At 70.5% G+C, this 56,624-nt stretch carries 48 protein-coding genes and 4 pseudogenes (2 of these 52 cut by a window edge); 29 read left to right on the top strand and 23 right to left on the bottom strand.

Translation table 11 applies throughout. From position 1 onward, the window contains the following. From ACWEBX_RS00800 to ACWEBX_RS00775, 6 genes are all read left to right on the top strand, one after another. Positions 1-395, top strand: the 3' end of a protein-coding gene (locus ACWEBX_RS00800) for an ABC transporter substrate-binding protein (RefSeq protein WP_451882755.1). The gene continues 949 nt to the left of window position 1, outside the view; 395 of the gene's 1,344 nt are visible here — the last part of the coding sequence; the start codon falls outside the window, past its left edge; the stop codon is at positions 393-395. Beyond that, the gene (locus ACWEBX_RS00795; protein WP_451882754.1) at positions 392-1,312 is read left to right on the top strand and encodes an ABC transporter permease; all 921 of its coding nucleotides are present in this window, start codon (positions 392-394) and stop codon (positions 1,310-1,312) included. Before ACWEBX_RS00800 ends, ACWEBX_RS00795 begins: the two co-directional genes overlap by 4 nt. Next, entirely contained in the window at positions 1,296-2,063 is a 768-nt protein-coding gene (locus ACWEBX_RS00790; protein WP_451882753.1) for an ABC transporter ATP-binding protein, read from the top strand. The genes ACWEBX_RS00795 and ACWEBX_RS00790 overlap by 17 nt, the downstream gene beginning before the upstream one ends. An 11-nt stretch (positions 2,064-2,074) precedes the next feature. Then, on the top strand, positions 2,075-4,858 hold the full coding sequence (locus ACWEBX_RS00785) for a fumarate reductase/succinate dehydrogenase flavoprotein subunit (protein WP_451882752.1): 2,784 nt from the start codon (positions 2,075-2,077) through the stop codon (positions 4,856-4,858). Positions 4,859-4,999: 141 nt separating this feature from the next. After that, the gene (locus tag ACWEBX_RS00780) at positions 5,000-5,476 is read left to right on the top strand and encodes an Asp23/Gls24 family envelope stress response protein (RefSeq protein WP_451882751.1); all 477 of its coding nucleotides are present in this window, start codon (positions 5,000-5,002) and stop codon (positions 5,474-5,476) included. Between the two features lie 73 nt (positions 5,477-5,549). Continuing rightward, the gene (locus ACWEBX_RS00775) at positions 5,550-5,861 is read left to right on the top strand and encodes a DUF3040 domain-containing protein (protein ID WP_451882750.1); all 312 of its coding nucleotides are present in this window, start codon (positions 5,550-5,552) and stop codon (positions 5,859-5,861) included. 46 nt (positions 5,862-5,907) lie between these two features. Here ACWEBX_RS00775 and ACWEBX_RS00770 read toward each other — a convergent pair whose 3' ends face one another. Further along, the gene (locus ACWEBX_RS00770) at positions 5,908-7,428 is read right to left on the bottom strand and encodes a CHAP domain-containing protein (protein WP_451882749.1); all 1,521 of its coding nucleotides are present in this window, start codon (positions 7,426-7,428) and stop codon (positions 5,908-5,910) included. Between the two features lie 11 nt (positions 7,429-7,439). Further along, positions 7,440-8,291, bottom strand: a complete 852-nt coding sequence (locus ACWEBX_RS00765; protein WP_451882748.1) for a helix-turn-helix domain-containing protein — start codon at positions 8,289-8,291, stop codon at positions 7,440-7,442. A 276-nt stretch (positions 8,292-8,567) separates the two neighbouring features. Between ACWEBX_RS00765 and ACWEBX_RS00760 the strand changes: the two genes are divergently transcribed. Together ACWEBX_RS00760 and ACWEBX_RS00755 are read left to right on the top strand one after the other, a co-directional pair. Beyond that, positions 8,568-9,176: a PadR family transcriptional regulator gene (locus ACWEBX_RS00760; RefSeq protein ID WP_451882747.1), complete on the top strand. Its 609-nt coding sequence runs from the start codon at positions 8,568-8,570 to the stop codon at positions 9,174-9,176. 70 nt (positions 9,177-9,246) lie between these two features. Then, entirely contained in the window at positions 9,247-10,968 is a 1,722-nt protein-coding gene (locus tag ACWEBX_RS00755; protein ID WP_451882746.1) for an acyl-CoA dehydrogenase family protein, read from the top strand. Between the two features lie 260 nt (positions 10,969-11,228). Here ACWEBX_RS00755 and ACWEBX_RS00750 read toward each other — a convergent pair whose 3' ends face one another. The 3 genes from ACWEBX_RS00750 to ACWEBX_RS00740 form a co-directional block, all read right to left on the bottom strand. Continuing rightward, positions 11,229-12,929 carry an FG-GAP and VCBS repeat-containing protein gene (locus tag ACWEBX_RS00750; RefSeq protein ID WP_451882745.1) on the bottom strand — a complete coding sequence of 567 codons (1,701 nt, stop codon included), beginning with the start codon at positions 12,927-12,929 and terminating at the stop codon, positions 11,229-11,231. Positions 12,930-13,157: 228 nt separating this feature from the next. After that, complete coding sequence (locus tag ACWEBX_RS00745; RefSeq protein WP_451882744.1) at positions 13,158-13,535, bottom strand: fic family toxin-antitoxin system, toxin component; 378 nt, start codon at positions 13,533-13,535, stop codon at positions 13,158-13,160. Then, positions 13,535-13,774 (bottom strand): hypothetical protein, encoded by a 240-nt coding sequence (locus tag ACWEBX_RS00740; RefSeq protein WP_361689080.1) that lies wholly within the window; start codon positions 13,772-13,774, stop codon positions 13,535-13,537. Before ACWEBX_RS00740 ends, ACWEBX_RS00745 begins: the two co-directional genes overlap by 1 nt. 235 nt (positions 13,775-14,009) lie before the next feature. Between ACWEBX_RS00740 and ACWEBX_RS00735 the strand changes: the two genes are divergently transcribed. After that, the gene (locus ACWEBX_RS00735) at positions 14,010-14,882 is read left to right on the top strand and encodes a hypothetical protein (protein ID WP_451882743.1); all 873 of its coding nucleotides are present in this window, start codon (positions 14,010-14,012) and stop codon (positions 14,880-14,882) included. A 60-nt stretch (positions 14,883-14,942) separates the two neighbouring features. Here the strand turns inward: ACWEBX_RS00735 and ACWEBX_RS00730 are convergent, their stop codons facing one another. Continuing rightward, a complete protein-coding gene (locus ACWEBX_RS00730) occupies positions 14,943-19,217 on the bottom strand; it encodes a discoidin domain-containing protein (RefSeq protein WP_451882742.1) in 4,275 nt (1,424 codons plus the stop codon). A 493-nt stretch (positions 19,218-19,710) separates the two neighbouring features. On the opposite strand from ACWEBX_RS00730, the gene ACWEBX_RS00725 reads away from it, so the two are divergent. Next, a complete protein-coding gene (locus ACWEBX_RS00725) occupies positions 19,711-20,337 on the top strand; it encodes an HD domain-containing protein (protein WP_451882741.1) in 627 nt (208 codons plus the stop codon). Between the two features lie 75 nt (positions 20,338-20,412). Here ACWEBX_RS00725 and ACWEBX_RS00720 read toward each other — a convergent pair whose 3' ends face one another. Beyond that, positions 20,413-21,438, bottom strand: coding sequence for an alcohol dehydrogenase (locus ACWEBX_RS00720; RefSeq protein WP_451882740.1), 1,026 nt, complete (start codon positions 21,436-21,438; stop codon positions 20,413-20,415). A 227-nt stretch (positions 21,439-21,665) separates the two neighbouring features. Here ACWEBX_RS00720 and ACWEBX_RS00715 point away from each other — a divergent pair, with 227 nt between their 5' ends. From ACWEBX_RS00715 to ACWEBX_RS00695, 5 genes are all read left to right on the top strand, one after another. Continuing rightward, on the top strand, positions 21,666-22,214 hold the full coding sequence (locus ACWEBX_RS00715) for a hypothetical protein (protein ID WP_451882739.1): 549 nt from the start codon (positions 21,666-21,668) through the stop codon (positions 22,212-22,214). Positions 22,215-22,334: 120 nt separating this feature from the next. After that, positions 22,335-22,952 carry a VOC family protein gene (locus tag ACWEBX_RS00710; RefSeq protein WP_451882738.1) on the top strand — a complete coding sequence of 206 codons (618 nt, stop codon included), beginning with the start codon at positions 22,335-22,337 and terminating at the stop codon, positions 22,950-22,952. A 70-nt stretch (positions 22,953-23,022) separates the two neighbouring features. Continuing rightward, a complete protein-coding gene (locus ACWEBX_RS00705; protein WP_451882737.1) occupies positions 23,023-24,687 on the top strand; it encodes an FAD-dependent oxidoreductase in 1,665 nt (554 codons plus the stop codon). A gap of 412 nt (positions 24,688-25,099) precedes the next feature. Next, positions 25,100-25,522 (top strand): hypothetical protein, encoded by a 423-nt coding sequence (locus ACWEBX_RS00700; protein WP_451882736.1) that lies wholly within the window; start codon positions 25,100-25,102, stop codon positions 25,520-25,522. A gap of 76 nt (positions 25,523-25,598) precedes the next feature. After that, positions 25,599-26,198: a GOLPH3/VPS74 family protein gene (locus ACWEBX_RS00695; RefSeq protein ID WP_451882735.1), complete on the top strand. Its 600-nt coding sequence runs from the start codon at positions 25,599-25,601 to the stop codon at positions 26,196-26,198. Between the two features lie 18 nt (positions 26,199-26,216). Here ACWEBX_RS00695 and ACWEBX_RS00690 read toward each other — a convergent pair whose 3' ends face one another. The 8 genes from ACWEBX_RS00690 to ACWEBX_RS00655 form a co-directional block, all read right to left on the bottom strand. Then, entirely contained in the window at positions 26,217-27,269 is a 1,053-nt protein-coding gene (locus ACWEBX_RS00690) for a GNAT family N-acetyltransferase (RefSeq protein ID WP_451882734.1), read from the bottom strand. Continuing rightward, positions 27,266-29,158, bottom strand: a complete 1,893-nt coding sequence (locus ACWEBX_RS00685) for a DUF4910 domain-containing protein (RefSeq protein WP_451882733.1) — start codon at positions 29,156-29,158, stop codon at positions 27,266-27,268. The genes ACWEBX_RS00690 and ACWEBX_RS00685 overlap by 4 nt, the downstream gene beginning before the upstream one ends. Then, positions 29,148-31,139, bottom strand: coding sequence for an aminotransferase class I/II-fold pyridoxal phosphate-dependent enzyme (locus ACWEBX_RS00680; protein WP_451882732.1), 1,992 nt, complete (start codon positions 31,137-31,139; stop codon positions 29,148-29,150). Before ACWEBX_RS00680 ends, ACWEBX_RS00685 begins: the two co-directional genes overlap by 11 nt. Next, the gene (locus tag ACWEBX_RS00675) at positions 31,136-32,356 is read right to left on the bottom strand and encodes a hypothetical protein (RefSeq protein ID WP_451882731.1); all 1,221 of its coding nucleotides are present in this window, start codon (positions 32,354-32,356) and stop codon (positions 31,136-31,138) included. Before ACWEBX_RS00675 ends, ACWEBX_RS00680 begins: the two co-directional genes overlap by 4 nt. A 35-nt stretch (positions 32,357-32,391) precedes the next feature. Further along, on the bottom strand, positions 32,392-33,477 hold the full coding sequence (locus ACWEBX_RS00670; RefSeq protein WP_451882730.1) for an alkaline phosphatase family protein: 1,086 nt from the start codon (positions 33,475-33,477) through the stop codon (positions 32,392-32,394). A gap of 50 nt (positions 33,478-33,527) precedes the next feature. Then, positions 33,528-33,701 (bottom strand): hypothetical protein, encoded by a 174-nt coding sequence (locus ACWEBX_RS00665; RefSeq protein ID WP_451882729.1) that lies wholly within the window; start codon positions 33,699-33,701, stop codon positions 33,528-33,530. 205 nt (positions 33,702-33,906) lie between these two features. Further along, positions 33,907-34,719 carry a metallophosphoesterase family protein gene (locus ACWEBX_RS00660; protein WP_451882728.1) on the bottom strand — a complete coding sequence of 271 codons (813 nt, stop codon included), beginning with the start codon at positions 34,717-34,719 and terminating at the stop codon, positions 33,907-33,909. A gap of 184 nt (positions 34,720-34,903) precedes the next feature. Further along, positions 34,904-35,716, bottom strand: a complete 813-nt coding sequence (locus tag ACWEBX_RS00655) for a hypothetical protein (RefSeq protein ID WP_451882727.1) — start codon at positions 35,714-35,716, stop codon at positions 34,904-34,906. A gap of 504 nt (positions 35,717-36,220) precedes the next feature. On the opposite strand from ACWEBX_RS00655, the gene ACWEBX_RS00650 reads away from it, so the two are divergent. Genes ACWEBX_RS00650 through ACWEBX_RS00635 form a run of 4 tightly spaced genes read left to right on the top strand, consistent with a single transcriptional unit; the run spans position 36,221 to position 40,155 of the window. After that, the gene (locus ACWEBX_RS00650; protein WP_451882726.1) at positions 36,221-37,513 is read left to right on the top strand and encodes a nucleotidyltransferase family protein; all 1,293 of its coding nucleotides are present in this window, start codon (positions 36,221-36,223) and stop codon (positions 37,511-37,513) included. 58 nt (positions 37,514-37,571) lie between these two features. Next, on the top strand, positions 37,572-38,576 hold the full coding sequence (locus ACWEBX_RS00645) for an ABC transporter ATP-binding protein (RefSeq protein ID WP_451882725.1): 1,005 nt from the start codon (positions 37,572-37,574) through the stop codon (positions 38,574-38,576). Further along, the gene (locus ACWEBX_RS00640) at positions 38,573-39,340 is read left to right on the top strand and encodes an ABC transporter permease (protein ID WP_451882724.1); all 768 of its coding nucleotides are present in this window, start codon (positions 38,573-38,575) and stop codon (positions 39,338-39,340) included. The genes ACWEBX_RS00645 and ACWEBX_RS00640 overlap by 4 nt, the downstream gene beginning before the upstream one ends. Beyond that, the gene (locus ACWEBX_RS00635) at positions 39,337-40,155 is read left to right on the top strand and encodes an ABC transporter permease (protein ID WP_451882723.1); all 819 of its coding nucleotides are present in this window, start codon (positions 39,337-39,339) and stop codon (positions 40,153-40,155) included. Before ACWEBX_RS00640 ends, ACWEBX_RS00635 begins: the two co-directional genes overlap by 4 nt. A gap of 94 nt (positions 40,156-40,249) precedes the next feature. Here ACWEBX_RS00635 and ACWEBX_RS00630 read toward each other — a convergent pair whose 3' ends face one another. Then, the gene (locus tag ACWEBX_RS00630) at positions 40,250-41,491 is read right to left on the bottom strand and encodes an RNA-guided endonuclease InsQ/TnpB family protein (protein WP_451882722.1); all 1,242 of its coding nucleotides are present in this window, start codon (positions 41,489-41,491) and stop codon (positions 40,250-40,252) included. A gap of 28 nt (positions 41,492-41,519) precedes the next feature. Here ACWEBX_RS00630 and ACWEBX_RS00625 point away from each other — a divergent pair, with 28 nt between their 5' ends. The 3 genes and pseudogenes from ACWEBX_RS00625 (at position 41,520) to ACWEBX_RS00615 (ending at position 44,105) form a co-directional block, all read left to right on the top strand. Further along, the gene (locus ACWEBX_RS00625) at positions 41,520-41,681 is read left to right on the top strand and encodes an Arc family DNA-binding protein (protein ID WP_451882721.1); all 162 of its coding nucleotides are present in this window, start codon (positions 41,520-41,522) and stop codon (positions 41,679-41,681) included. 84 nt (positions 41,682-41,765) lie between these two features. Then, positions 41,766-42,327 (top strand): annotated as a pseudogene (locus tag ACWEBX_RS00620) (histidine phosphatase family protein). 278 nt (positions 42,328-42,605) lie between these two features. Then, positions 42,606-44,105, top strand: coding sequence for an MFS transporter (locus ACWEBX_RS00615; RefSeq protein WP_451882720.1), 1,500 nt, complete (start codon positions 42,606-42,608; stop codon positions 44,103-44,105). 400 nt (positions 44,106-44,505) lie between these two features. On the opposite strand, the gene ACWEBX_RS00610 is transcribed toward ACWEBX_RS00615, so the two are convergent. The 3 genes and pseudogenes from ACWEBX_RS00610 to ACWEBX_RS00600 all read right to left on the bottom strand — a co-directional run. Then, positions 44,506-45,321, bottom strand: a complete 816-nt coding sequence (locus ACWEBX_RS00610; protein ID WP_451882719.1) for a DUF2785 domain-containing protein — start codon at positions 45,319-45,321, stop codon at positions 44,506-44,508. A 145-nt stretch (positions 45,322-45,466) separates the two neighbouring features. Beyond that, on the bottom strand, positions 45,467-46,333 hold the full coding sequence (locus ACWEBX_RS00605; RefSeq protein ID WP_451882718.1) for a tetratricopeptide repeat protein: 867 nt from the start codon (positions 46,331-46,333) through the stop codon (positions 45,467-45,469). 171 nt (positions 46,334-46,504) lie between these two features. Beyond that, positions 46,505-46,720 (bottom strand): annotated as a pseudogene (locus ACWEBX_RS00600) (transposase); the annotation flags it as partial. A 7-nt stretch (positions 46,721-46,727) separates the two neighbouring features. Here ACWEBX_RS00600 and ACWEBX_RS00595 point away from each other — a divergent pair. Then, a pseudogene (locus ACWEBX_RS00595) lies at positions 46,728-47,039 on the top strand (transposase); the annotation flags it as partial. A 9-nt stretch (positions 47,040-47,048) separates the two neighbouring features. Here ACWEBX_RS00595 and ACWEBX_RS00590 read toward each other — a convergent pair. Both ACWEBX_RS00590 and ACWEBX_RS00585 read right to left on the bottom strand, forming a co-directional pair. Continuing rightward, entirely contained in the window at positions 47,049-47,372 is a 324-nt protein-coding gene (locus ACWEBX_RS00590) for a hypothetical protein (RefSeq protein WP_451882717.1), read from the bottom strand. Between the two features lie 101 nt (positions 47,373-47,473). Beyond that, positions 47,474-47,662: a hypothetical protein gene (locus ACWEBX_RS00585; protein ID WP_451882716.1), complete on the bottom strand. Its 189-nt coding sequence runs from the start codon at positions 47,660-47,662 to the stop codon at positions 47,474-47,476. Between the two features lie 137 nt (positions 47,663-47,799). Between ACWEBX_RS00585 and ACWEBX_RS00580 the strand changes: the two genes are divergently transcribed. Together ACWEBX_RS00580 and ACWEBX_RS00575 are read left to right on the top strand one after the other, a co-directional pair. Then, positions 47,800-48,582: a hypothetical protein gene (locus ACWEBX_RS00580; protein ID WP_451882715.1), complete on the top strand. Its 783-nt coding sequence runs from the start codon at positions 47,800-47,802 to the stop codon at positions 48,580-48,582. A 179-nt stretch (positions 48,583-48,761) separates the two neighbouring features. After that, positions 48,762-49,070: a hypothetical protein gene (locus tag ACWEBX_RS00575; RefSeq protein ID WP_451882714.1), complete on the top strand. Its 309-nt coding sequence runs from the start codon at positions 48,762-48,764 to the stop codon at positions 49,068-49,070. Positions 49,071-49,159: 89 nt separating this feature from the next. On the opposite strand, the gene ACWEBX_RS00570 is transcribed toward ACWEBX_RS00575, so the two are convergent. After that, positions 49,160-49,753: a hypothetical protein gene (locus ACWEBX_RS00570; RefSeq protein ID WP_451882713.1), complete on the bottom strand. Its 594-nt coding sequence runs from the start codon at positions 49,751-49,753 to the stop codon at positions 49,160-49,162. A gap of 237 nt (positions 49,754-49,990) precedes the next feature. On the opposite strand from ACWEBX_RS00570, the gene ACWEBX_RS00565 reads away from it, so the two are divergent. From ACWEBX_RS00565 to ACWEBX_RS00555, 3 genes are all read left to right on the top strand, one after another. Continuing rightward, positions 49,991-50,977, top strand: coding sequence for a hypothetical protein (locus ACWEBX_RS00565; RefSeq protein ID WP_451882712.1), 987 nt, complete (start codon positions 49,991-49,993; stop codon positions 50,975-50,977). 113 nt (positions 50,978-51,090) lie between these two features. Next, positions 51,091-52,938, top strand: coding sequence for an HSP90 family protein (locus tag ACWEBX_RS00560; protein ID WP_451882711.1), 1,848 nt, complete (start codon positions 51,091-51,093; stop codon positions 52,936-52,938). Positions 52,939-52,940: 2 nt separating this feature from the next. Continuing rightward, a complete protein-coding gene (locus ACWEBX_RS00555) occupies positions 52,941-55,868 on the top strand; it encodes a hypothetical protein (RefSeq protein WP_451882710.1) in 2,928 nt (975 codons plus the stop codon). Positions 55,869-56,007: 139 nt separating this feature from the next. Here the strand turns inward: ACWEBX_RS00555 and ACWEBX_RS00550 are convergent. Beyond that, positions 56,008-56,178 (bottom strand): annotated as a pseudogene (locus tag ACWEBX_RS00550) (kinase); the annotation flags it as partial. A gap of 67 nt (positions 56,179-56,245) precedes the next feature. On the opposite strand from ACWEBX_RS00550, the gene ACWEBX_RS00545 reads away from it, so the two are divergent. Then, positions 56,246-56,624: the 5' portion of an FABP family protein gene (locus ACWEBX_RS00545; RefSeq protein WP_451882709.1), read on the top strand. Its footprint extends 170 nt past the window's final position; 379 of the gene's 549 nt are visible here — the first part of the coding sequence; the start codon lies at positions 56,246-56,248; its stop codon lies off the right edge, out of view.

Genomic DNA, 56,624 nt, shown 5'->3' with positions numbered 1-56,624 from the left:
AGGCCGCGAAGCTCACCGGCGACGTGGACGTCGACGCCTTCGTCGACGACCGGTACGTCAGGAAGGCCCTCGGAGCCGCCTACGCCGAGCACCTGGCCACCAGGCCCGCGGCGGCCGCCGGCGAGGTGTGGCCCAAGGGCGCCCGGCAGACCCGTACCTTCAAGTCCCCCGCGCAACTGCTCAGTTATGTCGCCGGGCACAAGGCCGCGATCCGCGCCGCCTACGTGCCGGACGCCACCACCGGCACTCTGTGGTTCGCCGACAAGGCGGTGTGGGTGACCGACGGCGGCCGGCTGCTCCCCTTCGTCGCACCGGCGACCGCGAAGGCGTACGTCGCCGGGCACACGGGCGCCCGGGTCGTCACGTACGCCGACGCACTGCGGCGGGCGTCATGAGCCGCGCCCCACGACAAGCCGCGGCCCGCTTCGCGCCCCGATATCCGCGCCGGGCGGGCCGGTTCGCCCTGCGGCTCGGCTCACTGGCGGGCGCCCTCGGGGTGTGGCAGTTGCTGACCGGCCTCGACGTCGACCTGTGGCTGCGCTTCTCGCAGTTCCCCACCGTCGCCGACGTGGCGCGCAGCTTCGCCGACCGTCTGTCCGGCCCGGACTACTGGACGGACCTCACCGACAGCCTCACCCGCATCCTCTCCGGCTTCCTGCTCGCCGCCGTCCTGGGCGTGGCCACGGGCGTGCTCGTGGCCCGCTCCCGCCTCGCCGAGGACCTGCTCGGCCCGCTGCTCGAAGTCGTCCGGCCCATCCCGGCCATCGCCCTGGTCCCCGTGGCGATCCTCCTGTTCCCCTCCAACGAGCAGGGCATCGTCTTCATCACCTTCACGGCCGCCTTCTTCCCGGTGCTCGTGTCGACCCGGCACGCCGTGCGCGCGCTGACCCCGGTGTGGGAGGAGGCGGTGCGCACCATGGGCGCCGGACGTCTGCGTGTCCTCGGCTCGGTCGTCCTGCCGGGCGCGCTGCCCGGCGTCTTCGGCGGCCTGTCGGTCGGCCTCGGCGTCTCGTGGATCTGTGTCATCTCCGCCGAGATGATCTCCGGCCAGTACGGCGTCGGCTATCGCACCTGGCAGGACTACACGATCGTCAACTACCCCGGTGTGTTCGTGGGGATGGTCACGATCGGTGTCCTCGGCTGGATCACCTCGACGGCCGTGGAGGTCCTGGGCCGTCGCCTGACCCGCTGGCTGCCTCGTACGTCGTACGTGCCCGGCGCGCGGGTGCCGCGGCAGACACGCGGCGCCACCGTCCCCGTACGGGCTGTGCCCAGGACCGAGAAGGACGTGCCCCATGACCAGCTCGTCTGACGTCCGTTCCCGGTCGCGCACCGGAGCGGCCATCGCCCTGCGCGACGCCGCCCTCGGCCGCCCGGGCGCGCCCGTGCTGCACGGGGTGAACCTCGACGTCGCCCCCGGCGGGATCCTCACCGTCGTCGGCCCCTCCGGCTGCGGCAAGTCGACGCTGCTGCGCACGCTCGCCGGACTGCTGTCTCCCCTCACCGAAGAGGTCACCCAGGACGGGGACCGCCTGACGGGCCCGTCCGCCGACCGCGCCCTGATCTTCCAGGAGGACGCCCTGCTGCCCTGGCGGACCCTTCGCGCGAACGTCGAACTGCCCCTCGCCATACAGGGGTTGCCGCGTGCCGAACGCCGCGCCCAGGCCGATTCCTGGCTCACCCGGGTCGGACTCGCCGAGCAGTCGGGGCAGTTGCCCCACCGTGTGTCCGGCGGCCAGCGGCAGCGCGCTCAACTGGCCCGCGCCCTGGCGCCGGCGCCGCGCGCCGTCCTCATGGACGAACCGTTCGGCGCTCTCGACGCCCAGACCCGCGCCGGCATGCAGGATCTGCTGGTCGAGGTGTTGCGGGGGACGGGCGCGACCGTCGTGTTCGTGACCCATGACGTCGACGAGGCCCTGTTCCTCGGTGACCGGGTGGCACTGCTCGGCTCCGGCCGGCTCGCCGCGCTGCACGACGTGCCGCGCCCCCGCGACCGCGCCGCGCACGACGACCCGGCGCGCGTGGCGCTGCGCCGCGAAGTCCTCTCCTCGCTCGGTACCTGAAAGGCCCTTCGGTGACCACCTCCGTGAACACCCTCCTGGAGATCCCCGCCCTCGGCGAAGCCGAGGAGCTGAGCTGCGACGTCCTCGTCATCGGGGGCGGGACCGCCGGCACGATGGCGGCGCTGACGGCCGCCGAACACGGCGCGGACGTCCTGCTGTTGGAGAAGGCCCACGTCCGCCATTCCGGCGCGCTCGCGATGGGCATGGACGGCGTCAACAACGCGGTCGTCCCGGGTCGCGCGGAGCCCGACGACTATGTCGCCGAGATCACCCGCGCCAACGACGGCATCGTCGACCAGTCCACCGTCCGCCAGACCGCCACCCGCGGCTTCGCGATGGTGCGGCGCCTGGAGTCGTACGGGGTGAAGTTCGAGAAGGACGAACACGGCGAGTACGCGGTCCGCCAGGTGCACCGCTCCGGCTCCTACGTACTGCCGATGCCGGAGGGCAAGGACGTCAAGAAGGTCCTGTACCGGCAGTTGCGGCGGCGAGAGATGCGGGAACGGATCCGCATCGAGAACCGGGTGATGCCGGTGCGCGTGCTGACAGCGGGCGGGAAGGCCGTGGGGGCGGCCGGGTTCAACACCCGAACGGGGCGGTTCGTCACCGTCCGCGCGGGCGCTGTGATCCTGGCGACCGGCGCCTGCGGCCGCCTCGGTCTGCCCGCCTCCGGGTACCTGTACGGGACGTACGAGAACCCGACCAACGCGGGCGACGGCTACGCCATGGCGTATCACGCGGGCGCCGAACTCACCGGTATCGAATGCTTCCAGATCAACCCGCTGATCAAGGACTACAACGGTCCGGCCTGCGCCTACGTGGCCAATCCCTTCGGCGGCTACCAGGTCAACCGGCACGGAGAGCGATTCGTCGACTCCGACTACTGGTCCGGGCAGATGATGGCCGAGTTCGCCGCCGAGGTGGCGTCCGACCGCGGCCCGGTGTACCTGAAACTGAGCCACCTCCCGGAGGAGTCGGTCGCCGCCCTGGAGACCATCCTGCACTCGACCGAGCGCCCGACGCGGGGCACGTTCCACTCCGGCCGCGGCCACGACTACCGTACGCACGACGTGGAGATGCACATCTCCGAAATCGGTCTGTGCGGCGGTCATTCGGCCTCGGGGGTACGGGTGGACGACCACGCCCGTACGACCGTCCCGCGCCTGTACGCCGCCGGCGACCTGGCCTGCGTACCGCACAACTACATGATCGGCGCGTTCGTCTTCGGCGACCTGGCGGGCGCGGACGCCGCCCAGTACACCGCGTACGAAGGCGAGTTGCCGTCCGGACAACTGCGCGAGGCCCACGAACTGGTCTACCGCCCCCTGCGCAACCCGGACGGCCCCCCGCAGCCGCAGGTCGAGTACAAACTGCGCCGCTTCGTGAACGACTACGTGGCCCCGCCGAAGTCCGGTGCCCGGCTGTCCCTGGCACTGGAGGCGTTCGAGCGGATGCGGGCCGACATCGCCGCGATGGGCGCCCGCACCCCGCACGAGCTGATGCGCTGCGCCGAGGTCACCTTCATCCGCGACTGCGCGGAGATGGCGGCGCGGGCGTCCCTGGCCCGTACGGAGTCCCGCTGGGGCCTCTACCACGACCGCCTCGACCACCCTCGGCGCGACGACACGTCCTGGTTCCACCACCTGGACCTGTACAAGTCCCCATCCGGGAGGATGGAGTTCACGGCCCGCCCGGTGGCTCCGTACGCGGTACCGGTCGACGGTTTCCGTCCGGTCGGCGGTCCTTCCCGTCACCTCGGTGAGGTCCACCCGGAGCAGGTGGCGACAGCCGGGACCCGGGAAGCGGCGCCGGTGGCGATGGGACCCGGGACCACACCGACGGGCACGGCCCTCCCCCACGGTGGCGCCACCGAGACACCTGCCACGCCTCGCCTGCTCCAACTCCTCTCGCTCGCGGAGGAGGAGCCCGAACTCGCTGCTGTCGTGCCCTACTTGACCGACCCCGACCCCGTCGTCCGCAGGACCGCCGTCACCGTGCTGACGGAGACCGTGCCGCCCGGCACCGGACCGGCCCTCGCCGCCGCGCTCGTCGACGCCGACGCGGGCGTGCGCGAGGCCGCGGCGGGCTCACTGCGCGAACTCGTGGAGACACTGCCGGCCGAAGACGCCCTGCGCGAGGGACTCGCCTTCGCCCTCTCGGCGGACGACCCCGTCGTACGCGCCGCGGCACTCGACGTCCTGCGCGCCCTTCGCCTCGGTGACGCCGAACTGTTCAGCGGGTCCCTGTCCGACTCCAGCATCGCCGTCCGCATCGAGGCCGTGCGGGCGCTCGTGTCGGTCGACGCCACCGAAGAGGTCGCCCGTGCGGCCGGGGACCCGTCCCGCGAGGTCCGCGTCACGATCGCCAGGGCGCTGGGCACCGCGGTCACCGGTCGGCTCGGCGACACGGCCCCGGCGGGATCCGGGCCGGTCCGGGCCCGCTCGGTGCTGGCCGAGCTCATCGCCGATCCGGACGCCCTGGTGCGCGCGGCCGCCTACGCGGCGCTGGCCGCCATCGGCTGCCCGGCACCCCTGGACGCCCAGGCCGTGGCGGCACTGTCCGACACGGCCTGGCAGGTCCGGGCCGGTTCCGCCACGGCCCTGTCGGCCGCGGACCCCGGCACGGCCGTCCCCGCCCTGGCCAAGGCGCTCGTCGACCCGAACGCCGACGTACGCAAGGCGGCCGTACTCGCGCTGACCCACCACCGCGCCACCGAGGACGCCCGCGCGGCCCTGGCCACGGCGACAACGGACTCGGACGCGGACGTACGGGCCTACGCGGCGCGAGCGGTGTGACGACGCCCCCGGTTCGGACGGTGCGCCATCCGCCCCGGATCGCACGAATTGGGCCATTCGTGTGACGATGGCTGAGGGACGAGGGCCGTCCCCCCTTGAGTGTCACGCGAGGTGTCCGCACGGAAGACCGAGGAGGTCCTGATGACGGACCTGACCACTCGCTCCGCGACCACCAGGAACGAAACGGGCGGGGCCACGGGCACCCGGCGCTCCGGCACCGGTGATCCGGGCGGCAAGGGACGGACCACCATCGCCGACGGCGTGGTGGCCAAGATCGCGGCGGCGTCCGCACGCGATGTGCCCGGCATCCACGGCCTCGGCACCGGCATGACCCGGGCCCTCGGGTCCGTCCGCGACCGGGTGCCCGCCGGGCGCCCCGGTCAGACCCGCGGTGTGAGCGTCGAGGTCGGCGAACGGCAGACCGCGGTGGATCTCGACGTCGTCGTCGAATACGGGTACCCCATCACGGACGTGATCGCGGACATGCGTGTCGCCGTGGTCACCGCCGTCGAGCGCATGACCGGCCTGGAGGTCGTCGAGGTGAACGTCGCCGTCGGTGACGTGCACCTGCCGGACGAACCGGACGAGGAACCGCAGGATGGCCCTCGTGTGACGTGACCCGCCGCCCCGGCGCCGCCGGAGGCTCGCGCCCACCGGCCGCCGTGGAAGAACCCTCAGGAGGTGCGTCGCCGTGGATGAAAGGGATCGCGCCGACGGTGTCCGTCTCACAGCGCGCGAACGTGTCGCACTGGCGGAGATCGAGGAGGGGTTGCGGCACGACCACGAGCCGCCTCCGCGCCGCCCGTCCGGCGGGCGCCGACTCCCCATCACCGTCGCACTGCTGCTCATGTGCTCGGTGGCGCTCGCGGTGATCGGCATCCGCACCTCGGACGCCGCCCTCCTCTGGAGCTTCGCGGTCGTGTGGCCGCTGACCGTGCTGCAGATCATCAGGTTGCTGGGCCGCTGGATCAGAACCACGGGCCCTTTCACTCCGTGGTTCTGACCGGTTCGCGGCCTCCGGGCCGGCACACGAATTCACGAACGGTGCGTCAGCAGTCCCGGATGGGAGCTCCGTTCTCGTCGTTGGCGACGTCGTTGCCTTGGCCGCTCAGGTAGTAGGCGGAGACATAGTCCCGGCCGCCCGTATCCAAATCGGTGTACAACCACCAGTGATTGAACGCACTACCCGAACCCACCTGAGCACCCCACACCCGGCACAAGACATAGTTCCGCCCCGCGTACAGCGCGCCGCCGTGGTCGCGCCCGGGAGCGGAGGCGAACGTCGTCACCCAGGACCGGCCGCCGCCGTCGTCACCGGAGTTGCAGTCCGGGACGGGTGCTCCGCTCTCGTCGTTCGCGACGTCGTTGCCCTGGCCGCTCAGGTAGTAGGCCGAGACATAGTCCCGACCGCCCGTATCCAGATCCGTGTACAGCCACCAGTGATTGAACGCACCACCCGAACCCACCTGAGCACCCCACACCCGACAGAAGACATAGTTCCGCCCGGCGTTCAACGTGCCGCCCGTGTCACGGCCGGGCGCGCTGCTGAAAGTGCGCACCCAGTACCTGCCTCCACTGCGTCCGGTGCCGCTGGTCTCGCCGTCACAGTCCGGGAGCGGTGCGCCGTTCTCGTCGTTGGCCACGTCGTTGCCCTGGCCGCTCAGGTAGTAGGCCGAGACGAAGTCGCGGCCTCCGGTATCCATGTCCGTGTACAGCCACCAGTGGTTGAACGCGCTGCCGGAACCGACCTGAGCACCCCAGACACGGCAGAAGACGTAGTTCCGCCCCGCGTTCAGCGTGCCGCCGTGGTCGCGCCCGGGAGCGGAGGAGTACGTCCTCACCCAGCTCTTGTAGTTGCTGGTGCCGCCGCTGCCGCCCGTGCTGCCGCCACCGCTGCCCTGAAGCGGCCGGCCGTTCAGCACCGGACTGACATAGCCGTCGATCGCCTCGGAACCGCCGAAGTGGGTGCCACGCGTCCAGTCGAGGGTGTCCTCGCGCACTTTGGCGGTATGGGCGTAGTGAGCCTGCTCGTCGCCTTCAGGGCCGCGGGTGTTCTCCTCTCCGCCGACGTCACCGCTCACGAAGCTCACCTCACCGGTGATCGCCGAGACACGGACGACGATGGCGACGTGGTGCACGACGCCCTTCTGGCTGCCGGCCGTGTCGTGGAACAGCACGGCGTCGCCGAGCTGTGGAGTGGCGTGTTCGCCGCCGTACGCGCTGGCCATCTGCTTGAAACTGGCGGCAGCCGGGGTCAGCCCGTCGGTGCGAAATCCGGCGTAGGCCCACACCCAGCGGGCGAAGTCGGCACACCAGTACTCGCCCCGGCCGCCCCGGCCGCTGCAGCTCGTCAGGTATCCGGGGCTGCACACCGTGCCGGGCCCGCCGTTGTTGACGGAAACCGACAACTGGCTGCGCGCGACGTTCGCGATCTGGTTGAGGGCTTCCACAGGGGTGTCGTCCGCGCGGGCCAGCGCGGACGGGAAGCCGGCGTAGAAGGCGGCGGTGAGCAGTGCGGTGACCGCGACCGCGCCCCGGCGCAGGGGTCTGGTGAGGCGTCGGAGTTTCATGGCACTGGACGCTAGGGACGGGACCGTATCGTTGTCTTGGACGTATCCGATCCGCACTGCTCAGGTCCGGCGGGGCCGAGGCAGCCGCACGGTCGCAGCCGGGAGAAGTACGTCGCCGGGGACACCCCCATGAACTCGCGCATGTCGCGGTTGAGGTGCGGCTGGTCGCAGAACCCGTACTCCGCCGCGAGCTCCGGCCAGTGCGAACGGCCCGGTTCGGCGTACCGCAGCAGACGTCCGAGGCGGATCAGCCGGCCGGCGGACTTGGGAGCCATCCCCACCTGCCGGTGGAACACCCGGCCGAAGTGATCGCGGCTCCACCCTGCTTCCGCCGCCAGGCCGGCGACCGGGGCACGGCCCGCGGAACGCGCCAGCCGGTGCCAGGCCCTGACGACCTCGGGGCTCGGCCGTGATCCGGCTTGGGCCCGGCGCAGCAGGAAGCCGTCGAGTGCCGCGAGGTGGGCGGCGGGCGTGTCGGCGCCACGGAATCGGTCGGCGAGCAGCTGTCCGGCCGTTCCGAACAGGTCGCCGAGGTCCACGATCCCCTTGCCCAGCTCGCCGAGCAGCCCGCCGAGCAGCACGTACGCCCCCAGGGGGGTAAGCCGCAGGCCGACCCAGTCGACTCTCGTCGGCGAGACGGATTCCCGGGCCCCGTATCGGTACAAGTGCCCGGGTCCGACGGCGTACGCGGAGGGGAAGCCGGGCGGGGCCGCTCCGATGTTGACGTTGAGCGACACGCTCAGGCCTGCGGGCACCGCGATGACCTCCCCCGGTTCGAGCAGTTCGGAACCCAGGTGATAGCCGCCCATGACCAGGCCGCGCAGGGCCGGGTGCGCTGGATGGACACGTGCGTGGACATTCATCGACCCGACCCCCGTGCCGCGTCCGACTGTCTGTCTTGTTGTCTGTCCGCTGTGCGCTGTGCGCTGTGCGCTGTGCGCTCCCTACGATCCCGGACGAGCGCGCACGGCATCCGCGACAGCGCCGGTGAATACCGGCCAATTCCCTGCCTCAGGCCACCAACGTCGCCATGATCGCCTCGCGAGGCACCATGCGGTGCGCTGCGGCCCGGGTGAGCCGTGTCTCACCCGGGCCGCGGCGCTTGTCTATGCAACGAGTTGCATAGAAAGCTGTGCGGTATGGCGCTCGAACACGCGATCCTCGTCTCCCTGCTGGAAAAGCCGGGGTCCGGCTACGAACTGGCCCGACGCTTCGAGCGGTCCATCGGGTATTTCTGGACCGCGACGCACCAGCAGATCTATCGCGTGCTCAAGCGCATGGAGAGCGAGGGCGTGCTCGCCGTCCGGGACGTGCCGCAGCGGGGGCGACCGGACAAGAAGGTGTACTCGGTCGCCGGCCCCGGGCGTGCCACCCTCTCGCAGTGGCTGCACGAGCCGATCGAACCGGAGAGCATCCGCCACGAACTGGCGGTGAAGATCCGCGGCGCCGCCTTCGACGACCCGGCGGCGCTCGTCGACGAGGTCGAGCGGCACCACCGGATCCACAGCGACCGGCTCGCGCGCTATCTCGCCGGAGAGCTGCGCGACTTCACCGGTCCGGACGCGCCCGCCCCGCTCGACGCCGGTCAGGAACTCCAGCACGTCGTGCTCCGCGGTGGCATCGCGTACGAGCGGATGACGATCGCCTGGCTCGACGACGTGCTCGCCACGCTCCACACGCTCGGCACGACGGCCGAACCGACGGGCGGATGCGACCCGCAGGACGCCCCTGCGCGGCAGTCGGCCTGACCCACCCCCGCTTCCTCCGTCTCCCCGTCATGCAATCTCCAACCCCCCATCCCCCGGAAGGCGAACCTCTGTGACCACCACTCCCTTGCTGTTCAACCCGAACACCTACGACCCGGCGCACTTCGACCCCGAGACGCGCAGGCTGCTGCGCGCCACCGTCGACTGGTTCGAGGAGCGCGGCAAGCGCCGGATCATCGAGGACTACCGCACCCGCGCCTGGCTCGGTGACTTCCTCGCCTTCGCCGCCAAGGAACGGCTGTTCGCCACCTTCCTGACCCCGGCCTCCGCCGCCACGGACGAGGACCAGCGCTGGGACACCGCCCGGATCGCCGCCCTGAACGAGATCCTCGGGTTCTACGGTCTCGACTACTGGTACGCCTGGCAGGTGACCATCCTCGGTCTCGGCCCGGTCTGGCAGAGCGAGAACGCCACGGCTCGCGCGCGTGCCGCGGACCTCCTGTCCCAGGGCGAGGTGTTCGCCTTCGGTCTGTCCGAGAAGGCCCACGGCGCCGACATCTACTCCACCGACATGCTGCTGGAGCCCCAGGCCGACGGCGGCTTCCGGGCAAGCGGCTCCAAGTACTACATCGGCAACGGCAACGCCGCCGGTCTCGTCTCCGTGTTCGGCCGGCGCACCGACGTCGACGGCCCGGACGGATACGTCTTCTTCGCCGCCGACAGCCGCCACCCGGCGTACCACCTGGTGAAGAACGTCGTCGACTCCTCCAAGTTCGTCAGCGAGTTCCGCCTGGAGGACTACCCGGTCGCCCCCGAGGATGTCCTGCACACCGGCCGTGCCGCCTTCGACGCGGCCCTCAACACGGTCAACGTCGGCAAGTTCAACCTCTGCACCGCCTCGATCGGCATCTGCGAGCACGCGATGTACGAGGCCGTCACCCACGCGCAGAACCGCGTCCTCTACGGCCGCCCTGTCACCGCGTTCCCGCATGTCCGCCGGGAGTTGACCGAGGCGTACGTCCGACTCGTCGGCATGAAGCAGTTCAGCGACCGCGCCGTCGACTACTTCCGTACGGCGGGTCCTGAGGACCGCCGCTACCTTCTCTTCAACCCGATGACGAAGATGAAGGTGACCACGGAGGGCGAGAAGGTCATCGACCTGATGTGGGACGTGATCGCCGCCAAGGGCTTCGAGAAGGACAACTACTTCTCCCAGGCCGCCGTCGAGATCCGGGGCCTGCCCAAGCTCGAGGGCACCGTCCACGTCAACCTCGCGCTGATCCTCAAGTTCATGCGCAACCACCTGCTGGACCCGATCGACGTGCCCGCCGTGCCGACCCGTCTGGACGCGGCCGACGACGACTTCCTCTTCCGGCAGGGACCGGCGCGTGGCCTGGGTTCCGTTCGCTTCCACGACTGGCGCGCCGCCTACGACGCCTACGCCGAGGTCCCGAACGTCGCCCGCTTCCGCGAACAGGCCGACGCGCTGTGCGAGTTCGTCACCACCATGGCCCCCGACGAGGCGCAGAGCCGCGACCTCGACTTCCTCCTCTCCGTAGGCCAGTTGTTCGCCCTGGTGGTGCACGGACAGCTCATCCTGGAGCAGGCGCGTCTGACGGACCTGGACGAGTCGGTGCTCGACGAGCTGTTCTCCGTGCTCGTCCGCGACTTCTCCGGCCACTGCGTCGAACTGCACGGCAAGGACTCCGCGACCGAGCGGCAGCAGGCCTGGGCACTGGGCGCGATCCGACGCCCCGTCGTGAACGAGGCACGTTCGGCCGAGATCTGGGAGCGCGTGGAGGCGCTGTCCGGGGCGTACGAGATGTCGCTTTGACATGCTCCTCGCCCTGAAGGGCGAGGATTCCGGCCGCCTCGACCTCGACCGGCTGTCGTGCTGCTACACGGCACGACAGCCGGCCGGGATTCCATGGCTTCCTGATTCTTCGAGCTGTGCCGGGATCGCTCCTGGGCCTTACCGGCGCTCCGCAGGCCGATCCGCCGGTCCGGCGACCGTCTTCACGTTGATCACGGCGTTGGTGTCCCGGTCGTGGACGGTCGTACGTGGCAAGGCGGCCATCATGACTGATCCCGCGGTCAGGAGTTGAAGTCCGCGCCCAGTGCGGAGTTGAACTGCTTGGGGGCACGCAGGGTGCTGGGCCCGATGACGATCGAGCCATTCGAGGTGACCCCGCACGCCGTCGCCGGAAACACCCAGACCGAGCCGCGAGCGCCGTGCGGGGTGCCGTCCGGGGCGACCTCACCTCCGGCGAGCACTTCGGCACGGCCGTCGCCGTCGATGTCGACGATCTTGGTCGCCGCCCCGAACGCGTCGGCGCTCTGAGCGACGCCGGGCACGCCCCTGGTGTCCTGGGTGAGGAGCTGCGCGCCCTCTCCGGTCAGGCCGTGCGCGGTTCCCCGCATCGTGAGGACACTGCCCGCGCCGTCCGCACCGCCGACGTCCTTCGCAGGTGTCCCGACGGATACGTCCGCGTACCCGTCACCGTCGATGTCGCCCACCGAGACACCGGTGCCGAAGTACTCGGTCCCGCCCTCCTCGTCGGCTCCCGAATCCTCATGGGCGACGCCGGGTATGCCAGGGCTGTCCTGGTTGAGCATCGTCGTCTTCTCGACGTCGGGGCCGCTCCTGCCGCCCGGCAGATAAATGACCGCGCCACTCTTGAGGCGCGGCAGACGGTGCTTCCTGGCGTACTCCTCCTCCACCACCCCGCTGCCTCCGCCGTCGACGGAGACGAACTGGAAGAACGCGTTGGTGACGACGTCGGCGTAGCCGTCACCGTTGACATCCCCGACGGCCACCGCTCTACCGGCATCCTGAGGACCGTGGATCCCGCCCAGGGCAGCGCCGGCGGTGAGGCCGCCATGGGTGCCCTTCCAGTAGAGGACGTTGCCTCGGCTCGCGCTCCCGTTCTCCGTCGCGCCCACGGAGACCAGGTCGGTGATGCCGTCACCGTTCATGTCCCCCGTGGCCAGGTCCCTCATCTCCGCCTTGCGCGGGCCCTTCACGTCGTGCACGCCGCCGGCCGGCGTGCCGTCACGCCCGAACGGCCCGGACAGGACGCGCAGGTCGCCACCCCGGACCTGTGTCGCCACATCCGGCGCGCCGTCGCCGTCGAAGTCCCCCGCCACGATGAGCGAGCCGACCCCGTCGTGGGAGGTGGCGCGACTGGGCAGCGTGACCGAGCCGGTCAGCTCGTGCCGGCCTCCCCAGATGACCGAGAGGGATCCCTGCCAGTGATACCGGCGGAGTCGCCCGTCTTCGTACCCGCCGCTTCCGTACGCTTCGTCGAAAGCGTTCTCGCGGGACCCGACGATCAGGTCCGCGTACCCGTCCTGGTCGAGGTCCGCGGTGGTCACGGAACTGCCGTAGTGGTCACCCGGTTCGCCGACCCCCGGCACGCCGGGCTTGTCCTGGTCGAAGACCTGCTTGGACGAGATCCGCAGGCCGTGGGACGAGCCGTACACGACGGCCACATAGCCGGGCTTTCGACGGGCTTTCCCTCGGCCGAGGTCGCCGTTCGGAACAGGGAAGGCGACATCGGAGTAGCCGTCACCGTTGAAGTCGTCATGGAGCGTTCCCCGGCGGGGCTCGCCGGCACCGGATGAGGCACTCGGCGTGCCGTTCCCACACCAACCGGCCGGAGAGGCGCCGTACACCTCGCTGTCGGCGCCGCGCTCTGGTTCACCGGGGTCGGCACTCGTGCACGCCGTCATGGACAGGCCGATCGCGATGGTCAGCACCAGGCCCCGGGCGTGTGTGGTTCGGTGTGCCTTCATCGGCGTCCTCCATGTGGTGCGCGCACGCGTGCGCCCACCACCCGTCAGGCCTCCCGGTCAGCAGGTGTCACGGGGACGGCGGCCTTCTCAGGAGCGTCGAACAGGGCGGGTTCACAGGCGCGCGGATGCGGTTCCTTGTTCACCCTGCAAGACCCGCCGGCCGGGGAGTCAGTTGCCCGGCTGCACGTGATGATCCGACAACGATGGCATGGAGGTTCGGCGGACGGCTCATACGCCGGTGGGCCAGGTCCGCAGGAGAGCGGCGATCTTCCCGGCGGTGCAGGCGGGGTCGAGGAGCAGGTCCCTGAGGGCGACGGCGTCCGCGCGTACGGGCTTGACCCCGATCCCGGCGGCTTCGAGGTACATGACACCGCTGGCCGCGGCGACGGCGAGGTTGGAGCGCTCCAGCCAGCGGCAGCGGCCCAGGGTGTGCACCAGGGCGGCGGCTTTGGCGTAGGCGCCGTCGTAGACAGGCTGCTCGAACAGTTCGGCGCGGTGGCGGGCGACCGCCGAGGCGGGTACGCCGTAGTCGTCCGGCGCCGGATCGTCGGCTCCGGCGGCCTCGGCGACCTGCAGGATCCAGGGAACGTCGATGTGCAGATCCATCAGGCCGCGTGCGCTCCCCTAGCCGTCTGCTGGGCCTGCTCGGCCTCGTCGAAGACGCTCTGGTGCTCGGTCAGGAAGCGGGCGGCCGCGTCCACCGCACGGGCGCGCAGGCCACTGGTGTCGTCCTGCACCAGCCGGGCGAGATAGTCCCCGATGCTGAGCCCCAGGTCGGCGGCCCGCTTCTTCGCGAGGTCCGCGACTTCCTCGTCCACGCGCGCGCCCAGCTGTGTCTTCGCCATACCGGCATGGTAACAGTTGTTACCAACCAAGGGGGGTGAACGAGGAAACCGACGGCTCCAGCACGTACTCTGTCCCCCGGCGCTCTCAGACGGCGTGCGGATGGGGGACCGCCGTCCATGCCCCCGCGGAACGAAGGAGCGCGCCCGCGCTCGGGCCGAACGTCCGGCACCGCCCCGGCGTCACAGGTCTGGCGCCGGATTCGGCTCCACTCCGCGTTTTCCTCTTGGGGGCATCATGAGGTCCGTCAAACTGCTCGTCGCCCTCGGCCTGGTCGCCGCCGCGGCCGTCGGATGCGGCGACGACAGGGCACCCGCCGGCGGCCGTGCCGGTGGCCAGGACCCCCACGACCGCGCCCGCCGCGTCGCCGCCGCCTGGGAGGGCTCCGAGGCGGCGCGCGTGTGGCGGCACGGCTACTACCCGCTCGGCGACGCCGTTCAACTGCCCGAGGGGGCCTTTCACAACGACGCCGACAAACGCGCGTACACCACCCAGAACTTCGAACTGCGCGCCTCCCTTCCCGACGCACCCGTGAAGCAGGCGAAGATCCGGTGGCGCGACGGCGACTCGCTCACCCTCCCCCTCACCTCGGCACGGGCGGCCTACGACAAGCTCGGCCGCGGCCGGAACTCCGGCCCGGCCCTCACCGTGACCGGTGCCCGGCTCGGCGAGATGACGGTGCCGACCAGCCGGGGGACGGCGACGGCGCCCGCCTGGCTCTTCACCGTCAAGGGCTACGACACTCCGCTCAAACGCGTCGCGGTCACCCCCTCGGAACTCCCCCGCTCCCCGATCGGGGCCGTACGGGAGCAGACGGCCGAGCTGGGACCGCTCGCCGGGCTGGACACGATCGCACGGGACGGCAGGACGCTCACCCTGCGCGCCGAGCACGGAGCATGCGACGACGGCCCGGCCGTCGACGTGCTCGAGACCGGGGGCAGTGTGGTGCTCTCGGCCTCGGTCCGGGGCACCTCCGACGGGCCGTGCACATCCGAACTGCGCGTCGAGAAGGTGAAGGTGAAGCTGCGCCACCCCGTCGGCGACCGCATCCTCCTCGACGCGTTCACCGGCAAGCCCGTTTCCCACCGGCAGCCCGGCTCCGCCTCGTGAACGCACCACGGGGCCGCCCTCGGTGAGGGCGGCCCCGTGCCGTTCAGTGCCGGCCGGCTCCTACTCGATATTGATCTTGAAGGTGCTGGTCGTGTTGCGGATGTCCTGGGCGTTGCCGCTCATCCGCAGGTTGCGGAAGGTGGCCTCGCCGACGGCGGGTCCCTGACCGGGCTCGGGCAACTCGTTGGCCCAGATGCCGAATCCGGACTTGGCGTCGAAGGCGTCCCCGCTCTTCTTGGAGTTGGTGATGGAGATGTCCGTGAAGATGGTGTCCTTCACCGGGAACTGCGCCTGCCCACCGACGTAGTTGGTCTGGAACATCACGCCTCCGTAGGTGGAGTCGTCGATGTCGACGTCGTTGACCCGGATGCCCTGGAAGACCTTCGAGGCGGAGAACGCCCAGATGGCGGGGAAGACCTGCGAGCCCCAGAAGTGGCCGCCCGTCCTCTCCAGGGACACGTTCTCGATGGTCGTGGGCTCGGTCCCGAAGCCGTTCATCGGGTAGCCGAAGTCCAGCGAGGAGATGGTGATCCCGGAGTAGACCAGGGTGTCGGCCACCCGGAGGTTGCGGAAGGTGTTGTTGTAGCCGCCGTAGACGGCGATGCCGGCCGCTCTCCAGGTGAGCGTCGATGTCAGGTTCTCGTAGAGGTTGTTCTTCTCGTCGGCGCCTCCGGCGTCGATCGCCGAGAAGAGGGCGAAGCTGTCGTCGCCGGTGGCACGCGCGTCGTTGTTGACGACGTGGTTGTCCGTGGAGCCGTTCGTCATGTTGATGCCGTCGGCGAACGTGTCACGGATGCGGGAGTTCTTGATGGTCATGCTGTCGGTGTTCGCGCCCCAGTAGAGGCACACCATGTGCTCGACCCAGATGTTGTCGATGGTGATGTTCGCGACGTTGGAGAAGTCGAACACCTTGCCCGGGCCGTCGATGCGGGAGGTGTAGTTGCCGAGGTAGGTGAAGCCGGTGAACGTCGAGCCGTTGGCCGTCGAGTCGGCGCGGAAGCCGATGTCCGTGTTCTCCTGCGAGGAGGGTGCGTGGAAGCGGGTGAACCACGGGCCCGCTCCGACGACCTTGACCGCCTTGCCGTAGACCTGGATCTTGCTGGAGGTGTCGTAGTCACCGGCGGGCAGGTAGACACCGACGAGTTTGCCGGTGGTGTCCATGCGGACCTTGTCCAGGGCGTTCTGCACGTCCTGGTGGGTGAATCCGGTCGGGACCGCGTACGCGGCCGGGTCCGGGTTGGCGACCGCCGTCGCCTGCTCGGTGTTGACGAAGTCGATGGCGTACGTGGAGGAGTTGGCCGCGTCCTTCTGGAGCCGGATCTTGGAGCCGGCCTGGACGGTCCTGCCGAGCTGCAGGCTCGCCTCGTCGTAGATGTGCCGAGGGGCCCCGGAGCCGGGCGAGTTGCCGGGCGCGGTCTCACTGCCGTACAGCCAGGCGTACTTCGAGGTGAGGTCGATCGCCTTGAGGAACTGGCCGTCAACATAGACGTCGAGCGTCGAGTCGGTGCCGTCCGGGATCGAGAAGCGGGTCACCAGGGTGTTGGTGGCCGCGCGGGTGGTCCATTCGACGTACTGTCCGGTCCCGTTGAGGGTCACCGCCTTGCGGCCGCTCGCCTCGCCGGCGACATCACCGACGGTCCGGTTCGGTCCGACGACCTTGGCACCGCCACCGAGGGTGCCGTCCTCCGCCTCGTACATGTCGTACGGCATGTCGGCGCCGCGGCCGACGAACAGGGCCTGCGTGGTGGTGTTGTTGGTCCGCTTGACCGGCAGTTCGTTCGCGTCGTCGGCGATGACGGTTTTGACGGTGTACTTGCCGTTGACGGCCGTCCACGAGCCGAGGTTGACCGGAGCGGTCGTCTGGCCCGTGGCGATGGCACCGCTGTAGGAGCCGCTGAGCGTCTTGACCGTGGCGCCGGTGGAGTCCTGGACCGTCAGCGTCACGCCGTGGGTGCCGGAGGCGGAGGCCACCGTGCCCTGGTTCTTGATCGCGACGGTGAACTTGACCTCGTCGCCCGCCGAAGCGCTGGAGGGCGTCCACGAGACCGGTGCGGCCAGGAGGTCGGAGCTGGAGACGGGCTTGACGACCAGTGCGTCGGAGCGGGTGAAGGTGTTGTTCGCCTCGTTCTGCTCGATCACCTTGTTCGACGGGTCCACCTCGGCGCCGACCGGGTAACTGCCCGCGTCCCGGGCCCCGATGCTCGCGGTGACCGTCCTGGTCTCACCGGCCGCGAGGGCCGCGACGTCGGCCGTGGCGACCTTGGTGCCGCCGAGGGTGAAGTTGAGGTCGGTGGCCTTGGACGCCTTGGTCCCGCTGTTGGTGACGGTCGCCGTCAGGCTGATGGCGTCCGACTCGACGGGCGCCGCGGGCGTGTTGGTGATGCCGGTGACCTTGAGGTCGGGGTTGGCGGCCGGGGTGCCGATCACCTGGAACTCGGCGACCTGTCCGCCCGGGGCACCGGAGTTGGCCGTGAACTTGAGCTGGATGTCGGCCGCAGCCCCGGTGACCGGGATGGTCACGGTGTTCCCGCTCGACGGGTTGAACGTGTAGTCCTTCGCCGCGACGAGGCTGGTGAAGGCCGTCGCGTCCTGGTCACGGCCGAGCACCTGGATGTTCTGGGTGCGGGTCGCCCAGGCGGCGTCGGGGTTGAGCTTGACGACGACCTGGCCGAGATCGGCGTTGGCCCCCAGCTTGGTGGTCAGGGTGGCCGGGTAGGCCCCGCCTCCGCTCTCCCAATACGTGGCGATCTGGCCGTCGTTGGCGTTGGCGGCGACGTAGGTGAAGGTGGAGGAGGAGGCCTCGATGGGCTTGCCCTCGGCGAGGTTGGATCCGGAGCCGGTCGAGCCGCTCCGGGTCACGCTGTTGCTCGCCGCCGACACGTTCCCGGCGGCGTCCTTCGCCTTCACGTAGTAGGTGACGGTGGCCGGCGCCGAGGGGGTGTCGGTGTACGTCGTGACGTCGCCTGCCACGGACGTGACGAGCTGGCCGCCCGCGTAGACGTCGTAGCCGGTGACCTTGACGTTGTCGCTCGACGCCTGCCAGGAGAGCTTCACGTCGTTGCCGGACTGCGTGTAGGCGAGGTTGCCGGGAGCCGTCGGTGCCTGGGTGTCCCCGCTCGATCCCTGCCGCGTCACGCTGTTGCTGTTGGCGGAGACGTTGCCCGCGGCGTCCTTGGCCCGTACGAAGTACGTGATGTCGGTACCGGCCGGCTGGGTGTCGGTGTAGGTCAGGACGTTCCCGGCGACGGTCGCCCGTAGTTGGCCGTTGGCGTAGACGTCGTACCCGGTGACGGCCGTGTCGTCGCTCGCCGCGTTCCAGGTCAGCTTGATCTGGCCGGTGGCCGGCTCGGTGAGCGCCAGGTTCGACGGCGCGGTCGGCGCCTGGGTGTCGCCGGTGGCGGGTCCGTAGACCTCCAGCTCGGACAACTGCCCTGCGGCCCAGCCGGTGTTGGCGGTGACCAGCACGCGCACGTAGCGCGTGGTGGTCGTGTCGAGGGCGATGGTGCTCGACTGGTCGTTGGAGCTGTCGAACGTGTACGCCTTCGAGGCCGTCAGATCGGTGAAGTTCTGGTTGTCGGTGGAGCCCTGGACCTTCAGGGTCTGGCTGCGGCTCGGCCAGCCGCTGGGCAGCCGCAGCGTCACCTGGTTCACCTTGACCGATGAACCGAGGTCGACCTGGAGCCACTGCGGGAAGGCGTTGTTCGTGCTCTCCCAGTACGTGTTCCGGTTGCCGTCACCCGCGTTGGCGGCGGGGTACACGTCGGCGTGCCCGCTCTCGGTGAAGGGCTTGCCCTGCGCGAGGTTGGGGGTCGACGCGGCGGCCGTGAGGACCTGCATCTCGGCGAGCTGGGCCGTGGGTGCCACCGAGTTGCCGCTGAAGTCGGCCCGTACGTACCGGGCCAAGGTCGCGGGGAAGGAGACCTTCACCGTGTTGTCGTTGCCGGGGCTGAAGACGTACTGCGCCGACGACTTGAGCGTGGCGAAGCTCTTTCCGTCGGCGCTGCCCTGAAGTGCCAGCGTCTGTTTACGGGTCTGCCAGTGCTCGGGCAGGCGCAGCACGACCTGGCGGACGCGCTTGGTCCGCCCGAGGTCGGTCTGCACCCACTGGGCCGACTTCTTTCCGGCCTGCCAATACGTGTCGGCGTCGCCGTCGGTGACATTGACGGCCGCGTGTGCGGTGCGGGCGCTGCCGGCCTTGGTGGCGGCGTCCGCTGCGGCGTTGGGACCGCCGGCGGCGTGGGCACCGACGGCGGGCAGGCCCAGAACCATGACGGTGGAAGCCAGCGCGGCGGTCGCTGCGCGGCGTCTCCAGGATCTCGGTTTGTGTGGAGTCATGCGGGGTTCACTCCCTGCGGAGGTTCGCGCGCCGGAGGGGCGGCGGGGTCGGCTCGTTCCTGGGCAGAGCGGTGGCGCGTTATGACGAACGGCAAGAGGCGGCTGCACGCGCGCACGACGTTCCCAAGAGAGAATGCGTACGCGCAGCTTCTTGCATTGTTTCATCGCAATATTGCAGAGCAGTGCGAGCACGTCTACTACCAGGACACCACAAGTTTCACCATCAACACCCGCGTCTCAACGCCTGGGACCGACCGAGCACCCCCGCCGGACCGACACTTGGAGCAATACATGAGGCTCGTCGCGCCAGGCGAAGCAACACTGCAAGCGAACGCAAGCAACGCAAGTTCTTGCGTAATGGTACGCAGCTACGAAAGCCGACCGCGCCACGGACCACGACTCATCCCCGCGCGGACCTGGCCCATCGCGGAGCGGCCGTCCCGACAGCGGAATGGGAGCGTCCGGGACAGGAGAGGGAGGCATACTCGGCGGCATGACTGATGACAGCCCCCACGGAGACCTGACCGTGCCGCCCGCCCCCGACACGGCCGCGTGCGCCGCCGCCCTCGAAGTCGCCACCGCGTACTGCTCCCCCGCACTGCTCAACCACTCGGTGCGGTCCTATATGTGGGCCTCGGCGTATGCCGCGCAGCAAGGCATCGAGCACGACGCCGAGCTGCTCTACGTGTCCGCGCTGCTCCACGACATCGGCCTGGTCCCTGAGTTCGACAGTCACACGGTCGACTTCGACGTGGCCGGCGGGCACGTGGCCTGGGTGTTCGCGGCGGGTGCCGGGTGGCCTGCGGAGCGCCGGCGGCGCCTGTCGGAGGTCATCGTCCGGCACATGTGGGACACGGTGGACGTGCGGGAGGACCCGGAGGGCCATCTGCTGGAGCGGGCCACCGGCGTGGACATCTCGGGGCGGCATCTCGACGATTTCGCCGCCGGATTCCAGGCGGACGTGCTGGCCCGGTACCCGCGCGCGGGACTCTCGGAGGAGTTCCTGGCCTGCTTCCGCGACCAGGCCGCCCGCAAGCCGCAGAGCTCACCGGCCGTGTCGGTCCGGGGCGGCTTCGCCGAGCGCGTCCGGGCGAACCCACTGGACCGCCCGGTCGGTTGACCCGTTGGGCCCTGTCCAACTCCCGGCGAGATCGCCCGCTGCTCGGCCTCCGCACCCATCGACGGTCGGCCGGAGTCAGCCGGGTGTGAGCACCATCCGGAAGCGGGCGGCTCCGGAGAGCATCTTCTGGAAGGCCTCGTCGGCGTGGTCCAGCGGTACGGTCTCAGTCATCGGCCGAATGCCATGCAGGACACTGAAGGCCAGGGTGTCCTCCACGTCCTGCGAGGTACCGGACGGATGGCCGCGGACGACACGGCCGCTGAAAAGCAATTGGGCGGGGGTGATGCTCATGGCTGAGGGATCCGCTCCGATGATCACCAGCTCACCTCGCGGTGTCAGGCCTTCCGCGGTCGCACTGATCGCCTGGGCGTTTCCGGCGGTGGCCAGAACGGTCCTCGCACCGCCGAGGGCCTGCAGCGCCTCCGCGACCGGAACGTCCGACGTGCTGTCGATGTAGTGGTGGGCGCCCAGCCTCTTGGCGAACTCCGCCTTCTCAGCGCCGCGGGCGATCGCTACGGTCTCGAAACCCATGGCGAACGCGTACTGGACTCCGAAGTGACCGAGGCCGCCCAGGCCGAGGACGGCGACCAGGTCTCCGGACTCAGCGGGGCTACGTCGCAATCCGTTGAACGTGGTCACACCGGCACATGCCATGGGCCCCGCGTCGGTTGCCGCGAGATCGTCAGGGATTCCGGCGAGCGCGTCGGCGGGCGCGATCATCTTGTCCGCGAAGCCTCCGTCGTAGGTCCAGCCCGGGACTTTCAGGTTTTCGCAGACGATGAAGTCGCCTTGACGGCAGCGTGTGCAGTGGCCGCAGCTACCGCCGAACCAGCCGACCGCCACGCGGTCGCCCACCTGCCACCCCCGCTCGTGCACGCCGTCGCCCAGTTCCTCGATCCGCCCGGCGATCTCGTGTCCGGGCACCTCCGGGAACGAGACACCGGGTAGACGACCCTCGACGAAACTGGCGTCGCTGTGGCAGACACCGCACGCCTCCACGGCGATTCTGACGTGTCCGGGGCCGGGCTGTGGCACCTCTCGCTCGGCGATTTCGAAGGCGCCCCCCGGGGCGGTCACCTGCGCGACTCGGTAGCTGTTCATGGGTCCCTCCGATGGACGTATGCAAGGGCCTGATACCAGCGCAACAGGTCCGGGGCGATCACGCGCGTCGAGCCCCGTCCTGGAGGAGGCCGCCCGCGGACGTTCTCCTCGTGCGCGCGCGTCCCGGCCGCCGGATACTCGATGGGGGATCAATGCCTCCCAACCGCAGTCAGGCGCTGAAGGACATCGACCTTCCTTCCTGGCCCGAGCGATGAGGAGATGGCGTCATGCGCTCCCAAAGGATTCCGCCGACTCCCCTCGAGGCGGTGACGGCCGGCCTGCTGGCCGGGGCGGTGGGAACGGTGTGCCTGGATGCCGTCCATTACCTGAAGTACCGTCGCGCAGGCGGGACGGACAGCCCGCTCGCCTGGGAATTCGCCCCGGTCGAGAGCTGGGATAAGGCCCCTGACCCCGGGCAGGTGGCAAAGCGGGTGATCGAGGGCTTCACTCAGCGTCGGCTTCCTGATGATTCCGCCTGGCTCACGAGCACCGTCGCTCACTGGGCCTACGGATCAGCGGCCGGCGCGGCCTACGGCATCCTGGCCGGATCACTGCCCAGACCCTCCCCCGTGTATGGCGTGCCTTTCGGCGCCATGGTGTTCGCCGGTGACTACGTCGCCTTGCCGATCGCGGGGCTCTACAAGCCGATCTGGCAGTACGACGCCCATAGCGTGGCCTGGGATTTCGGCGCGCACGTCGCCTACGGCACCGGCACCGCGATCGCTTTCTGGCTGCTCAGCCGCCTCGGCATCGGTGCCGTCGGCCAGAGACCGTGAGCCGGCTACCGGGCCCGACGTGGACCGGGCCACGGTCTACCGGATCCCCGGGCGCGGCCGGCGTCCGGCCGTGCGAGTCTCGTCATGTCGGCATCTAGTACGAGAAGCAGAGGAATGCCCATGGATATGAAATTCGAAATCGTGGTGGTGCCAGTGTCCGACATCGACCGGGCCAAGAGCTTTTACACGCGATTGGGCTGGAGGCTGGACGCGGACGTCGCCACGGACGAGACTTTCCGGGTGGTGCAGGTGACGCCGCCGGGCTCGCCGGCGTCGGTCATCTTCGGCTCCTCGGTCACGTCCCAGGCGCCGGGTTCGGCTCAGGGCCTGTACCTGATCGTGGAGGACATCAACGCTGCATACGATGAGCTGAAACGGCTCGGCGCCGAGCCGAGCGAGGTGTTCCACGACGCCGGCGGCGTCTTCCACCACGCCGGAACGGATGCCCGGGTACCCGGGCCGGATCCGCAGCGCACGAGCTACGGCTCGTTCCTGTCCTTCAGTGACCCGGACGGCAACGGCTGGCTCCTGCAGGAGATCACCACTCGGCTCCCGGGACGCCTCGACCCCGCGGCCACGACGTTCGCCTCCGCGGAGGACCTGGCGAGCGCGATGCGCCGCGCCGCGGCCGCGCACGGCGTGCATGAGGCACGCATCGGTGCGGAGGACCCGAACTGGCCGGACTGGTACGCCGAGTACATGGCGCGTGAGCAGGCCGGGACCGAACTGCCGACGTGACCGCGTCTCCGCCGAAGCAGCACTCTCCTGACGGCCACGTTGTTCCCGCCCAGGCGGAAGAAGGCACCCCATGGACAAGCCTGCGCGGGGGGAAAACGTGGAGCGGGCTCCGGTGTCGCGGCTGTCCGGGGACCAGCTCAAGAGGCTGGCGGCTCTCGGATCAGAGTATCCGGCACCCGTCGGCGAGGTTCTCTTTTCGGCAGGTGACCCGTCCTACGACTTCTTCGTCGTTCTGGAGGGAACCGCGGAGGTCATCGATCGGCCAGGTCAGCCGGAAGAGCGGCTCGTCGCGTCATACGGCCACGCGGAGTTCCTGGGTGAGATAGGCATGCTGACGGGCGAGCGCTCACGCTTTTCCGGCGTCATGAAGAGCCCGGGCCGACTGCTGAGGGTGCCGCTGGAGCAGATCCGGACGATCGTCGCGCAAGACAGTGATCTGAGCGAGCTCATCCTTCGGACGTTCCTCGTACGCCGGTCGAACCTTTTGAGAAGGGGTGCGGGCATCACACTCGTCGGTTCCCGCTACGACGAACGATGCCGAGTCCTGCTGCATTCGTTCTCACTCAGCAGGACGGCCGTGGAGTGGCTGGACCTGGAGGATCGGCCAGAGGCCGAGCTGCTGTTGCGAAGGCTCGGGGTACCCCGGACAGACCTTCCCGTCATCGTCATCCCCGGCCGGCCGTTGATGCGCAATCCTCAGCCGGCCGACATCGCTGCGGAGTTCGGAGAGTCGCCGCTCGCAGTCGACGATCAGGAGATGTGCGACCTGCTCGTCGTCGGTGGCGGCCCAGGCGGTCTGGCGGCCGCGGTGTACGGCGCGTCCGAAGGACTGACGACCGCCCTCATCGACGCGGACGCATTCGGCGGTCAAGCCGCCACGTCATCGAGAATTGAGAACTACCTAGGATTCCCGGCTGGTCTGCCCGGTGCCGAATTGGCGGCCCGGGGGACGATCCAGGCGGCAAAGTTCGGAGTGCGGCTTCATCGGAACGCCCGCGCGGCAGCCTTCACCAGCCAGGACGGTATCCACACCGTCACCTGCGACGACGGCCGGACATTCAGCGCTCGCGACGTCATCATCGCCACCGGTGCCAACCACCGGCGCCTGGCCGTGCCCGGCATCGAAGCCTGGGAGAGCAACGGCGTCTACTACACCGCTACGGTTGTCGAGGCGACGTACTCGCGCGGGCGACCTGTCGCAGTGATCGGCGGCGCGAATTCGGCAGGTCAGGCGGCATTGTTCCTGGCCCGGACGTCTGATCCGGTGTACCTCGTGATCCGCGGGGACGACCTTGATCGTTCGATGTCCCGCTACCTGATCGACGCGATCGCCGCCGACCCGAAGGTCCATGTGCGGGTACACACGGAGGTGGTCGGCATTTCCGCCGACTCCGAGGTGACAGGGCTTGATGTGGTGGACCGGGCGAGCGGGCGCCGCTTCGCCCTGACGGTCAGCGCCGTCTTCGTGTTCATCGGTGCCACGCCGTGCACGGAATGGCTCGACGAGCGGCCGGCGATGGATCCCGACGGCTTCCTGTTGACCGGGCAGGACGTCGCCCTCCAGGCGGGCCATCGCATGCCGCTGCCCTTCGAAACCAGCGTGCCCGGGGTGTTCTGCGTCGGTGACGCGCGAAGTGGAAGCGTGAAACGAGTCGCCGCCGCGGTCGGGGAAGGTTCCGCGGCGGTGCGGCTCATCTTCGATCGACGCAGAATCGACGGGGCCGAAGTCCTGTGACAGCCGGCCTGGGACTGGATCGGTGGGGCTGGATCGGTGACCGTCCGGCACCGATGCCGGTTTCCGCCTTCCCGACAGGATGCGCGGCCCGTCGCGGTGATCATTTCCCTTGCGGCGATGCGCACCTCTCTTCACCCCGCGACACCACGTCCGGTCCCGGACACGGTCCGCGACAACACCTCTGGTCCTGGACAGGATCACCCGCGTGCGGGCCAGGAACCTGCTGGTGCGCGGAGCTGGGCGCAGGTGCATTCTGAAAGGTGAGCGTCCCGGTCAGTGAGCCTGCCCAGCAGGCCCATCCATGGCCTCAGCAGGGCCGGGTCTGCGAACCAGCGTCGGCGAAGCGAGCCAGGCACCCGCGAGGTGCGTACCGGCCGACAGACAAGGGTCATCTCGAACCAGGGAGCAGGTCATGCCATCCCTCCACTTCCATGTGAACTCCTCGATGAGCCCAGAGGAGGTGATGGGCGTGCTGACGAACTTCAGCCCCTCCCGTGTCGAGGAGTGGCCCTCCATCGATGCCGAGCACTTCCAGGTCCACGAGCGGGGCGATACCTGGGCGGAGGTGACCGAGGGGAACGACAAGTCGTGGGAGCGCGCACGCTACGAATGGGACCCCTCGGCGAACATGGTCACGGTCACCACGCGGGACTCGGTGCCCTTCGGCTCGGGGGGCTGGCAGTTCCAGATGACTCCCACGGATGACGGCACCCGCGTCGACGTCAGACTGGAACGACACCCCGACTCGTTCGCGTCGAAGATGAAGTCCTCGATCATTCCCTTCGCCGCTCCGGTGTTCCGCAAATCCTTCAAGGAACCCCTGCACACCGTGTAGTCGCGAGGAGGTCGCCGACGACCGGGCGTTGTCGGTGGGGACGCACCGTTGTCGATGTCTCCGAGGGGAGCCGTTCATGACCACGGCGAAGGATCTGTTCATCATCGCCCTGGACCTGAAGCATCCCGTGGGGCAGGGTGACCTGTCCCTCGCGCTCGCGGGAGCCGAGCTGATCGATCTCATCAATGCGGGGGCGGTGTCCGTGGACGGAGACACCATCGTGCCAGGTGGACCGCCGCCGGTGGACGATCGATTCCTGGGTGAGGCTGCGGCAGGTCTCACTCGGCAGGCACCGTACGAGCGGATCGAGGACTGGCTGTGGCGCCGGGGCCGAGACCTCTCGGCCGCATACCAGGCCGCACTGGAGGAGAGCGGTGAGCTGAAGCCGCACCGAAGCAGCCGGTTGTCCTTCGGCTCGGAAAGCCTGGAACCGGTCGATACGCTCGCGCGCCGCCGTGCGGCCGACCGCTGGGACGAGAAGGAACCCGTCCTGACCGCCCTCGTCGCGGTCCTGGGCATCGACGACGAACAATCCGACGACGAGACCGGCCTCGACGACGAGGCCGTGACGATTGTGGTGGCCTCCGTCCACGACGCGGTGATGGAGCTGGAGGCGGTACGCCAGCGGCGGACCATCGAGAACGCGGCCTTCGCCAACGTGTGGCGCGGACCGTGAGCCTGGCACGGCCACCGGTCAGGCCCCGGACGGGGTGACGCAGGCGTACAGGCGTAGGGGTTTCATGCCGTGGCGGGTCTTCATGGGCTCGTTGCTGCGGCCGCCCTCCACCCAGCGCTTGCGCCACTCGATGGCCGTGCGGATTTCCGTGGCCCACAGAAGGTAGTTGGGGCTGAAGCCGTCGAGGGTGGCGTGACTGGCGCCGCCTGCCCACATGTGCAGGCGCTCGTCGTCCAGGAGGACGACCGCGGCCGCCAGCGTCAGGTCACCGCGGTCGACGCGGACCACACGGGCGTTGTCGCCCAGGGCCATGACGAAGTCGCTGAAGGCGCTCTCGGGATACATTCCGGCGCTGCCGTACTTGGCCGCCGTACGGCGGGTGAGGTCGCCGACCGTGCGCAGGAAGTCGGGGCGGGGTGCTTCGACGGCGGTCGTGACACCCGCGTCCGCCGCGCGCCGCAGGTATTGGCGGATCGTACGCCGGGTGCGGGCGCCGAGGGTCGCGAGATAGGAGTCGTACGAGTCGAAGGGGTCTCCCTCCGCACTGTGCAGCGGGAGTTGGAAGCGGGTGACGATCGGGGCCACCCGCCATCCCTTGTCCCGGGCGACGTCGAGAACCGGGTCGCCCTCGGGGACGCTGACCAGCCCCACGGTCAAGGCGCCGTCGGCGGCGGCCAGTTCGCACAGCGCGCCCAGCACGGTCCCCAGAACGCGCGCCCGTTGTGCGCCACCCGTCGCCCGTACCGGCACGCGGGTGTCGTAGCAGTACCAGTTGTGCCCGAGGAGCGCCGGGCCGTCGGCGTCCTCGATGCCGACGGCGCGCAGGAAGCCGTACGGGTCACCCTGCTTCTGGAGGTAGCACGGCAGCACGGCGAGAGTGCGGCCCGCGTCGGCGACCGTCATATAGCGCGCCGCGAGAATCGGGCTCAACGGGCTTGTCTGATAGGCCCGCAGGTACGCGGGGGTGTAGTGCACGGGCGCGGTGTCCGCCGCGGCGACCTGCTCCCACTGGACGGTGTCCACGTCGTCGATGGAGTCGGTGACCGTCACGGTGATGTGCGGCGCGCTCAATTCCCTTCGCCTCCCTCGGCCCGTTCCCCTTCCCCTTCCCCGTCTCCTTCCTTCAGCCAGCCCGCGTCCGCCATCGCGGCCAGGAAGCGTTCCCCGAAGCCCGGCTCCCAGCGGATTCCCGCGTCGAGCCGGGCTGTTCGGACCACGTCCGCCGTGCCGGACACTCCGTCGACGCTCTGAGCCAGGGCCATCGCGGACGCGTAGAACCGGCCCCGGTCCTCGGCGAGGCGGCGTGTGAACCACCGCCGGTCGGACTCGTTCACGGCTCCCATCAGGGCGCGGAGGTTGAAGGGACCCGGCCATGCCCGGCGCAGGAGCGGGCCCCCGTCGCGCTTCACGGGTACGTCGTCCCAGGCCGCCGCGAGGGTGTGGCGCAGACCGTCGAGGAGGGACGCCTGCCGGTCGAGGACGCCGGGGTCGGCGCCGAAGGGCCGCAGGGTGTCCAGCGCGTCGCGTCCGTACCGCGCGTGGCGGGTCAGCAGGGTCGCGGCGAGCGGCTCGTCGTCGGGCGGGAGGCAGGCGGTCATCCGGCGTGCCGTCCAGCGGGTGAGGAGGTGGGCGAGCCGGTCGGCCTCGGGGGCACCTGCCGTCGCGACGACGGCGGCCGCGGACGCGGTGATCGCGGCGGACCTGCGCAGTTCCTGCGGGTCGACCTTGTCCAGCGTGTCGGCGCCGGAGTGGTTGAACCGGTCGGGCCAGTGGCCCAGTTGGACGGAGGGACAGCCGATCGCACGATCGGCGAGGACCGCGTGATCGGAGGCGCCGACGAACGGGGTCGAACGCCAGGCCCACACGTCGCAGCCGACGGCTCCGCTGTAGGAGCGGGCGGCGGCTGGCAGGGCACGCACACAGGCCTCGACCAGGGCGTTGGCGAAGTGCGGGAGGTACTCCGGGCTGCGTTCGACGATCAGCGGACCGCCGCAGCGCCGTTGGTCCTGGCCCACCATGTCGAGGTCGACGGCCATCGTGGGCAGTGGTCCTCCGCCCTCCTCCACGAGCCGGTGGACGTAGGCGGCGAGTCCCACGAACTCGGGTGCCCAGAGGAACCGGACGGTGCGGCGCAGCGGGCGGGCCGCGAGGACGCGCCCGGCCGCGAGGGCGGCGGCGACTCCGGAGGCGTTGTCGTTGGCGCCGGGGGTGGGGTGGCACAGATGGGCGGTGATGAGGCAAGCGTCGGGCGACGGCGGTGACAACGGCGACACCCCGGCGTCTCGTGCCGGGGTTCGGGCGACGACCACCGGCATCCGGGCGGGGGTGGTGTCGACGTCGACGACCACGCGGGCACGCTCGCCCCGGCTGTGGGCGCGGTGCAGTACGTCCATCTGGCCGGGCACCACGCTGAATCCGAACAGGGCGCTGCCGCCAGGCAGTTCGAGGCGCCCCGCACCCTCCTGCCGGCCGGGGCCGGTCGTCACGCAGAAACCGATCGCCCGTTCGTGACGCATCCGGGCGTGGAGCTTCGCGTCGAGTCGTGCGGCCGACGGGACCAGGACCACCGCGCCCGGCGGCCACCCGTCGTCCTGCGCGCGCACGAGAGGCGCTTCGGTGTGCGCGGCGGCCGAGTGGGCAGCGAGGGTGTACGGCTGGGCGGGATAGTCGACGAGCGCGGGCCGGCCGGGGACCGACAGATGCGCGGCGCGCGGGGTCCAGGAGGAGGGCGCGGTGAACGTCCACCACGTGGTGCGGCCGTCGGCGGGAAAGCTCAGCACCTCCACTCCGGCCAGTCCGGCGCGCTCGGCCTCGCCCGCCACGAAGTCGGCCGCGGCGGCGATGCCCGCCGATCCCTGGTAGCGGTCCCACTCGGTGAGCCTGGCGACCCAGCACATCGCCTCGTCTGCGTCGATCCCGTGATGGATCCCGGCGACGAGGTCGGCGAGGCTACCGGGCATCGGCGAACGCGTCGAGGAAGGCGGTCAGACGGGCTTCCGAGAGCGGTACCGCGATCTTGTACAGAGCGCCGTCACGGCGGCCGGAGCCGCCGGAACCGGGATCCTCCCCCGACCTCCCACCGGAACCGGGGCCCTCCCCCGGCCTCCCGCCGAACGCGGTCCCGGAGGCGCGCTCAGCACCGTGAGCGGCCTCCACCGGACCGATCTCCTTCACCCGCACCCCCCGCTTCTCCCACACCACGCTCGCCGCCCCCCGCTCCCCGTCGGCCGTCACCCACGGCAGACAGCCGGATCCCTCGGTGACCGTCAGTCCGGTCCGCCGCAAGGTTCTCGCCACGAGCGGTTTCACCTCCGCGATCCGGGTCCGCAGCGCGTCGAAGACGTCGCCCTGCGCCAACAAGCGGAGAGCGACGGCGAGACCCGCTCCGCCCGCTCCGAGGGGCGGCGTGATCTCGCGCAGCCGCCGTGTCAACTCGGGTCCCGCGAAGGCGAATCCGACCCGGAGGCCGCCACAGCAGTACCCCTTCGACATGCTGCGCAGCACGATCAGGTTCGGGTGTTCGGCGACCGCCGGGACACAGCTCGCGCCGGGCCCGGCGTAGACGGCGTACGCCTCGTCGAGGACGACGGTCGTGCCGCAGGCGCGGGCGATCCCGGCGATCTCCTCCAGCCGCTCCCTTCCGAAGAGGTCTCCGGTGATCGTGGGCCGGTCGAGTACGAGGACCGAGGGGGTGTGCCGGTCGAGATCGGCGGCGAGGTCCTCGAATCGGGTGGTGATCGTCTCGACGCCGAGGCGGGCAGCCCAGCGGGGCAGGTCCGGGTGGCCGCCGGCCAGTCGCAGCACCGGTCCGGGCACGGCCAGCGCCGCGCACGCGTGCAGCAGACCGGTGGCACCCGCCCCGGCGGTCACCATGTCGGGCGCGAGGTCCAGTCCGAAGTGCCCCGACAGGACGGGTGCGGCCCTGTCCGCGGAGTAGGGGTCGGACAGAGGGTAGGCGCGTGAGAGTTCGGCGAGGCCGCCGCCGTCGTACGCGCTCTGGAAAGCGGCGTCGACCCGCGGTCGTACGAACTCGAACTCGTCCGGCGACCAGCGCAGGTCCAGCACGGAGGCGCGGGCCCCGTCCAGCGCGGAGGCGCGGGCCCCGTCCAGCATGGAGGCGCCGGTGTCGTGCCTCCCTTCCCATGCGGTGATCGCCGCCGGGGTGTCAGCCGGGCTCCGGGCGACGAACTGGACATAGCGCGTCGTCGGGGCCGGCTCCCGGCCGACGGCGAAATCACCGTCGACCCGCTCGACGGCGAAACCGGCGCGGATCAGCAGGTCCCGCACCTCGGCCGGCTGGTACATCCGCACGTCGTCGTGGATGACCACGGGCTCCACATCGCCTCGTCGCACTTCGATCTCGCCGGTGCTGCGGCCGGAGGCCATCCGGTACGTACGGCGGAAGTCGGCGCGCAGTCCCTCGGCTTCGAACGTGGCCTCCGGAACGTAGTGTCCGGCGATGGCCAGCACGTTGGAGTGGTCGAGGACCAGCAGTCCGCCCGGGACGAGCACCCGACGGACCTCCTGGAGCAGCCGCAGTTGCTGGGCGTCACTCCCCCACCCGAACGACTGGACACAGACGACGGCGTCGAACTCTTCGACGGGCCAAGGCAGTTCGCGCAGCAGGTCGATGCGCAGCCAGTTGACCCGGACGCCCGCCGCGGCGGCCTCGGCCTCGGCGCGCCCGAGCGCCCATCCCCCGGAGTCGACCCCGGTGACGCCGAACCCCCGCGCGGCGAGCGCGACGGCGTGGCGACCGGTGCCGCAACCCAGGTCGAGGACGCGGCGTCCGGGTGCCGAGGTCTCGAGGACGGCGGCGAGGTATCCGGCCTCGGCCGCGGTGCGTTCGGGCGTGTACTCGTGGTCCGCGACGGCCCAGAAGTCCTCCCCGAAGAAGGTGAGATACCAGGGAGGACCGTCCTGGCGGCGGGCATCGCTCACAGGGCGTCCGCCCGCAACGCCTCCTGGCGGTGCAGGAATCCGCACACGTCGCACAGGCCGGCGGGGTTGGCCACGCCCTCCTGGAGCACATACCGGCCCTCGCAGACCCGGCACAGGTCGTCGACCAGGGGAAGCAGTGTGCGCTGGACGTTCTCGAAGGCGTTGAAGAGGTAGTAGTCGATGCCCGGCCACAGGTCGTAGAGGTGGTCGGCCACGGCGTAGGCGAGGGAGCGTTCGTCGGAGCCGGTGGTGAACCGGCCCGGTGCTCCCTGGCGGTTGAGGCCGGGTGCGACGAGCTCCAGGTAGAGGGTGAGTTCCTTCTTGGTGATGCGGTACAGCGGGAACACGTAACGCAGGGAGCCGAGTTCACGGACCGGGATGCCGCCCATCCGGTAGCCGGTGGTGAACCAGGTGACCATGCTGGCCACCAGGTCGTCGGCGTTGAAGCCGAACGCGACGACCGGGGCGCCCCGGCGTTCGGCTTCCTGTTCCAGCATGCGGCGCAGGACCTGATGGCCGATGACCATGTTCATGTTGCGGTGTTCGCCGGCGACGACCTTGTTCATGACGTCGACGAAGGGCTCGCGCAGCTTGAACACCTCGGCCACGTCGTCGGCGGTGACGACGACGTGATCCACGCCGAGGCCCGCGCAGGCGTCCAGGGCGGTGCGGAAGGTGGCGGGTTCGTCCCAGTCGGGCAGTCCGGTGATGGTCACGGCGGTCATGTCGACCTCGGGCCAGCGGCCGCGGGTGCGTTCGAGGAGCTTGAGGTAGGCGACGCTGTCCCGGCCGCCGGAGAGCCCGATGACGACCCGGTCCCCCGCCCGCATGGTGGCGCCGGCGGCGATGCTCTGGACGAACGTCTCCTCTACGTACGTCACGAAGGTCTCCGCCGTGAACTGCTCGGTGCGCCGTTCCAGGGTGCCGCCGTGGTCGAAGAGAACGGACTTGGCGTAGACGGGGTCCGGCGCGGCGTAGACGTGCTCCTTGGGCCGACGCAGTACGTCGAGGTCGTAATGGCGTACTTGGCGTACCTCGATGACGTCGTCGGTTCCGACGACGGCCGTGGCCTCGGGGATCACCTCCCCGTCGCGATGGGCGAGCACGGCGTTAGCCGGGATTCCGTGGAGGCGCAGCACGTCCAGGAGGGGCTGTCCCGGTGTCGCGTGGAGGGTCTCCGAACCACCGGTCTTGTTGCGGAACACGACCGTGCTCACGGGTTCTCCTATCGTGTCGTGTGGTTCCGGGGGGATCAGGGCAGGGCGGGGGCGGCTTCTGGTGCGGGGTTCCAGGCGGCCAGCGGTACGAGCGTCTCGCCGTCGGAGATGGATCCGTGCTCCCAGGTCACCGTGGGGTCGGGGACGGGGAAGTGGGGGGAGGTGGCCAGGGCGACGACCTCGCCGATGCGGGCGCGGACGACGGGTGTCGCGGGCAGCAGTCCCCGTGCGTGGAGTTCGTCCGGGGTGAGGACGAGGGCGTGGTCCCCCAGCGTGTCGCGCAGTAGGTCGGCCACGGTTTCCTCGCGCCCGGGGAGCGGATGGAGCCAGCGGACGCGGCCGGCGCCGCCGCCGGGCATGCGGCAGTGGGCGGGGGCGTCGAGCCGTGCCCATGCTTCGGCGAGGGCCGGGTCGGGGGTCACCTCCACCTGGCCGTGGTCGGCGTGGGCGAGGACGCTCCAGCCGGTGTCGGCCCAGCGGGCGGCCGCGGTGTCGAGCAGCGACAGCGCCTCTCGCAGCCGGGAGTCGTAGCCGGACCGGTGGATGTGGTCGTCGAGGTTCACGTAGGCCCACACCAGCGGCGGGGCGTCGTAGGCGCGCGCGAGGACGGCCTCGACCTCGCGCACGGTCCGCTCGGCCACGCTCACCGGGTCGATGACGGGGGTCGCTGCGGCGGCCGGCGACGGCACGATCCGGGCGCCGTGCAGCAACGCGGCCACCCACGGACCGGTCAGGCGCTCCAGTTCCGCGCCGATCGCCAGGGCGGGCCGGCCCGACGCGGCCGCGCGGTCGAAGAGCGTGGGTGCCGCGTGGAGCAGCGTGTTGCCGGGCGTTCGCCGGGAACCGAAGGCGTACGTGTCCCCGGTGACGAGGTGGGTGACGCAGTCGGCTCCGGGTGCGCGGTAGACCATGCCGACGGCGCCGTGGACGCCGGGATCGGTGCCGGTGACCGCGGTGAGCCAGGCTGTCGTCGACGTGCTCGGGAAGGTGGAGCGCAGTGGCCGGGTGTGTGCGTGGCGGAACGCGGACTCGGCCACTTCGAGCGACAGGCCGTCGACCGCCAGGACGCACAGCCCCCGAGAAGCGGCGCGCAGGGCGCCCGCGACGACTTCGGTGACCACGCGCAGGTCGGCGGACGCTGTCGACTGTCCGCCGACGCGCGACGCCGTGCTCAGAAGTTCGGCACGCAGTCGGTGCAGGTGGTGCGGAACTTGACGATGTGCGCGGCCTGCCGGTCCGTGATCATGCGTTCGACCAGGCGGGGCAGCAGCATGACGGGCGCCGGGGTCGACGTCCGCGTCGCCTCGGTGGGTGCTTTCGCGGTGGGAAGTGGAGCTGTTCGCATGGATTCCTCCTGCCGGGAACGGTGCCAGAGAAACGTGCCAAACAACTTGCCAATTTTGCATGCACAGGTCAGCACACCGCGAGCTCGCATGTCAACGTCATGCCGGGAATCCGCGGTCAACTCGCCTTTTGTTTCCCGAATTTGACGGAACGAGAAATTCCGTCGACCGCGCGGGCCTCTTGTGGATCAGCGAATTCCTTGCGGATCAATTGACGAAGATCAGCTTCTCAGCCTCCACGACGATCTTTTCCGGATCGGGCGCGTTCGTCAGGGTGTCCGCGTAGCGTTCCGAGTCCGGGTCGGCGACGCGGTGGGCACGCGCGACGGCGTCCTCGACGTCGTAGCGCGTGGTCCTGAGCCGGACGTCGGGGCCCAGCAGCGCCCAGTACGCGGTGCCCGGCTCACCCGTGTGGTACGGCAGCCCGACACTGCCGGGGTTCACGCTGCGCAGGCCCGCCACGGCGCGGTCGAACTGAAGGTGCGAGTGCCCGGTGACCAGGACCCGCGCGTCGATGGCCGCCGACAGCTCGGCGAACCGCTCCGGCGGTGTCCCCGGCGTGACCAACTCGTGGTCGCTGCGCGGCGAACCGTGGCAGAAGTGCACGGGACCGAGCCCGTCGATCTCGACGACGAGACCGAAGGGGAGCCGGCCGAGGAAGGCGATGGCCTCGGGCGAGTGCTGCGCGGCGATCCACGACTGACGCGGGGTGTCGGCGGTCCGCGCGGCCGTGCCGATCTGGGCGGCATAGCGGTCGGCGTTGCCCCGCAGGCACAGGGCGCGTTCGCCCAGCGCGACGATCCGTTCGTACGTCTCCTGCGGCTGCGGCCCCCACGTCAGATCGCCGCACAGGACGACGAAGTCGGCGGCGGCGACGTCCGGTTCGGCGAGCACCGCGTCGAAGGCGGGGATGTTGGCGTGCACATCGGAGAGCACGGCGACGCGGGCCGCCGGCCCGTACCGGCGTGGCGGTCCCTCCCAGTTCGCGGGACCGTGCAGTTCGATGTCGGCGTCGGTCATCGGGACCGTTCCTCCTGGCGGCTGGGGGTTTCTCGGTCGGGCGGGGGCTGTGCGTCCAGGACTCGGGGCCGGGCCCGTGCGTTCAGGGATCGGACCGGGCCTGCGTGTGCGGGGCTCGGACCGGGCCGTGCGTTCGGGGCTCGGGCAGGCCTGTGCGTTCAGCCGCCGGGCGGGGCCCGCGCGTTCAGCGGTCCGCCACGGTGGTGGCCGGGGGCCCGGCCGGGCGGAGAGCGCGGGGGTGGCTGGGGCGAGTGCCGGGCGGCGGCCCGATCAGCGGCCGGCCCTCGGAGGGGAGGCCCTCCACCAGTTCCGCGGCGATCACGATGCGGTCCCACAGCGGAAGCCCGTCCGCGTCCGCGGCGAGCTGTTCCACCCGGGCCAGCAGCGATTGCGGGTCGGCCGGGCGGCGCGAGGTGTCACCCGAGGGCTCACGCCCGGTGGAAGTACCGGAGGGCGCCGGCCGGCTGAGGGAGTGGGCCGGGTGAATGGCGTACAACTCGCCTGCCAGTGTGGCTGGATCGGCCGCACCGGGCGGCGACACGTCGGCGGCCAGCAGGGAGAGTGCCTGTTCCCGTCGCCGGGGCAGCAGGACACCCAGCTCGCGGATCAGGTCGGCCGGATCGTCGGGAGCGTGCAGGAAGTTGAGGCACATCAGCTCGCATCCGAGGGTCCCGCGCAGTGAACCGCCGTCCACCGAGCGGTTCTTGGACGACCCCTTCAGCTCGGCGAGCCGTTCCGCCGCGGTCGTCCCGGTGCGTTCGGGACCCCGGGTGTCGCGGAGCGCGACGAAGAGACAGGGGGGTCCTGACTCGAGAATCATGTCCACGGCCCGGATGACGGCCAGGGGCGCCGCGTTGATCTGGTAGCGCCACAGCTCCCGGCACACCCGTGCGTCGACCCGCACGGTCAGAGCGCCGAGGGGTTCGAAGCCGTGCCCTGCCAGGAAGGCGAGCGCGGGCTCGACCCGCCGCCCGACGACGGCGTCGGGCTTGAACATCACGAAAGTCGACCGCAGCAGTGCGCGGTCCGCCCTTTCCGTCTCCCAACCGTCCAGCAAGGCCGCCATTTCCCGGAAATAGACGTCGTCGGGATAGGTGCGGCGCCTTACCGGATCATGAGTGAGGGGCGTCCTCAACCACGCGTGGACCGTCATGCTCCTCCGGCATTCCGCTCGTCCGCCGGGCCCGGGACGGCACCCGTACGGCACGCCAAGTCCGCTGTATGCAAAGCAAGTTGCATCATTGTCATGCACCATTCGAGGGCAATACGCTGAGGCTACTTTCCATGACCGACCACATCAAGGAGGGTCCCATGAGTGTCGCCTTCAAGCAGGTCAAGGTCCGCCCGAAGCCGGGCAAGTAGTCGTCCGTCGAATGCGATCGGGATCCGGATCCGGGCCTGTTCGCCCTCCAGCGGTCCTGATCGCATTCCTCCTCGGCCACCGCGGAGTCCCCCGGCCCGAGGGCCCCGTCCACCTTCGTGCACCGCGGCGGAGCCTGCGTTGACAGACGCACTGACCGGAACAGCGACGGACGCGGAGGTGACGACCGCGACCGTCCTCGCCCTGCTGGACGCCGGGCCGACGGCCTCGCGCGAGGCCGTGTTGCGAACCGCCCGCGACGGCCGCCACAAGCTCGCCGCGACCCTGCTGAGCCTGTGGGCCGAGGACGGCGAAACGCTCACCGAGGCGGAGACGGCCGAACTGCGCCTGCACCGGGAACGCGTCGACCACTACCGCCGCATCTGGTCCAGGCTGCGGACGGCAGCACCCGGCATCTTCCTCCTCAAGGGCATGACGATCGCCGGCCTCTACCCGCCGAGGGTGCTCCGCGCGGCCGGTGATCTCGACGTCGTCTGCCCGGGCCACGCGGACCTGTGGAGCTGCGCACAACAACTGACGGCGACAGGATGGGAGTTGGCGGCATTCACGGTCAGCCCCGCCAGGACCGGCGACTCCGTGGCCCTGCATCTGGGAGCCGAGTTCCGCAGCCCAGCGCCCGAGCGCTCCCCCGACCCCTACGCCGTCGGCCTGTTCACCGCGGAGATCGTTACCGAGGTACGTGCCCCGGCCTGGCAGCTCACCCGCCCCTCCCGCTCTCCTCTGGCCGTCTGTGCGGTCGCCCTGGTGGCGGAACGGTGGGAACGCCCTTTCCGCAGCCGCGACCTGCTCGACCTGGCGCTGCTGCTCCAGCGCCTCGACGACACAGGCGTACGGCAGTTGCTTACCGACCTCGCCAGGACCGGTCTGTGGCCGGAGTGGCGGGAAGCCCGGCGCGCCATGGCCCGGCTGGGCTGGCGTCCCGCCGTGACGCCGCCCCCCACCCGGGCCGCCGCCGTAGGCGCTCGGCTGCTGCGGGCGATGCGCACCGCGGCGCTTTGGAGCAGCCCGGTCCGGGCGCCCGCCCTGATCGCCCAGCCGGGCATCGAGGGCGCAGGCGGCCGTCTCGCGGAACTCGCCTCCGACCTGGCCCACCGCGGCATCGGCGCACGGCGACTGCTCGGCGCGGGGTTGCCGCTGTTCGGTGTACCTCTGGACGACGAACCGGCCGACCGGCTGCGGCTGGACGACGTCGGACGTCATCTCGTCGCACGGACCCCGCTCGGCTCGTTCCTGCTGGTGTCCGGAGCCGCCCGGCAGGAATGGCTGGACGAGGCGGCGGGCGGCGGCCCGGCCGTCGAGGAGCCCGGCGGGCCGGTCGCCGGGGAGCCCGGCGCCGACAAGGCTCGTGTGGAGCCCGGCGCGAACAAAGCTGTCGAGGAGCCCGGCTCGACCTCGGTGGAGCCCGGCACGTGATCCTTCCGTGCCGAACGGCAGACACCGGTCCGACGACCCCCACGGGAACGGGAGCGTGATGACGGACAGCGGAAACGGCGGAGGTGGCCTCGCCCGTCCGGGCAACGGCGAACCGGCCGTGGAGACAAGCGGATTGCGGCGCGAGTACCGCACACGGCGCGGCCCGGCCGTCGTCGCGCTCGACGACGTCTCGGTCACCGTGGAGCAGGGCGAGGTGCACGGACTCCTCGGGCCCAACGGGGCGGGCAAGAGCACCCTGATGAAGATCCTCTCCACGGTACTGCTGCCGACCTCGGGAACCGGCCGGGTGCTCGGCTACGACCTCGCGACAGAACACCGTCGGATCCGGCCCCTGCTCGGCATCGTCTTCGGCGGCGAACGCGGCCTCTACCCACGCCTGACAGCACGTCAAAATTTGCGCTACTGGGCCGCCTTGTACGGTCTGACGACCCGGGACGGCGTCACCCGGACCGACGCGCTGCTCGACGAACTCGGGCTCGCCGAGCGCGCCGACGACCGGGTGGAGACCTTCTCCGTGGGCATGCGCCAGCGGCTCCACCTCGCGCGCGGCATCATCGGCGACCCCCGCGTCCTGCTCCTCGACGAGCCTACCAACGGCCTGGACCCGCTGGCCGCACGGCAGTTGCGCGAACTCGTCCGGCGGCTCGCGGGCGAGGGACGTACCGTACTGCTCGCCACGCACGACCTGTCCGAGGCCGAAGTGCTCTGCGACCGCGTCACCATGATCAACCACGGGCGGGTGGTCGCCGCGGAGGCACCGAGGACGCTCGCCCGCCTCGTCGCGCGCCAGGATCGTGTACGGATCCGAGCCGAGGAAGCCCTGGTCGCCCAGATGCGCGCGCTCCCGGGAATCCTCGGTACGGAACCCGCCGACGACGGGACCACGCTCGTCACGGTCGAGAACAAGGAAGCCGTGGGCCGTGTCCTCGCCTTCGTCGTCGAGCGGGGCGTGACCGAGGTCCGCACCGAACTGCCCGGCCTCGAGGAGGTCTACCTGCGACTCGTGCACCGCGACGAGACGCGCAGTGTGGTGAACCGGTGAGCCTGCTCGCGGCGGCCGGCCGGTTCCAGGGACGCCTGGTGCTCACCCACCGCGACTACCTCATCGACCTGGTGCGTACGCCGCTGCTCGCCGCGGTGTTCCTGCTCCTGATCCGGCACAACGAACGCCCCGACCTCCTCGCCAACGGTCTGCTCGCCCCCGTATTGATGGGCGTGTGGAGCATGGCCATGCTGATCTCCGGGGAGGTCGTGGACAACGACCGCTGGCTCGGCACGCTGGAGCTCCAGATCGCCGCGCCGGTCGACTTCGCCCGAGTGGTCCTCAGCCGGGTCTGGGTGAGCACCGCGATCAGCCTGCTGACGGTCCTGGAGGTCGCGGCCGTCGCGATCCTCGGCTTCGGCACCGTCCCCCACGTACCGCATCCCGGCGTCTTCGCCCTGGCGCTCCTGGCCACCGCCGTCGCCACCGCGGGCACCGCCACGTTGATGGCCGCCCTGTTCGTCGCGACCCGGACGGCCCGCACCTTCCAGAACTCCCTGAGCTACCCCGTCCTGCTGCTCGGCGGGGTGTTCACCCCGCTCGACCGGCTGCCGGAGTGGACCCATCCCGTCGGCCGCCTCATCTATCTCTCCTGGAGCTCCGACCTGCTGCGCGACGCACTCGGCCCGGCGACGGTCACCTCCGTCGCGTGGCGCACCGGCGTCATCCTCGGGCTCGGCCTCCTCACCGGGGCCGGCGGATGGTTCCTCCTCGGCCGGGTCGTACGGCTCGTACGCGAGAACGGGACGGTGGGGCTGCGATGAGCCGCACCACGTACGGCATCCGGACAGGCCGTCGCACACGGGTGCTGGGCTGGGCGGCACGCGCCGGCGCCGCCGACTACGGCACCGTGTTCACCTGGAAGACCTGGCTGCTCGGCTGGTTCGTCCGGATGCTCGCCCAGGTCCTGTTCTTCGCCACCATCGGCAATCTGCTCGGGCCGGGGCAGGCCCGCTATCTCCTGGTCGGCAACGCGGTGGCGCTCGTCGCGCTGCACGGCATGTTCGCGACCGCGTCCACCACCTGGGAGCTGCAGAACGGCACTCTTCCCCTGCTGGTCGCCTCGCCCAGCAGTCCCGCGCTCGTCCTGGTCGGGCGGAGCCTCTTCTGGCTGCCGGACGGGGTGGCCTGCGGGCTGGGCGCCGTTCTCCTCCTCGGTCCCGTGGCGGGACTGAGCCTGAGTGTGGCATCGGTGGCTCTGCTCTCCGCCCTGCTGATCCTCGTCGCGGTGACGAGCTATTGTCTGGGCCTCTTCCTCGGATCCCTGGTACTGACCGCTGTCGACCTGCGCAACGTCGTGTCCAACGCGGCGTTCACCGTGATGCTGATCGTCTGCGGCCCTGAGGTGCCCGCGAACGCTGTCGCCCCCGTCCTCGCCGGGTTCGGCCGAGTACTGCCCCTCACCCACGGATTGCTGGCGATCCGGGAGGTACTGGCGGGCGAGGCGGGCGCGCACACCGCCGCCCTGGCCGGCTGGGAGACACTGATCGGCGCGTGCTGGCTGGCGGCGGCGCTGACCGTACTGGGCCTGCGGGCCCGGAGGAGCCGGCGGGACGGGGCGGCCCTCTTCCTGACGTGATGGCCGCTCGGCCGGAAACATGCGGTCGCTTCCTCAAGATCGGATAGCGTGCGCGGCCGGCCATGGGCGAACTGATATTGACATCCTCCCCGCCCTAAAGGACGGGGATTCCTGGCTCACGTTGGCTGGGGACCAGCGGTCCGCCAGCTCTTACACGATCAGCACCAGCCGGGTTGAGACCAGCCCGGACGAGCATCACGCGGGCGGAGTTCTTGTCCCTGGGGGACACGGTTCCGCATGCGGTGCACGTATATGTTCGTTCAGAGAGGGGCAGTGCGTGCTTGGTTCTCGCTCCGCACGATGCGCAGTCCATGGTGGTGTGCGCGGGGTTGACCAGGTGGACGGTCCGGCGGTGCTTGCGGGCCATCTCGACTAGCGCAGTCTTGGTGGCGCCGATGGCGGCGTCGGCCGCTTTGCGGGCCATGGTGGACTTGGCGAGAAACTTTGGGCGAAAGTCCTCGACGGCCAGGTCGTCGTGGTCGCGAACCACAGCTTTGGCCCACTTGCGGCCGGTGTCCTGACGCTGCCTGGCGATCTTCTTGGACACCTTCGCCGCCGCTGTACGGGCCTTGCGGTATCCGGCGGTGTCGGGCCGGTTCTGGGGCGTGCGGCGGCGGGCCATCTGCCGCTGGTAGCGGGCCAGTCTCACCGCCGCGGTCCTGCCGTGCTGCGGGTGGGGCAGGTCGTGGGCGTCGCTGGTGGTGGTCGCGGTCTCCTTCACGCCCCAGTCGATGCCGATGGCGCGTCCGGTAGCGGGCAGCGGCTCGGGGGCCCTCTCCACGACGAACGAGGCATACCAGTGGCCGAGGCTGTCCCGGTACACACGCACGGACGTCGGGTCTGTGGGCAGGTCACGGGACCACACCACGGTCAGAGAGATCACGCCCGCCACATGCAGGCGCCCGTGCCTGATGCGGAAGCCGCGCCGTGTGTAGTTCAGGCTGGGCAGCGCCTGCCGCTTGCGTTTGATCCTCGGCATCCCGGCACGCTGCCGCTGCGGCAGCCTGGCCTTGATGTCCTTGAGCGCCTTCGCCCGCGACTTCGCGAAGTCGCGGATCATCTGCTGCTGCGGGACCGAGCTGCCCTCGCGCAGCCATCTCATCGCGGCACGAGCCTCGGTCAGCATCTTGTCGAGCTGCGCCGGACCGCACATCGTCTTCTCGACGATGTCCCGGTTCAGGCCGTGGACCTTACGGGACATCGCCACGCACTCGTTCCACACCCACCGGCAGCGCGCCCACTCGGCCTCCAGGCCGGCAAGCGCGGTGGACGACACGCGAAGCCGGTAGGTGTACCGGGCGTGCCCGGCCTCTCCCGCAACCCCTGGTGTCGCCATAGTGTCACCATACCACTACTCTGAGTGCATGAATCATGAAGAAACTCGCATCACGCTCCGCCTGCCAGCAGACCTCCACCGGTGGCTCACCGAGCAGGCCAAGGCCAACCGGCGATCCCTCAACGCCGAACTCGTCCACCGCCTGGAGGGCGACTACCGCGCCGTCGTAGCGGACGCCGAATCGCCCTGACGGCGACTCGGCTCCTCCTGCCCTGCTCCGCAGGAGTCCGATTCCTCCCCAGCCTGAAGGCCGGGGCATCCTCGGAGGACACCGGTGATCAGACACGGTCAGACCGAATGGAGCCTGTCGGGCCGGCACGCCGGTCGTACCGACGTCCCGCTGACGGACGCGGGCGAGGCCGCGGCGAAGGCACTCGCTCCGAGGGTGGCCCGACGCCCCCTGGTCGCCGTGTTCAGCAGCCCGTTGAGCCGCGCCACACGAACCGCCGCACTGGCGGGCCTGACGGGTGTCGAGCCCGATCGAGTGGGACTACGGCGGGTACGAAGGTCTGACCGCGGCGCAGATCCGGGAGCGGCGGCCGGGTTGGGACCTGTGGCGGGACGGGGTCCTTCCCGGCGACGCAGACCATCCCGGCGAGCGGATCGAGCAGGTGGCCGCGCGTACGGACGCGGTGCTGGACCGGATCCGGCCGCTGCTGTGCGACGGCGATGTCGCCGTCGTCGCGCACGGTCATCTGGCGCGCGTACTGGCCGTGCGCTGGCTCGGCCTCGACGCCTCCGCCGCCCGCCTGCTCGGCCATCCGCATCCCGGCACGCTCAGCTTCCTGGCCACCGAGGACGAACAGCCGTTCATCGCCGCCTGGAACGTTCCTTAGCCCGAGCCCCATGCCCTCGGCCGGCGGTGAGAGGCACCGGAAGCGCTGCGGCGCTCCCGGCGACCACCGGGAAAGGTTCGGCCGCGCGGGGCGGTGCGGCGGCGGTACGAAGGTCGACTGTGCGGGCGGTGCGGCGGCGGTACGAAGGTCGCGACCGTGCGGGCCCGGCGGCGCGTACGGGTGCCGCCGACTGTCTCGTACACCCCCTTTCGGCTACGACCCGCGCGCGGAACGACTCATTCCCCGTGTTGGGCGGGGTGGCTGCTTAGCGTGACCCCATGACCACTGTCCAAGCCCCGCCCGCCCCCGACCACCGGCGGTGGAAGGCGCTCGCCGTCTGTCTGACGGCGGGCTTCATCTCCCTGCTCGACACCTCGATCGTGAATGTGGCGCTGCCCTCGATGGAGCACGGGCTGGCCGCCTCGGAGGCCGCCCAGTCCTGGGTGGTCTCCGGGTATGCCCTGACCTTCGGGCTGGTGCTCGTCCCGGCGGGCCGGCTGGGCGACATGCGGGGGCGCCGCCAGGCCTTCCTGGCGGGGCTGGCCCTGTTCACGCTGGCCTCGTGGGCGTGCGGCCTCGCTCCCAGTGCCTCCTGGCTGGTGGTGTTCCGGCTCATCCAGGGCGCGGCGGCGGGCATGGTCGCGCCGCAGACCTCGGGGCTGATCCAGCAGATGTTCCAGGGCGCGGAGCGGGCCAAGGCGTTCGGTCTGCTGGGCAGTGTCATCGGGGTCTCGACGGCGGCCGGCCCGCTGGTGGGGGGTGTGCTGATCGACTCCGTGGGCACCGACGACGGCTGGCGCTGGGTGTTCTTCGTCAACCTGCCCATCGGAGTCGCCGCGTTCGTCGCGGGTCTGCGGCTGCTGCCCCGGTTCCCGGCGTCGACGGGCCGGCGGGAGGAGTTCGACCCGTTCGGTGTGCTGCTCCTCGGTGCCGCCGTGCTCGCGCTCATGCTGCCGCTGGTTCAGGAGCAGCAGTGGACCGGGCGGCTGAAGTGGGCCCTGCTGCCGGTCGGCGCGCTGCTGCTGATCGCGTTCTGGGCGTGGGAACGGCGCCAAAAGGTGTGCGGGCGGGCGCCGCTGGTCGATCTGGACCTGTTCTCCCTGCGCTCCTTCACGCTCGGTTCCCTGATCAGCCTCACCTACTTCGCGGGCTTCACCACGGTCTTCTTCGTCTATTCCCTGTTCCTGCAGAACACGGTCGGATACAGCGCGCTGGCGGCCGGTGTCTCGGTGCTGCCCTTCGCGGCCGCGTCCGCGGTCGGCGCCGCCGTCGGGGGTCGGCTGGTGATGCGCCACGGACGCAAGCTGGTCGTCTTCGGCCTGCTCCTGGTGGTCGTGGGGCTGCTCGGGGTGGTCGTGGCGGTGCAGTTGGTACCGCTGGAGAGCGTCGGGTGGGCCACGGCTCTGCCCATGGTGGTCGGCGGGATCGGCTCGGGCCTCACGGTCTCCCCCAATACGACCCTGACCCTCACGCGCGTGCCCGTGCAGCGGGCCGGCGCGGCAGGCGGGGTGCTCCAGACGGGGCAGCGCATCGGCTCGGCGGCCGGGATCGCCGTGGTGGGCGCGGTGTACTTCGCTCATCAGGCCAACCACGGCCGTTCCGTGACGGCCATTCAGCTCGGGCTGCTCACCGCTGTCGGAATGAGCGTGATCGCCCTGCTGCTGGCCATCGCCGACCAGCGCGTACGCCAGGCACACCCCGAGCCGGAACGGGCCGCGACAACGGCCCGACGGGGTTTCGAGGAGGGCGACGCGGAGGAAGTGGTCCGGCGCGGCTGACGTACCTGGCTGGGCCGAGCGGTCACGACTCCCGGCGCGCGTCGGACTTCGTGGTGATACGCACAGTACGGTCCCGCGCGCCATCGCCCCAGCGCGCGGGATCGTGCACGGAAAACCGAGAGGACTTCATGACCGACCACCTGGCCGCCGTGATGGCCGTGCTCGGCCCGTCCCAGAACCGCTCCGCGGAACCGGCCGCGTGGGACCGGCTGGCTCTGTCGGCGAGTTACGGGCTCTGGTCCACTTCTTGTGGTCGCGTACGCAGCGTGACTGTTGCTCGTCGTTACTGAGATCGGGACGTCATGTCGCACGAGATGGACGCTGAACCGCGAGGACTTGTCTCCCTTCGGCGGCAGCTCGCCGAGATCACCGGTAGTCCGGAACGACTTCGCGGTCCCTCTCACGCGAGCCAGTGATACGGCAGGCGAAGGATGGCGGCCACCTCCGCGGCAACGACGGCAGCGTGGGAAGGAATGCCTCCTTCGGCCAGCCCCCGGGTCAGATGCAGATGCAGAGACTGCAGGGTCGCAAACGTGTTGAACGCCCATGGCGGCACCGGGCCGTGGCCTCCGGTCTCCAGCGCTTTGGCAACCACGCTCAGCCATCCCGTGGCCTGCTCGGCCGACAGACCGGGCACGAGCAGGATGAGTCCGATCCCTCGGGCCAGACGGGCATCCTCCAGCTGGACATACCGGTAGTCGGTCGCAGCCGTCATCCGGCGGGCACATAGCTCCAGCAGCTCAGCGCAGCGACCCGGCAACGCCTGTGCGAACGTCGCGGCCGCGTCGGCACCATGGGCGACGGCGTGCAGCCAGCCCAGCGAGTCGTCCCAGCCACGGGTGTCGCGCTCGGTCAGATACCAGGTGGTGAAGGGGGCATACCAACGCTCAACGGCGGCCTTCGGCACGGTGCCGGGCGCGGCAACTGTGCGCGCCAGCACGCATCGCAGGACGAGTGGTGCGAACGTCCGCGCCTGGATCTCCGGATGCGTGAAGCGACCCGCGGCCGTGTCGCCGAGGTTCTCCAGGACGTCATCGAGACGGCCTTCACCTATCCAGCGCGCGGCGGCGGTGTACGCCTGATCATCGCGGACCGTGGGGTCAGGGGAGACCAGCATGGCTGACAGCTCATCGCTGATCCGCGCTGCCGGAACGCCTTCAGGAAAGGGGAAGTCCTCGGCGGTGATCGACGACCAGGTGAAGTGATCGATAGGCATCGCGACACCTTAACCTCGATCGTTCATGAGTCCTCGTCAGTGTGCTGACGGGGACTCTGTGTTGGTGAGGTGTCTCCTTTCTGGGTTGGGGCACGCCTGCGGCCCGATTGTCGCGTCGGATGGGCGCCGGGTTCCGCTTCGGGGGCTATTCCTCTTCACGCGCGGCGATGACCCGTATCGCGTGCTGCGCCTGCGCGTCCCCCCGATCGGCCGCCTTGCGAAACCAGACGAGGGCCTCGTCCGACCGGTCCAGACCGACAAGAAGACGGCCCAAGGCGTACATACCGCCGACGTTCCCGGCGTCAGCCGCCTTACGGAGCCACTCCTCGGCCTCCGCCACACGCTGCTGCTTCTCGTGCATCAGTCCCAGATTCACCGCCGCACCGCTGAATCCCGCCGCGTGGGAGCGCGCGTAGAACCCGGCGGCCTGCTCGGTGGCACCTCGCTCCTCGGCCAGTTTGCCCATGAAGTCGAGTGCCCCGGGATGCCCCTTCTCCGCTGCCCGGTGCAGGATCTCCTCGGATTCCCGCTTGCGACCCCGGCCGAGCCACAGACCGGCCAGGGACACCTCCGCATCGAGGTGCCCCTGCTTCGCCGCCTGCTCGAAGTGGCGCTCGGCGAGGGAGAGTTCGCCCGTCGCATGGTAGTGGAGAGCCAGGTTGTACTGCGATGGCGCGTGACCGCGCACGGACGCCTCGGAATACCAGCGCAATGCCTCGCCGGTGACCTTCCGGCCCCCACCGGCGAGATGCAGGGCGAGACTGTGCATGGCACCGGCGTCCCCCGCGGTGGCGGCCCGACGGAACCACAAGATCGCGTTGTCCGGGTCATCCAGATCGACATAGACGAGCCCAAGGTTGTACTGAGCGTTCACGCTGCCCGACTCCGCCGCACGGAGGTATGCGTCACGCGCATCCTCCAGCCTTCCCTGCTTGGCGAGAGCGACCCCCTGCTTGAACCACTTCCGGCCACTGAACCAACCGCGTCTGCTCAAGACATCCCCCGCCCTCACCCCACGGATCAGGGACACAGAGTGGCACAAATGTGCGAAACGGTGAAAGGGTACGCCTCGATCACCTTGTCATCGTCCTCGTTCCACGGCGGCGTACAAGTCCTTGGAGTGTGCGCGGAGTTCGGCGCCCTTGAAGATGCGGATCCTGCTCATCGGGCCGCGACCGCCTCTGCCGAGCGCGACCGCCATGGCCACATCCAGCAGTATCTGCCCCGGATCGTGCACCGCCCGCCGCTTGCGCCACGGTGCCAGAACTGCAGATATCGCCTGGTCCAGCCCGGACTTGCGTGCCGTCTCCACCAGCAGGACGCCTCCCGCCTGCGAGACCACTGCCCGGCCACCACCCTCGACGCGGACACGCGGGTAGGACCCGATGCGCCTCCTCACCTGCGCCGTACTGTCAAACTGCCCTGAACCGGACGCACTCGCCCGGCAGGTGCGCTCCTTCGCCCACATGCTTACTCATCTGCAAGGCCATCAACTGCCGGCATTGATCGAGGCCGCGACCACCGCAGACCTGCCCAGCCTCCAGCGATTCGCCCGGCACCTGGAGCGCGACCTCGACGCCGTCACCGCCGGGCTCTCACAGCCGCGGAACTCCGGAGTCGTCGAGGGCCATGTCAACCGGATCAGGATGCTGAAACGCCGGATGTTCGGCCGCGCAGGCTTCGAACTCCTCCGCAAGCGGGTCCTGCGCTACTCCTGAGTGTGCCGCTCAACCTTCGGCGTCCGGCGAAGGCGAGTCGTTTTCGGCGGCAAGGGTGACTAGGCCGGTCCATGACCAAGGCTCCTGGGGCGACTCCCAGCTCACCTCGACGTCGGTGTCGTGGAAATCGCGCGCGAGTTCCGTCACCATCACCGCAGCAGCGGCCCGCGCTTCTTGTGGGTCGGTGTTGATCGGCACGTCCAGCCGTCCGCAGAGCACTCCCCTTTCGGCGAGGACGCTGGTGCGCCAGCCCTCCCGTGTCGCCAACAGGACGATCCCCTTCGGAATGCCCCAAGCGGGCCGCTTCCTCTTCTCCTTCTTGCGTCTCACCATGCCGCTATCCAACATCGTCGGGTTCTTGGTGATGAGTCTGGATGGAGGATCGACCGCCGCGACACGGTTTGGCGCCTGTCTTGTACGGCAAGCTGAATCGCTCAGGACGCATCGTCGATCAGCCCGAAGCCCTCAGGGAACTCTTCCAAGAACGTGCGACGAGCTGGGTTGGTCTCGGCGGTTGCCATCTCCCCGATCAGGGCGATCAACTCGTGTTGCTGATCATTCGACAGCCTGCTGACCAGGTGGGTGACGCCCTCCCTGCAGCACCCTCCGACATGGGCCGACAAGCGCCCCGAACCTTGGTGCGGCCCGGACCGCGGCATGTGAGAGACCGTGACGCAGGTGGCGATGGCAGCCCCCGTTCACCGGAAGCCTGCCCTGGCGCGCGCGGGAAGGCCGTCAGCACGAGTGCGATGCTGGGCGGATGCACGAGACAGCCGCCGCACGGGCGACCGCAAGGTGGCCCTTCGCCGAGCCACGGGAAGCCGACGGGCTGCGGGAACTGACCGCCGACGACGGACTCACCGGGTTCATGCCGCCGGCGTCGCCTGACGCAGCCTGGGTGCTGCATTCCATGTACGAGCACGAGCTCGGGCCGGACGACATGTCGTTCGGCGACTTTCAACGGGCCGTGCTGTCCGGCGAACACGACGTCATCCCGGGCCTCGACCCCGCAGACGTCCTCGACGGCGTCCCTGGTGAGCTCCCCGGTCCCCGTTGGCACAGGCTGCGATGGACCGAACTCGCACGGCGAATCGGTGATCCGGTGGTGCCCGAGGGACGCTTTCCATGTCACACGTCCTTTCCCGGGATCAAGTCGGGGAGCTGGCCGGCCACGATCCAGGCGCCGTCCGAAGGTCATCTGGCCCGAGCCGACTGGAACCGTCTGATCGACCTCCTCACCGAGCACAGCCCACTGGGCGCCGACACCCCCTGCCTGGCTTACTACAGCCCGCTGCTACGCGCGGACGGGGACTACGAGAACGCGCGCATCCGCACGGGCAGGCTCGCGGACGCCAAGGTCTTGTACGACCACCCCGAGGAAGATCACTGGAGCCCGTCCAACCTCTGGTCCCGAGACCGGTCCTGGATCGTCTGCACGGACTACGACCTGTGGGCCACGAAAGTCGCCGGCCCCGTACAACTCGTCGAAGCACTCCTCGACGACGCGGAGATCGAAGCCGTACGACTGCCCTGGGCCACCTGACCATCCTCGCCGTGCCCGACTCCGCGGGGCTGGGCCGTGGCAGAATGCCGGCATGGTTCTGATCCGAAAGGGCGATGCCGCGTAGGCGCCCGAAGGCCGTCCGCGACGAGCGATGGCGGCCGCCGCAACACGTACCCACCCTCAGGATCCCGGGCGTATCGGCTCGAACTCGGGCCGCTGTGCGACGCGTTGAGGCCCGTTACCTGCACCCGAACGCAGTCGCCGTCGCTCTCGACCGGTTCGCATGGGCTTTCAAGGAGCCCGGGCGGTATCTGACCGGCCCCGGTGAGAGTCCCGGCATCGAGATCGAGGACGGCCGGGACGACCTGGAAGTGGCTCTCCGGTATCTGCCCCGGGGAGCCCGGACGGATCTCGGCCGGCTGGTGGAGCGGATCGACGTGGAGTTCGAACGACGCACTCTTCCGGATCCCGGCTGGGCCTGTGCGTGGACGGCCGGGCGCTGGTGGTGGCGCATACGGGAACGGTGACGCCGATGACCGGCAACTGGCATGGGCGGAGGCACTCGCACCGGCACCGGCACCGGCCTCTCACTCGGCCGACGGCTCGCGGAAGCCGCTCATACCGCCGTGGCGCTCGCCGGCCTCGTACCAGCCCTGCCCACCAACCACGCGCCGAGCGCCGCCAGTGCGGCGGCGGCCAGGGCATACACCGGCAGCCACAGCGTCGTCGTGGACGCCAAGCAGTCGTCCACGACGTGCCGGCTCCGGTCGTCCTGGGCGAAGGCCAGCGCGGCGCCGTCCCGACCCGCCAGGTCGTGCAGTGCGGCCTGTGCCCGCAGTGCCGCGTAGTCGCCGAGGTGGGCGCACTTCGTTCGCGTGCCCGGCATCGGGAAGAACCACTTCCAGCGCTGCATGGCGGGCGCCACCGCGAGGGCCACGCACAGGCCGACGACCAGGGAGTAGGCGGTCAGGCTCCGCACATACGCGGACCGCGCGCCGGCCGTGGGAACCGGCGGCCGGGTGCAGGCGAGGATCAGCGCGAGCAGGGTGGCGCCGAGGTAGGTGGAGAACCACTGCCAGGAGCCGGAGGAGAGCGCGAAGGCCAGGACACCGGCGAGGGCGGTACTGAGTACCCCGGCCCGGTTGGCGGCTCCCCTGTCCGTGACGGCGGTGACCGATCCCTGGGAGCCTGCGCTGCTGCCGTCGTTCATGCGCTCTCCTGCTCGAGCCTGACACCGGGCCACCAGTTTCCGGTCGCCGGCCTGTCCAGGCCCTCGCACCATGCCGTTCCGCCCGCCGCCTCGCCCGGTTGGCGGGCGCGGGGCCGAGATCCGGTGCGGCGTGGGATCCGGGCTCGTGAAGTACCCGCGGAAACTCTGTGGCCACGGTGTCAGTAGGTCCGCTTATGCTGCACCGGACGATCATGAAGGACCAGGGGAGGGTACGGCATGTGGGGCAAGCTGTTCGGCAAGGACGCGGAGAGACCGGCGGCGGATCCGCACGCGCTCCCGGTGTCGCGCAGGGGCAAGAACGGGGTGCACACGCTGCGCGCGCTCGGGGACGTACGGGTGCTCGCGCTGGTGGAAGCGGCCGAAGCAGGTGACTGGGAGGCGGTCAAGGCCGCCCTGGCCCCCTTCGAACCGGGCCGCGACCACAAGGTACTCGCCGAACTGGCGGAGCTGGACGGGGTGCAGGACTGGATCGGGCGTGCCGTCGAGGAGGACAAGGAGCACCGGGCGACGGCCCTGCTGATATCCGGGACGCGCCACATCAGCTGGGGCTGGGAGGCCCGCACCAGCGCCCGCGCCGCGAACGTCACGCAGGAGCAGTGGCGTGTCTTCCGCGAGCGGCTCGTGATCGGCGAGGACCATCTGCTGGAGGCCGCCGAACTGCGGCCGGAGTGGCTCACCCCGTGGCGCCGTCTCCTCACCTCGGCGCGCGGCATGTCACTGCCCTCGAGCGTGAAGGAGGCCCGGCTCGACGCCGCTCTGCGCCGGGACCCGCTGGATCTGGAGACCCACATCGAGTGGGTGTCGCAGTTGCAGCCCCGCTGGGGCGGCGATCCCGGCGAGGCGCTGGCGTTCGCCCGGGACGCGCTCGGCCGCGCCCCGCAGGGGCACCCTCTCGGCTGTGCGATCGCCATGGCGCACATCGAGGACTGGGTCGAGTCGGAGCGGGGGAACTGTCTCGAAACCCCGGCGATCCAGGCCGAGTTGCGCGAGGCGGCCGACCACAGCATCCTCCACCCGGCCTACGCGCGACACCCGGGCTGGCAGCAGGACTTCAACATGTTCGCCATGGCCCTGTCGCTGGCCGGTGAGCGTCACACGGTTCGGCGTGTCTTCCAGGAACTCGACGGCGCGTACACGAGCTGGCCGTGGACGTACTTCGCCGAGCCCGAGAAGCAGTTCGCCCGCCACCACCGCCGCGCCTGAGCGCACGCCACACCCGGCGCGCCCGAGCGCACGCCGATCCCGCCGCCACACCGTCGCGCTTGAGCGCACGCCCATCCCGCCGCCCCGTCTCTACTCCCCCTCCGGACTGCCCGATGACACTGCCCGACACCTCCGCGACCCCGGCCGGCGACGACCGCACCTTCCAAGTGGATCTGCGGGGCCTCGTCGACCTTCTCTCCCACCACCTCTACTCAAGCCCCCGCGTCTATCTGCGTGAACTCCTGCAGAACGCGGTGGACGCGCTGACCGCCCGGCACGCCCTCGAACCGGGAGCCTCGACCGACGCCTTCGGGATCCGCCTGTACGCCGACGGTTCGGTGGTCCGGGTCGAGGACGACGGAGTCGGTCTGACCGAGGCCGATGTGCACACTTTCCTCGCCACGATCGGCCGCAGCAGCAAGCGCGCCGAGAAGATCGCCGAGCAACGCGGCGATTTCATCGGCCAGTTCGGCATCGGTCTGCTGTCCTGCTTCCTGGTCGCGGACGAGATCCATGTCCTGAGCCGCTCGGCCCGTACCCCCGACGCGCCCGCCGTGGAGTGGCGGGGCCGCGGCGACGGCAGCTACACCGTCCGCACCCTGCCCGCGTCCGCCCGCCCCCGGCCCGGCACCACGGTCATCCTCACACCGCGCGCCGACGCCGGCGACTGGACCCGGCCGGTCCAGGTTCAGGCGCTGGCCCGGCACTTCGGCTCGCTGCTGCGCCACCCGGTGACCTTCACCGACGGGACGGGCGGCACGCCCGCGCCGGTCAACCCCGAGCCCGCGCCCTGGACGGTCACGTACCCCACGCCGGGATCCCGTTCGCGCGCCCTGGCCGCGTACGGCGAGGACGTCCTCGGGTTCAAGCCGCTGGACACGATCGAGCTGGACCTGCCGGCCGTGGGCCTGAAGGGCATCGCCTGTGTGCTGCCCGAGACGGTGCCGGCCGGGCGCCGCCACGGCCACCGCGTGCACGTCAAGGGCATGCTGCTGTCCGAGCAGGCCGAGGAGATCCTGCCCGAGTGGGCGTTCTTCGTCCGTTGTGTCGTCGACGCCGAGAGCCTGCGCCCGACGGCGTCCCGCGAGTCCCTGTACGAGGACGACACCCTCGCCGCCGTCCGCGACGCCCTCGCCGAACGGCTGCGGGACTGGATCGCCCGGGCCGCCGCCAGCGACCCGGACCTGCTCGCCCGCTTCCTCCAGGTGCATCACCTGGCCGTCAAGTCGCTCGCGGTACACGACGACGAGATCCTGCGGATGCTGCTGCCCTGGCTGCCGTTCGAGACCACCGACGGGCACGCCACGCTCGACGAGTTCGCGCGCACCCACCGCACGGTGCTCGTCACATCGAGCGTGGAGGAGTTCCGGCAGGTCGCCGCGATCGCCTCGGCCGCCGGACTCGGCGTCGTCAACGGCGGCTACACGTACGACCGTGAACTCGTGCACCGGCTGCCGGAGATCAGGCCCGAGGCGAGCGTCGCGGACCTCGACCCGGCCACCCTGACCGCCCACCTCGACCCCGTCGACCGGGAGACGGAGCTGGCCGCCGCGGCCTACCTCGCCCAGGCCCGCGACGCCCTCGCCGTCTTCGACTGCGACGTCGCCCTGCGCGCCTTCCAGCCCGCCTCCGCGCCCGCGCTCCTCGTCGACAGCCGCGAAGCCCGGCACGAGCGCACCCGCTCCCAGCTCGCCCGCGAACAGGAGGGCGGCGTGTGGGGCGACATCCTCGGCGCCCTGCGCCAGGAGGCTCCGCGGGCCCAGCTCATCCTCAACCAGCTCAACCCGCTGGTGCGTACGGCCGTCACCATCACCGAGCCCGAACTGGCCCGCACCAGCGCCGAAGCCCTCTACGGCCAGGCCGCGATGCTGTCCCGGCGTCCGCTCAGGCCCGCCGAGTCGAGCCTCATCAACCGCTCCTTCCTCGACCTCCTCGCCCACGCCCTCCGCAAGGACAGCTGACGATGCCGACCGCACCCCAGACCACCGACGAGCTGCTCCAGGCGCTCCAGGAGAACGACCGCCGCCCCTACGGCCGCACCCGCACCGTCACCGCCGAGGAACTCGTCGAGGCAGCCGAGCAGTTCGCCGAGCCCGTACCCCTCATTCGCGCACTCCTCGAACTCCAGGAGGCGTACACCTACGGCTCCGAACCCCGGAAGTCGCCCGTCGTCTTCGCCCGCCTGCTCACGCTCTTCGACGAGCAGCCCGACGTCTTCGACGAGCGCCTGCGCCACCTGCTGTTCTGGCGGTTCAAGTGGGTGGCCAACGCGCTGCTCGCGCTGCCCGAGGTACCTCTGGCCAGCCTGCGCCAGTGGCAGACGGAGATGCGCGATCGGTACGAGAAGGCCGACCTGGGCCTTCAGCCGTACTACGGGCAGGCGTACCAACTCGCCGCGCACCTCGGTGAGGACACCGCGCTCGCCTACGAACTCTGGGCGGGGCGCCCCCGTACCAGGCTCAGCGACTGCGAGGCCTGCGAGATCTGCGAGCGCGCCCTGTACCACCTCGCGGCGGGCGACGACGAGAGGGCCCTGCGTGTCTGGGAGCCCGTCCTGGCGGGGAAGGACTCCTGCCAGGAGGAGCCGGCGCGTTCCATCTCGCACGCGCTGCTCCCCCTGCTGCGCACCGGCGCTGCCGACCGTGCCGTCGAACTGCACCTCGCTGGCTACCGTGCCTGCCGCCGCAACCCCTCGATGGCCGGGGAGGTCGGCCGACACCTTGAGTTCTGCGCGCTGACCGGCAACGAGGCGCGCGGTCTTGAACTGCTCGCCGAGAACCGGGGACTGTTCGACGAGGTGGAGTCGCCGCGGGAGATGCTCGACTTCCTCACCGGCGTGGAGGTTCTCCTCCGTCGTGTCGAGCACCTCGGCCACGGCGACCTGCCCGCCGCGGGATTTGCGGGCCGCGCCTGGACGGTGGCCGGCCTGGGCGCCGAAGTGGCGGACCGCGCCGATGACTTCGCCGCGCGTTTCGACGCCCGCAACGGAACCACCGCCCACACCGACCGCCGCGCGGCCCGCGTCGAACGCGCCCCGCTCCTGGACGCGTTGGAGCTGACGCTGCGTCCTCGCAGCCTCGACGACATGGCCACGGCCGTCCCTGTCACCGCGCCCCCGGCCCGTACGACCGCCACCGCCGTGCCCGAGTCGGTCGGTGAACTGATCCTCCGGGCAAGGGAGTTGGACGACCTGGGCCACCCGGACTCGACTGCCGTCTGGGCACGGCTGCGCACGCTCACGGCCGCTCGCGACTACGCCCACCCCGACGACCCGGAGGTGGGCCCCCTCGTACGGCTCCGCGCGGACCTCCTGGACGACGAGGCGAGCCGGGCGGGCGACAAGGACGAGTTCGCCGTCGCGCAGGCACTGTACGAGGAGGCCGCGGGACTGTACGAGGACGCCGGAGCGCCGGATCGAGCGGCACTCGCCCGCGCCTGCGCGCTGCTCGCCGCGGCGGGCGGCGTCGACGACGGGGCCGAGGCGAAGGCCGCCGCGCTGACCGCCGCCCACGCGTCCATCGTCACCCTGCACGAGGAGACCTCCGGTCTCACACCGGTGCACGAGGCCCGTCTGCTGCGCCTGCGGGCCACTGTGCTCGGCCTGCGCCTGCAGACGTCCGGGAACGAGGAGGACGCGGCGCCGGTCTTCGCCGAGGCGGACCTGCTGCTGGCGTTCGCCACGCGACACGACATCGTCGGGCAGATCTCCGGCGGGCTGCTGCTGAAGGCCGGCACGCACGCCCTCTCCGGCGACCTGCCCGCCGCGATAGCCGGGGTCGACGACCTCCTCGGCCGGCTGAAGACCCAGGGCCCCGCCTGGCACCTGCCCCGCGCACTCGGCCTGCGGGCCCGGCTCCAGCTCGGCCTCCGGAACCCGGAAGCCGCGCACGCGAGCCTGATCGAGGCCCTGCGGCTGGCCGCCGACTGGCCGGCCGCCGCGGTCGACACCAGCCGCCTCCACGGCGACCTGGCCGAGGTTTGCATGCACCTGGGCCGGCCCGACGAGGCACTGCGCCATCTGACGCGGTCGGCGGAGCTCGACCTCCGTCACGGCAGCCGCACGGAGGCGTTCTGCAGCTACAGCAACGCGGCCCAGCTCAGCCTCGACCTGGGCCGTGTCGAGGACTGCATCGCCCTGCTCGACTCCCTGATGGCCGAACCGGACGTCACGGCGGGCGAGTTGGACAACCGGCTCCTTGCCCAGCTACGCCTGACCCGGGCCCGGGCCCTGCACGCGGGCGAGGACCTCAAGGCCGCCACGGCCGAACTCGTCGCTCTTGCGGCCGAGTCGGCCGACTGGGACGACGACCCGGGAAGCCACGCCATGATCGCCGCCGAGGCGGCCGTACTCCTCGGCGAGTCCGGCGAGTTCGGCCGCGCCCGGGAAGCCGTGAACCAGGCGCTCGCCGCCCACGCGCTGGCACCGCGCTACGAGCAGCTCAGCAGTTCTCTGCGCGAACTCGCCCGCCAGCAGGCTCAGCAGCACGGCGAGGAGGGCCTCGCCGATGCCCTCGTCTTCCTCGCCGACGCCGGCCGGATCGCCGAAGAGGCCCGCGAGGCCGCGTACGAGACCCGGGGACGCTCCCTGGACTCGGCCCTGGCCTATGAACACGGCCGGGTCAACGCGTACGCCGGTGAGTACGAGGACGCCCTGGCCGCGCTGGAGAAGGCCCTCGCCCTCCTCGGCGAGCCGGGACCGGAGGACGACCGGGCGGGCGAGTGGGCCGAGTGCGTCCGCTTCGCGGGTGCCGTGGAGGGCCTCTACCTGGAACGCGTCTCCCCCGCCCTCACCCGCCTCGACAAGGCGGTGTCCCTGCTGACCCGCCTGGGCCGCACGGAGGAGGCCGAACCGCTGACGACGTTGGCCTCCCGCCTGCGCGACGAGGCCTGACACTCCGGCCGCAGTGCCGGGACGAGCGCGTCCCGGCACCGCGGCCGGGCCTCTCCCGCGTGCTGGTCAGCGATCCCGTGCGGGCAGGTGAGCCAGACCGGTATCGAGCATGATGCGGTCGACGGTCTCGTGCAGAGCGCTGCTCGCGCAGCACGATCCGGAGGAGGTTCTCCTCGCCGACCAGGGCCTCTCCGCGGCCGAATCTGTCGCGGAGACCGGCGGCGACGGACGACTTCCCCGAGGCACTGTTGCCGCGCAGGACGACGAGCCGGGTTTCTTCCCGAGCCGTCCGCCGCGCCGCCGGGAAGATCACGATCTCCGGGCGGAGTACCACTAGGCTGCCAGCCGGCACCGGCCTCAACCCTGGAGTGGATGTCATGGTCGACCTCTTCGGGAAGCACCCGTACCCCGACGCGTTCCGCTCGGACGAGAAGCCCGCACCGCACGTGCTGCTCACGCCGGTGATCGGACTTCTCGGCACCTGGGCCGGACAAGGCCGCGGCGGCTACCCGACGCTCGACGAGGAGTTCGTCTACGCGCAGGAGGTCACCTTCAGCCACGACGGTCGGCCCTTCCTCCACTACGAGGCACGCGCCTGGCTGCTGGACCCCGACGGCTCACCGCTGCGCCCGTCGGCCCGGGAGAGCGGCTGGTGGCGGATGCAGGCCGACGGACGTGTGGAAGCGTTGATCACCCAGCCCACCGGCATCGCGGAAATCCTGGTCGGGCAGGCGGCCGACGGGGCGGTGGACCTGG

It is taken from the genome of Streptomyces sp. NPDC005070 (assembly GCF_053600395.1).
The sequence above is the reverse complement of the archived record's forward strand: the minus strand, read 5'-3'. Positions and strand labels throughout refer to the sequence as shown.

Excerpts from the sequence above, each read along its gene's own strand:
- ACWEBX_RS00795 (WP_451882754.1), top strand. The coding sequence starts at position 392 with ATGAGCCGCGCCCCACGACAAGCCGCGGCCCGCTTCGCGCCCCGATAT.
- ACWEBX_RS00790 (WP_451882753.1), top strand. The coding sequence starts at position 1,296 with ATGACCAGCTCGTCTGACGTCCGTTCCCGGTCGCGCACCGGAGCGGCC.
- ACWEBX_RS00780 (WP_451882751.1), top strand. The coding sequence starts at position 5,000 with ATGACGGACCTGACCACTCGCTCCGCGACCACCAGGAACGAAACGGGC.
- ACWEBX_RS00770 (WP_451882749.1), bottom strand. The coding sequence starts at position 7,428 with ATGAAACTCCGACGCCTCACCAGACCCCTGCGCCGGGGCGCGGTCGCG.
- ACWEBX_RS00765 (WP_451882748.1), bottom strand. The coding sequence starts at position 8,291 with ATGAATGTCCACGCACGTGTCCATCCAGCGCACCCGGCCCTGCGCGGC.
- ACWEBX_RS00760 (WP_451882747.1), top strand. The coding sequence starts at position 8,568 with ATGGCGCTCGAACACGCGATCCTCGTCTCCCTGCTGGAAAAGCCGGGG.
- ACWEBX_RS00750 (WP_451882745.1), bottom strand. The coding sequence starts at position 12,929 with ATGAAGGCACACCGAACCACACACGCCCGGGGCCTGGTGCTGACCATC.
- ACWEBX_RS00745 (WP_451882744.1), bottom strand. The coding sequence starts at position 13,535 with ATGGATCTGCACATCGACGTTCCCTGGATCCTGCAGGTCGCCGAGGCC.
- ACWEBX_RS00740 (WP_361689080.1), bottom strand. The coding sequence starts at position 13,774 with ATGGCGAAGACACAGCTGGGCGCGCGCGTGGACGAGGAAGTCGCGGAC.
- ACWEBX_RS00735 (WP_451882743.1), top strand. The coding sequence starts at position 14,010 with ATGAGGTCCGTCAAACTGCTCGTCGCCCTCGGCCTGGTCGCCGCCGCG.
- ACWEBX_RS00730 (WP_451882742.1), bottom strand. The coding sequence starts at position 19,217 with ATGACTCCACACAAACCGAGATCCTGGAGACGCCGCGCAGCGACCGCC.
- ACWEBX_RS00725 (WP_451882741.1), top strand. The coding sequence starts at position 19,711 with ATGACTGATGACAGCCCCCACGGAGACCTGACCGTGCCGCCCGCCCCC.
- ACWEBX_RS00720 (WP_451882740.1), bottom strand. The coding sequence starts at position 21,438 with ATGAACAGCTACCGAGTCGCGCAGGTGACCGCCCCGGGGGGCGCCTTC.
- ACWEBX_RS00715 (WP_451882739.1), top strand. The coding sequence starts at position 21,666 with ATGCGCTCCCAAAGGATTCCGCCGACTCCCCTCGAGGCGGTGACGGCC.
- ACWEBX_RS00710 (WP_451882738.1), top strand. The coding sequence starts at position 22,335 with ATGGATATGAAATTCGAAATCGTGGTGGTGCCAGTGTCCGACATCGAC.
- ACWEBX_RS00705 (WP_451882737.1), top strand. The coding sequence starts at position 23,023 with ATGGACAAGCCTGCGCGGGGGGAAAACGTGGAGCGGGCTCCGGTGTCG.
- ACWEBX_RS00700 (WP_451882736.1), top strand. The coding sequence starts at position 25,100 with ATGCCATCCCTCCACTTCCATGTGAACTCCTCGATGAGCCCAGAGGAG.
- ACWEBX_RS00695 (WP_451882735.1), top strand. The coding sequence starts at position 25,599 with ATGACCACGGCGAAGGATCTGTTCATCATCGCCCTGGACCTGAAGCAT.
- ACWEBX_RS00685 (WP_451882733.1), bottom strand. The coding sequence starts at position 29,158 with ATGCCCGGTAGCCTCGCCGACCTCGTCGCCGGGATCCATCACGGGATC.
- ACWEBX_RS00665 (WP_451882729.1), bottom strand. The coding sequence starts at position 33,701 with ATGCGAACAGCTCCACTTCCCACCGCGAAAGCACCCACCGAGGCGACG.
- ACWEBX_RS00660 (WP_451882728.1), bottom strand. The coding sequence starts at position 34,719 with ATGACCGACGCCGACATCGAACTGCACGGTCCCGCGAACTGGGAGGGA.
- ACWEBX_RS00655 (WP_451882727.1), bottom strand. The coding sequence starts at position 35,716 with ATGTTCAAGCCCGACGCCGTCGTCGGGCGGCGGGTCGAGCCCGCGCTC.
- ACWEBX_RS00645 (WP_451882725.1), top strand. The coding sequence starts at position 37,572 with ATGACGGACAGCGGAAACGGCGGAGGTGGCCTCGCCCGTCCGGGCAAC.
- ACWEBX_RS00635 (WP_451882723.1), top strand. The coding sequence starts at position 39,337 with ATGAGCCGCACCACGTACGGCATCCGGACAGGCCGTCGCACACGGGTG.
- ACWEBX_RS00630 (WP_451882722.1), bottom strand. The coding sequence starts at position 41,491 with ATGGCGACACCAGGGGTTGCGGGAGAGGCCGGGCACGCCCGGTACACC.
- ACWEBX_RS00625 (WP_451882721.1), top strand. The coding sequence starts at position 41,520 with ATGAATCATGAAGAAACTCGCATCACGCTCCGCCTGCCAGCAGACCTC.
- ACWEBX_RS00615 (WP_451882720.1), top strand. The coding sequence starts at position 42,606 with ATGACCACTGTCCAAGCCCCGCCCGCCCCCGACCACCGGCGGTGGAAG.
- ACWEBX_RS00610 (WP_451882719.1), bottom strand. The coding sequence starts at position 45,321 with ATGCCTATCGATCACTTCACCTGGTCGTCGATCACCGCCGAGGACTTC.
- ACWEBX_RS00590 (WP_451882717.1), bottom strand. The coding sequence starts at position 47,372 with ATGGTGAGACGCAAGAAGGAGAAGAGGAAGCGGCCCGCTTGGGGCATT.
- ACWEBX_RS00580 (WP_451882715.1), top strand. The coding sequence starts at position 47,800 with ATGCACGAGACAGCCGCCGCACGGGCGACCGCAAGGTGGCCCTTCGCC.
- ACWEBX_RS00570 (WP_451882713.1), bottom strand. The coding sequence starts at position 49,753 with ATGAACGACGGCAGCAGCGCAGGCTCCCAGGGATCGGTCACCGCCGTC.
- ACWEBX_RS00565 (WP_451882712.1), top strand. The coding sequence starts at position 49,991 with ATGTGGGGCAAGCTGTTCGGCAAGGACGCGGAGAGACCGGCGGCGGAT.
- ACWEBX_RS00560 (WP_451882711.1), top strand. The coding sequence starts at position 51,091 with ATGACACTGCCCGACACCTCCGCGACCCCGGCCGGCGACGACCGCACC.
- ACWEBX_RS00555 (WP_451882710.1), top strand. The coding sequence starts at position 52,941 with ATGCCGACCGCACCCCAGACCACCGACGAGCTGCTCCAGGCGCTCCAG.